Genomic DNA, 56,100 nt, shown 5'->3' on the forward strand with positions numbered 1-56,100 from the left:
CGAGGACTGCGCCGCCAAGTACCACTTCACGCGCGAACAGCAGGATGCGTTCGCGATGGAGTCGGTGCGCCGCGCCCAGCGTGCCACCGAGCAGGGCGACTTCCGCTGGGAGATCGTGCCGGTGACGGTGTCGGGCAAGGGTGGCGATACCGTCATCGACACCGATGAGGGGCCGCGCCGCATCAAGGTCGACAAGATCCCGTCGCTGAAGCCGGCGTTTGCCAAGGACGGCACGATTACCGCTGCGTCGTCGTCGTCGATCAATGACGGCGCCTCGGCGCTGGTGATGATGCGCGAATCCACCGCGAAATCGCTCGGGTTGCAGCCAATCGCCAGAATGCTCGGCCATACCTCCCACGCACAGGCGCCGGGCTGGTTCACCACCGCGCCGGTGGAGGCCATCGCCAAGCTGTATCGCAAGCTCGACTGGAACACTGGCAGCGTCGATCTGTTCGAAATCAACGAGGCCTTTGCCGTGGTGCCGATGGCCGCGATGCACGATCTCGACATTCCGCGCGACAAGGTCAACATCCATGGCGGCGCATGCGCGCTGGGCCATCCGATCGGCGCGTCCGGCGCACGTATCATGACCACGCTGATCGGCGCATTGCGCAAGACCGGCGGCAAGCGCGGCGTGGCCAGCCTCTGCATCGGCGGCGGCGAAGCCACTGCGGTCGGCATCGAACTCTACTGAAGTTACGGACGTTACTGACGCGCTCGCAATCATCCACAGGAGGCTGAACATGCCCACCGCTCTCGTCCTCGGCGCCTCGCGCGGCCTGGGTCTCGAATTTGTCCGGCAGTACCGCGCCGATGGCTGGCGCGTCATCGCCGCCGCGCGTAGCGACGAGGGCGTTGCCGCGCTCACGGCGCTCGGCGCGGAAGCGCACAAGCTCGACCTCACCGACGCGGCCGCCGTGGCGGGGCTCGCCTGGAAGCTCGATGGCGAGACGCTGGACGTGGCGATCTACAACGCCGGCGTGATCGGCCCGCGTTCGGAAACGGCGGAACCGGTGACCCGCGAGGAATTCGACGCGGTGATGCACACCAACGTGCTCGGTCCGATGATGGCGCTGCCGGTGCTGCTGCCGTTCGTCGAATCCGGCAATCATGGCCGCGGTGGCGTGCTGGCGGTGCTGTCGTCGCGCATGGGCAGCATCGGCGCGATGGACAGCAACCGTAGCTGGCTCTATCGCGTGAGCAAGGCATCGGTGAACGCCGCGCTGAAGTCCGTTTCGCTCGATGCGCGCCATGCGATCTGCGTGGCACTGCATCCGGGCTGGGTGCAGACCGACATGGGTGGCCCGAAAGCCGACCTCACGCCGCAGCAGAGCGTGGCGGGTATGCGCCGCGTGCTGGCCGGCGTAGCGCGTCACGATAACGGCAGCTTCCACAACTACGACGGTACGTCGATTCCCTGGTAAGAGACCCGGTACAACATGCTGCTGACCCCTGAACAGGAAATGATCCGTGACGCCGTGCGGCAGTTCGCGCAGGACGTCATCGCGCCGCAGGCCGCCCGATGGGATCGCGACAAGACGTTCCCGAAGGACGTGCACAAGGAACTGGCGCGTCTGGGTGCCTACGGCGTGGCCGTGCCCGAAGCCCTTGGCGGCGCCGGGCTCGACTATCTGTCGCTCGCGCTGATCCTGGAAGAGATCGCGGCCGGAGACGGCGGCACCTCCACTGTCATCAGCGTCAACAACTGCCCGGTGTGCAGCATGCTGATGGCCTTCGCCAGCGACGCGCAGAAGCAGCAGTGGCTGGTGCCGCTGGCGCAAGGTGACATGCTCGGCGCATTCTGCCTGACCGAGCCGCACGTCGGCTCCGACGCATCGGCGTTGCGCACCACGGCCACGCGCGATGGCGACCACTACGTGCTCAACGGCGTGAAGCAGTTCATCACCAGTGGCAAACATGCCGACGTGGCGATCGTGATGGCCGTGACCGACAAGGCCGCGGGCAAACGCGGCATCAGCGCATTCCTGGTGCCGACGTCAACGCCCGGCTATATCGTCGCGCGTCTGGAGGAAAAGCTGGGCCAGCACTCTTCCGACACCGCGCAGATCGTGTTCGAGAACTGCCGGATTCCGGCCGCGAACATGCTTGGCGAGGAGGGCGCCGGCTACAAGATGGCGCTCTCCGGTCTCGAAGGTGGCCGCATCGGTATCGCTTCCCAAAGCATCGGCATGGCGCGCGCGGCATTCGAGGCGGCGCTGGCCTACGCCAAGGAGCGCGAGAGCTTCGGGCAGCCGCTGTTCCAGCACCAGGCCGTGCAGTTCCGGCTTGCCGATATGGCGACGCAGATCGACGTGGCGCGCCAGATGGTGTGGCATGCCGCATCGCTCAAGGATGCCGGCCGGCCCTGCCTGAAGGAAGCGGCCATGGCCAAGCTTTTCGCCAGCGAGATGGCCGAGCGGGTATGCTCGGATGCCATCCAGGTGTTCGGTGGCTACGGCTACGTGACCGATTTCCCCGTCGAGCGCATCTATCGCGATGTGCGCGTGTGCCAGATCTATGAAGGGACCAGCGATATCCAGAAGATCCTGATCGCCCGCGCGCTTGGCTGACAGGCATCTCGAATACGAAGACGAACACAAGTACGAACACGAGTATCCGCACTTTCCTCAACTGTTGTCCGTGAACCGGAGCCTTTGCGATGACCGCCCCCATCGACTTCTACTTCGATTTCTCCTCGCCCTATGGCTACTTCGCCAGCACGCGCATCGACGATATTGCCCAGAAGTACGGCCGCTATGTGATCTGGCATCCGATCCTGCTCGGCGTGGTGTTCAAGACAACCGGCTCGTCGCCGCTTCCCAGCATTCCGCTCAAGGGCGATTACTGCTGGCGTGATTTCGAGCGGACCTCGGAATTCAACCATATCGACTACAAGCGGCCCACGCATTTCCCACTGCCGACGCAACATGCAGCGCGCGCGATGCTATGGCTGCAGAACAACCACGGTGCGGATGTGGCCACGGCGTTTGCCAAGGCCGTGTATCGCGCGCTGTTTGTCGACGACATCAACATTGCCGAACCCGCCGAACTGGCGAAGCTGGCCGAGCCGCTCGGCGTCGACCCGATCGCCATGAACGAAGGTGCCAACAACTACCAGATCAAGGACCAGCTCAAGGCCGAGATCGACGTGGCGATGGCCAAGGGTGTGTTCGGCTCGCCGTTCGTGATCGTCGACGGCGAACCGTTCTGGGGCTTCGACCGCTTCGACCAGGTCGAAGCCTATCTGAAGAGCCGGCGGCAGACCGAACTGCGCGCCGTCGGCGGTAACGAACTCAACAAGGAAAAGAAACCCGCATGACCGCAGCAAACCAGGCCGCACGCTTCGATTGCGTGATTTTCGATTGTGACGGCGTGCTCGTCGATAGCGAACCGATCGTGCATCGCGTGCTGAATCGCGTGCTGAACGAGATTGGTATCGAGATCACGCTCGAGGAATCCATGAAGTGGTTCCTCGGACGCGCGGTGCGTGACGAGCTTGGCAATATCGAGGCGCGCCTGGGCAAGCCATTGCCCAGGAATTTCCTGTCCGAGTGGTTCGTGCGTCGCGACGCGGCACTCATCGAGGAACTGGAAGCCGTGCCGCACGTCCGTCAGGCGATCGAAGCCATCAAGGCACGTGGCCTGCCGGTGTGCGTGGCGTCCGGCGCCGACCGCATCAAGGTCAAGCTGCAGTTGAACCACACGCAGCTGGTGGAACTGTTCACCGACGATGCCGCGCGCGAGCACATCTTCTCGGCTACCGAAGTGGAGCACAGCAAGCCCGCGCCCGACGTGTACCTGCTGGCTGCGCGCACGATGGGCGTCGATCCGTCGCGCTGCGCGGTGATCGAGGACAGTCCCACCGGCGCCACGGCGGGCGTGGCTGCCGGCATGACGGTGTTTGGCTACGCCGCGAGCACCAACGCCGACGCCTTGCGCGCGGTTGGCGTGACGACGATCTTCACTGACATGCGCGAGTTGCCGGGGCTGATCGGATGACGAACAAGGGTCGGGCCGGCACCGGCCCGGCACCGTGCCCCTGCGGCAACGGCGCCTACGACACGTGCTGCGGCCGCTTCCATCGTGGCGAGGCATCGCCACCCACGGCGGAGGCGCTGATGCGGTCGCGTTACAGCGCCTATGTGCTGGGTGACGTGAGCTGGCTGCGGCAGACCTGGCACGCGTCGACCTGCCCGCCGGACCTCTCGGCCGATCCCGGCACGAACTGGCTCGGGCTGACCGTGAAGTCCCACGCGCAGCAGGACGCCACGCACGCCACAGTCGAGTTCGTCGCGCGTTACAAGGTGGGGGGCCGCGCGCACCGGCTGCATGAGCTGAGCCGTTTTGTATTCGAGTCGCGTGAGCCGGGCGAAGCGTCGCGCTGGCTCTACGTGGATGGTGACCTGCGCGAACCGGCCTGACCGGCGCTGCAATACATCCTGGCGAATTGCGCCAGTAACGTTTTCTGAAGAAGGTTGGTTGTGAAGTCTCGCGTCGTCTCCTCCATCTGCGGCATCGCGGCCGCGCTCGCTGGCCTGGTCTGGTGCGCGACGGCCATCGCGCAGGTGGCTCTGCCCGCGCATACGATCGAGCAGGTCGTGATGGTGCCGAAGGTCGGCGCGGAGGACACGGTGGACCTGGAAACGACGATCTTCCGGCCACCCGGCGAAGGACGCCGGCCGCTCGTGGTGATCAACCACGGCAAGACGCCGGGCAAACCGGCGTTTCAGCGACGTGCGCGCTTTGCCGCGCAGACCGCCGAATTCGTGCGGCGCGGTTTTGTGGTGGCACTGCCAATGCGGCAAGGCTTTTCCAAGTCTGGCGGCAAGTATGTCGGCGGAAGCTGCGATGTCGGCGCGAACGGCATGGCGCAGGCGGAGGATGTGATCGCCGCGCTTGATTACCTAGTGCAGCAGCCCTACGTGGACCCGACACGCATCGTCGTGATCGGCCAGTCGTTTGGCGGCCTGTCGACCATGGCGCTGTCCACGATCGGCTATCCGGGCGTGGTCGGCGTGATCAACTTCGCTGGCGGGCTGCGCAATGAAAGCTGCAGCGGCTGGGAAAACAACCTGGTTGATGTGTTCGGCGACTACGGCCGCGGCGCGCGCTATCCGTCGCTCTGGATCTATGGCGACAACGATCGCTTCTGGCCGTGGCCGTTGCCGGAGCGGATGTTCAACAGCTACAAGGCCAACGTGAGCGGCGCGGCAAAGGACACCCACTTTGTCGACGTCGGCGAGTTCGATGGCGATTCACACCAGCTTTTCAGCGATAGCGCGGGCATCGCCGTATGGCTGCCAGAGGTGGAAACCTTCTTCCGCGACCACGGCCTGCCTTTCGACGTGGAGCCGCCGGAGGCAGAGCCCGTCACGCGCGGCGTGACCAGCAACCGGCGCCAGAAATCCTGAATTGGCCGCATTCGACGGAATTCGGCCCCGTCCATTACACATCCGTTTCTCGGAGGAGACATGCAATTCACCACGCTTACGGTTACCGCTGAACGCCACGTTGCGACGGTCACGCTCAATCGTCCCGACGTCCGCAACGCATTCAACGAGACGGTCATCGCGGAACTGACCGGTGCGTTCCGTGCGCTTGGCGATACGCCCGACGTGCGCGCGATCGTGCTGGCGGGCAACGGCCCGGCCTTCTGCGCCGGCGCGGATCTGAACTGGATGAAGAAGATGGCCGGTTACTCGAATGACGAGAACCGGGCCGACGCGCTGACGCTGGCGCAGATGCTGCACACGATCTGGTCCTGCCCGAAGCCCGTGATCGCGCGTGTGCACGGCGATACTTATGCCGGCGGCGTGGGGCTGGTGGCGGCATGCGATGTGGCGGTAGCGGCCGAGGGCGTGAACTTCTGCCTGTCCGAAGCGCGCCTGGGCCTGTTGCCGGCGACGATCAGCCCGTATGTGATTCGCGCGATGGGCGAGCAGGCCGCGCGCCGCTACTTCATCACCGCAGAGCGGTTCGATGCGGCGGAAGCGCTGCGCATCGGCTTCGTCCATGCCACGGTGCCGGCGGCGGGGCTCGACGCCAAGGTGGCCGAACTGGCCGCGACGCTGGTCGGCAACAGCCCGAATGCCGTGCGCGAAAGCAAGCGGCTGGTGCAGGACGTGGCCGGCCGCGCCATCGACAAGGACCTGCTGACCGATACCGCGGACCGGATCGCCGTCATCCGCGCGTCAGAGGAGGGCCGCGAAGGCGTGCGTTCGTTCCTGGAAAAGCGCGCGCCTGCCTGGAAGCCGCAGTAACGGCAATCGGGCGCCAGCCCTCTCGCGCCCGCGGGAGGGTGCGACCCCGCCACATCGAGAGATTTTTTTTGTAGTGCGTTAGCCGATGTTATCGGCGCGTAGCAGGTAGCAGGGCGAAGTGCACGGCACTGCGGGCGGCAAGATCGTCCAACGTCTGTGAAATTGCACTCAACTGGCTGAGTGCGGCCGGTTTGCCAATCCGGCGGGGACCTTTCTACCATGAGCTTCCCACATCCGGCCGCGCGCGATGCGCGGGCGGACACTCATAGGAGAGTCCCTTTGACACATCCTGTCCTCGATTCCGGAGGCGGTGACACGTCGCTCGCGGCACGCAGCCAGCGCGCCGTGTGGCATCCGTGCACGCGCCTGCGTCCCGACGCCAGCGCCAACGAGCCGCCGCTCGCCATTGTGCGTGGCGAAGGGCCCTGGTTGATCGACGCTGGCGACAAGCGCTACTTCGATGCCATCAGCTCCTGGTGGGTCAATCTGTTCGGCCATGCCAACCCGGCCATCAACGCCGCCATCGGCGAACAACTGCAGACACTGGAACACGTGATGCTGGCCGGCTGCACGCACGCACCGGCCGTGGAACTGGCCGAGCGGCTGACGGCGCTTACCGGTGGCGCGCTCGGCAACGCGTTCTATGCGTCCGATGGTGCCTCTGCCGTCGAGATCGCGCTCAAGATGAGCTTCCACTACTGGCGCAACACCGGCCTCACGGCCAAGCGCGAGTTCATCTGCCTGCGCCATGGCTATCACGGCGAAACCGTGGGTGCACTGGCCGTGACCGACGTGGAGATCTTCCGCGATGCCTACGATCCGCTGACGCGCCGCGCCCACGTGGTGATGTCTCCCGATGCACGCCAGGCCGCGCGTAGCGAATCCGCCGCCGATGTGGCCACCCGGGCGCTGGCTGAACTCGAAGCACTGCTGCGCGAGCGTGCCGGCCAGATCGCGGCGCTGATCGTCGAGCCGCTGGTGCAGGGCGCGGCCGGCATGGCGATGTACGACCCGTCGTATCTCGAAGGCGCGCGCGCGTTGTGCGATCGCTATCGCGTGCACCTGATCGCCGACGAGATCGCTGTGGGCTGTGGCCGCACCGGCACGTTCTTCGCCTGGGAGCAGGCACGCGGCGGCGACGCGGTGCCCGCACATGCCTGGCCGGACTTCCTGTGTCTGTCGAAGGGCATTACCGGCGGCTACCTGCCGCTGTCGCTGGTGCTGTCGCGTCCCGAGATCCAGCGTGCGTTCGTGGCCGACGATATCGCGCGCAGCTTCCTGCATTCGCATTCGTACACGGGCAATCCGCTGGCCTGCCGGGCCGCGCTGGCCACGCTGGACCTGTTCGAATCCGAAGATGTGCTCGCCCGCAACCGCGAGCGCGCGCAATGGCTTGGCACGGCGATGGCCGGTATTGCCGCCGACCCGCGCGTCAGCCACGTGCGCCAGCGCGGCATGATCTGGGCCGCCGACATCGACCCGCAGGCAGCGGGGGCGAACTTTGCCGGACGCTTCCATCTGGCCGCGCGCGAACGCGGCGTGCTGGCGCGCCCGATCGGGCACACGCTCTACGTGATGCCGCCGTATGTTTTCGATGCCGAGCTGGCCAACTGGCTCGGTGAACAATTGCTGGACACGCTGCAGGCAGTGCTCGATCCGGCGGAGGAGGCACGCCATGCTGCTTGATCACCTGAAACGCGCGGCCGCGGAACGCGATGCCCAGTCGCTGACGCGCCGTCGCCGCATTGCTCACACGGCCTGCGCGCCGCACCAGTCGGTGGGCGGGATCGACGCCACGCCCACGCCGCTGCTCACGTTCTGCAGCAACGACTACCTGGGCCTGGCCAATCACGGCTCGATCGCGCACGCGCTGGCCGAAGGCGCGCATCGCTACGGTGCGGGCAGCGGGGCATCGCACCTGGTCAGCGGACATTCGCTGGCGCATGCGCAGCTCGAGCGTGAACTGGCGCGCTGGCTGGCACCTTACATCCCACAGGCGCAGGCGCTGTATTTCTGCACTGGCTACATGGCAAACCTGGCGGTGCTGACGTCGCTCGGCGCGACTGGTGCGACGCTGTTCTGCGAATCGCTCAACCATGCCTCGCTGATCGACGGCGCGCGTCTGGCGCGTGCCGATGTCCAGCGCTACCCTCATGGTGATGCAGGGGCGCTTGACGCGCTGCTGGCGGCCAGCACGACCGCGCTGAAGCTGATCGTGACCGATAGCGTCTTCAGCATGGATGGCGATATCGCACCGCTGGCGGCGCTGCTGGAAGTCGCCGAACGCCACGATGCATGGATCATCGTCGACGACGCGCACGGCTTTGGCGTGCTCGGCGAGAACGGCCATGGTGTGCTCGAACACCTGGGCCTGCGTTCAGAGCGGCTGATCTACATCGGCACGCTCGGCAAGGCCGCTGGCGTGGCGGGCGCGTTCGTCGCGGCGCACGAGACGATCGTCGAACACCTGATCAACACGGCGCGCCCGTACATCTACACCACGGCAGCACCGCCGGCGGTTGCCCACGCGCTGCTGACGAGTCTGGAAATCATCGCTGGCGAGGAGGGGCGCTCCCGCCGGGCGCATCTGACCGGGCTGATCGCGCAACTGCGCGCGGGGCTCGCGGTGCTGGCTGCCCAGGCCGGGTGGTCGCTCGGTGAGAGCGAGACCGCCATCCAGCCGCTGATCGTTGGCGACAATGCCGCCGCGCTGGCGCTGTCGGCCGCCCTCGAAGCCGAAGGCATTCGCGTTGGGGCGATTCGCCCGCCGACGGTGCCTGCCGGTACCGCGCGGCTGCGCATCACGCTGTCGGCATCGCACTCTGCAGCCGACGTGGCGCGACTGCTGGAGACCATCGCGCGCGCCGCGCCCCAACTGCACAAGGAGGCTGCATGACCGGCATCGCCGACCGGCCAGAGCGCTTCGCCTGCTTCATCACCGGTACCGATACCGGCGTGGGCAAGACGCATGCGACCGCCACGCTGCTGCACGCGCTGCATGGCGCGGGTTACAGCACGGTGGGCATGAAGCCTATCGCCGCGGGCGGAGAATGGCTCGACGACCAGTGGCAGAACGACGACGTCGATCAGCTTCGCGCGGCCGGCTCCGTGATCGTGCCGCAGGAAAAGATGTGCCCGTTCTTCTTTCGCACGCCGGTATCGCCGCATCTGGCCGCCGCGCTCGAAGGCGCGCGCATTACGCCCGAGCCGATTCGCGATGCATTCGAATCGTTGCGTCAGCGCGCCGAGGCCGTGGTGGTCGAAGGTGTGGGTGGCTTCATCGTGCCGCTCGACATGGGCGCCGCGCGCTGGAACACGGCGGACCTGGCCGTAATGCTCGACCTGCCGGTGATCATGGTGGTCGGTATCCGCCTGGGTTGCCTCAGTCACGCCATGCTGACCGCCGAAGCGATTCGCGCACGCGGCCTCAGGCTGGCTGGCTGGATCGCCAACCGTATCGACCCCGACATGCTGCTGCCAAGCGAGAACATCGTCACGCTGCAGGATGCGCTGGGCGCGCTTGACGCACCGCTGCTGGGCGAACTGCCGTGGCAGGTCGCGCCCGCCGTGGCAGCCCAGTACCTCGACCTCGCGCCGCTGCTGTCGGCCGCGCCGTCCGTTGTCCCCCATCACAGTGCCGCGACGCATCGCGCGTGAAGTGGCCAAACCGAATCCACTACCGAACCCCATACCGATCATGACGCAACAAGCCAACCAGACCGTCGCCACCATTTCCGCCGAAGCCCTGCGCCAGTCGGCCCGCAATATCGCGGCCGCCGCGCCGAAGGAGGGCGATGCATGGCGTGTCGACGATGTCGCCGCACTGTTCGCACTGCCGTTCAACGACCTGCTGTTCCGCGCCCAGCAAGTGCATCGCGAGCACTTCGATGCCAACACCGTGCAGCTTTCCACGCTGCTGTCGATCAAGACTGGTGGTTGCGAGGAGGACTGCGGCTACTGCCCGCAGAGCGCCCACCACGATGCGGGCGTGAAGGCTGAAAAGCTGATGGACCTTGAGGCCGTGCTCGACGCCGCCAAGGCGGCCAAGGCCAACGGCGCCACGCGCTTCTGCATGGGCGCGGCATGGCGCGAGCCGAAGGAACGCCACCTCGAGCCCGTGATCGACATGGTGCGCGAGGTCAAGGCGATGGGCCTGGAAACCTGCGTGACGCTGGGGATGCTCAAGGCCGAACAGGCGCAGCGTCTGAAGGACGCGGGCCTCGACTACTACAACCACAACCTCGATACCTCGCCCGAGTTCTACGGCAAGATCATCACCACGCGCACGTACCAGGATCGGCTGGACACCATCGGCCATGTGCGCGAAGCCGGCATCAACGTCTGCTGTGGCGGCATCGTCGGCATGGGCGAAGCCCGAGAGGCGCGTGCCGGCCTGATCGCGCAACTGGCCAATATGGACCCGTACCCGGAGTCGGTGCCCATCAACAACCTGGTACAGGTGGAAGGCACGCCGCTGGCGGGCACCGAGGCGCTGGACCCGTTCGAGTTTGTCCGCACGATCGCGGTGGCGCGTATCACGATGCCGCGCGCGATGGTGCGTCTGTCCGCTGGCCGCGAAGCCATGGATGAGGCGCTGCAGGCACTGTGCTTCATGGCCGGCGCGAACTCGATCTTCTACGGCGAGAAGCTGCTGACCACCGGCAATCCCCAGGCTGACCGCGACCGCGCGCTGCTGGCGCGTCTGGATATCCGCGCCGAGGGCTACGCGGGGTAAGCTGCCCTGGCACCTGTTTTCCACAACGTGGGAAACAGGTGCCTCCCATCGATCCGCCATGCGGAACGCGCTTCCGCAATCCAACCGCTGGCCCGCGACCTCTGCCAAAATACTTCATCCCATCCCCCAAAAAGAAAACTGGAGTCGAGATGAAGTTGCAGCTGTACGTGCCGGATGGCCGCTATGCCCCGTGGATCGATGGTTTCGCCGAAGTACTGCCGGAAGCGCAGTGCGTGACCTGGGAAGACAGCCAGGGCCAGTCCGTGGACTACGCAGTGGTGTGGCGTCCGCCGGTGGAAATGCTGCGCGGCCGTACCGATCTCAAGGCCATCTTCAATCTCGGCGCTGGTGTCGACGGTATCCTGAAGCTGAATGCCCAGCATCCCGATGCCCTGCCGGCCGGCGTGCCGATCATCCGGCTCGATGACGCCGGCATGGCGGCCCAGATGGCCGAGTACGTCACGGCCGCCGTGCTGCGTTACTTCCGCCGGCTCGATGTGTACGACGCGCAGGAACGCGCCGGCACGTGGAAATTCCAGAAACCGCATCGTCGTGCCGATTTCACGATCGGCGTGATGGGTGTTGGCACGCTCGGCGCCCATATCGCCCGCACGCTGGCTGGCTTCGGCTTCCCGGTGCGCGGATGGAGCCGCTCGCCGAAGACGGTGGACGGCGTGCAATCGTTCCACGGTGAAGACGGGCAGGCCGCCTTCCTCGATGGCTTGCGCGTGCTGGTCAACGTGCTGCCGCTGACGCCCGAGACCCAGGACATCATCGACACGGGCCTGCTGCATCGCCTGGCGCACGGCGCCTACCTGATCAACGTGGCGCGCGGCCAGCACCTCGTGGAAGAGGATCTGCTCGCCGCCGTGCGTGAAGGACAGATCGCGGGTGCCACGCTTGACGTGTTCCGCACCGAGCCGCTGCCTGCCGATCATCCATACTGGCAGGAGCCGCGCATCACGATCACGCCGCACATCTCGGCGCTGACGCTGCGCGAGGACAGCATTGCGCAGATCGCCGGCAAGATCCGCCTGCTCGAGTCGGGCAAGCCGATCGCCGGCGTGGTGGACCTGCAGCGCGGCTACTAGACCGCGACGCGCCCAGACAAAGGAGACACGATCCATGAGCGAGAGCCCCACGCTTCCCGATGCCGCGCAACGCGTGGCCGATCTGTTGGTCGGCATCGGCCACGACCGCCCCGTGGTGATGCTGCCGGCCACCGGCAAGACCTCGGCGGAAGCGGCTGCCGGTCTGGGCTGCACCGTGGCCGAGATCGCGAAGTCCATCATCTTCCGCCGCGTGGAAGACGATGTGCCGGTGCTGGTGATCGCCAGCGGCAGCAATCGCGTCGACGAGGCCAAGGTGGCGGCGCGCGTGGGCGCGCTGGGCAAGGCCGATGCGAAGTTCGTGCGCGAGAAGACCGGCTACGCGATTGGCGGTGTCTGCCCGATCGGGCACGCCGTCGCACCCGTGATGTTGCTCGATCAGGACCTGTTCCAGTACGACAGCGTGTGGGCAGCAGCGGGACATCCGCATGCCGTCTTCAACCTGACGCCGCAACAGCTTCAGGCGATGACCGGAGCGGAAGTCGCGGACGTGGCCCAGGTGACTTCGGCATGACCGCCGCGCAACGCCGTCTGCTGGCCGATCTGGTACGTGGCGCTGCCGCGGCACAGATCGTCGCGCCGGTGCCGTCGCCCTGCCGCAACGTCTGCAAGATGGACGCGGCCAGCGGCTATTGCGAAGGTTGCCTCCGCACGATTCCGGAGATCGCGGGTTGGTCGAAGGCCGATGACGAGGAACGCCGCCGCATCTGGGCCCTGCTGCCCGCGCGCGTGCCGCGCCTGTGCGCCGCGGGGAGCGAAGCATGAGCACGCCTCCGCTGCTGCCATCGACGATGCGCGTGTTCGAACGCGGCTGGCTATCGGCAAACAACATCCTGTTCATTGACGATGCCACCGGGGAGTCGGCGCTCGTCGATACGGGCTACGTCACACACGCAGCGCAGACCGAGGCGCTCGTGGCGGCAGCGCTCGATGGCCGGCCGCTGACTCATATCATCAACACGCATCTGCACTCCGACCATTGCGGCGGCAACGCGGCATTGCAGGCACGCTGGCAGCCCCGCACGGCGATTCCGGCGGCGGAGGCAGCGGCGGTCGCTTCCTGGGACCATGTCGCGCTGTCGTTCGATGCCACGGGCCAGCAGTGCGCGCGCTTCGGCTTCGATGCCTTGCTGCACGATGGGGACCGCCTGCGGCTCGGTGGGATCGACTGGGACGTAGTGGCTGCTCCGGGCCATGATCCACACGCGGTGATGCTGTTCGCGCCGTCGCACGGCATCCTGATTTCTGGCGATGCGCTCTGGGAAAGCGGCTTCGGCGTGATCTTTCCGGAGCTCGATGGCGAGAGCGGCTTCGTCGAGCAGGCCGCGGTGCTCGAGCGCATCGCGGCGCTCGATGCGCGCATCGTGATCCCCGGACACGGGCGGCCGTTTGACGATGTGACGGGCGCCATCTCGCACGCCAGAAGCCGGCTCGACTACCTGCAAGGCGATGGCGTGCGCAATGCCACCCACGCCGTGCGCGTGCTCGTGAAATTCAAGCTGCTGGAACTGCAGGCGGTCTCGCGCGAGGCGCTGTTCGCGTGGATGCGCGACACGCCGCTGATGCAGCGCATTCACGCACGCTTCATGGCGGGGCAATCCATCGAGGATGTGTTCGACCAGACGTTGCGCGCGCTGGCCAAGGCGGGTGCGCTGACGACCGAAGGCGATCAGGTCCGCAACCAGGACTGAGAATGCAGCCGCTGCGGGGCAAGGACTTCCTGTTGCGACCGTTCCGCGCCAGCGACGTGGACCCGTTCGTTGCCGCCGTGCGGGAGTCCATGGGCACCGTGGGCGCGTGGATGCCGTGGGCGCACCCGGACTACAACACGCTCGATGCGCAGGAGTGGTTCGCGCGCTGCGAGACGTGCATGGAAGAGGGCAGCGCGTATGACGTCGGCGTGTTCTCGGCCGACGGGCGCACGCTGTACGGTGGCGTGGCCATCAACCAGATCCGTCGCGAGGACAACCTTGGCAATCTCGGTTACTGGATTCGCCAGAGCCATCAGCGGCAGGGCCTGGCGTCGGGCGCGGCAACGATGATGGCTTGCCACGGATTCCACGCGCTGGGCCTCACGCGGATCGAGATCGTGGCAGCCGAGACCAACCTCGCAAGCCGCGGCGTCGCCGAGAAGATCGGTGCAGCGTTCGAATGCATCGCCCGTAACCGCCTGATCCTGGGCGGCCGGCCCGTGGCGGCCGCCGTGTATTCGCTCGTGCCCGAGTCATTTGATTTCAGCCGATAGCCGTCGTTATGCGCGCCCCTCCCCCGTGAGAGGGAGAGGGGCGTTTCCAGATCGTCAGAACATCGTCCGCATTCCGATCTTGACGCTGCGACCCGGCAGCGGCGCGATGTCGCGCAGGATCGACGTGGCGCTGCGGGCTTCCGTATTGGTCAGGTTGTCGCCGCGGAGGTAGAGCAGCGTCTGGGTACCCGACACCTTGAGCTTGTATGTCAGCGATACGCCCAGCATCGTGTATGCGTCGGTCGGCGTGTCGCCGGTCGGCACGCGGGTCTGGCGCGCGTTCCAGTCCACATTGATGCGCGCGCCCCACGGGCCGGCCGCATAGACCAGCGATCCACCCAGGCGCAGCGGTGCCAGTCGCGGCAGTGGCTCGCCGTTGTTGCGGTTTTCGCCATGCACGTAGTCGGCGCGGGCCTCGAAGTCGAGGGTGTCGCCGGTGGTCAGCATCTTCTGCAGCAGGCGCGTCTTGCCTTCCGCCTCGAAGCCATACAGCGTGGCTGGCACGCCCGCGTACTGCAGGACAGGTAGCGCGCCGTCGCTGCCGGCCGTCACGACATTGCCTTCGGCGTCGCGGAACGTGCCCGTGTTCAGCAGGGCAAGGTAGTTCTGGAAGCGGCTGTAGTAGCCCGACACGCTGCCGCTATGATCCCCTTGCTTGAAGCGCATGCCGAGGTCGATCGACGTGGCGCGTTCCTTGTTCGCATTCGGGTCGCCGATTTCGTAGGCGTTGGTGGCCAGGTGCGGACCGTTGGCGTACAGCTCGTAGAACGTTGGCGCGCGCTCGGTGTACGACAGGTTCGACGTGACCGTCCAGATCGGATTGAGCTTGTACAGCAGCCCGGCCGACGCGCTGCCCGCGTTGAAGCTGCGGTTGTCGTCGGTGAAGCGATCGTTGCCGTTGGCGCTGGCCTTGACGCTGCTGTGGTCGATGCGGCCGCCAAGGTTGAGCTTGAGATCGCCCGACGAAATCAGCGGCAGTTCCTCGAAGACGAAGAGCGCGGCGTTGTCGGTGGTGGTGCTCGGGACGAAGGCTTCCTCTCCCAGCGCCGAGAAATCGGAATGGCCGAACTGCGTGCCGATCACGCCGCTCATATTGCCGATCTTGCCGTGCGTGGCCTCGATGCGCGTATCCCAGCCACGGTTCTTGAACGTCGTGCCGGTCACGCCGTCTTCGATTTCGCGGTGTTCGTAGTCGGTGTAGTTGAAGCTGCCCTTCACCGATTCGATGATGCCGTTGGTATTGCCGGCCAGATTGCGCGCCTCGCCCGCCAGGCCGATGCGGTCCTGTCGCATCTTGATGCGGGCGTCGGCCTCGGCCGGGGTGCCGTAATCGTTGCGGTAGGTCGAGTAGTTGGCGCCGAGGAACCCGTCCGCCCAGGTGTAGGAGCCGCCCATCGAGCCGCCTTCCTGATGGGAGCTCGTGTTCGGCAGCGTGCCGTAGGCCTCGCTCTCTCCTGCGGGCAGCGGCTGCGTGGCACGCAGGTTGGCGCTGCGCGCGAATCCGGGGATGCGCAGGTCGCTGGTCTGGCGGACAAAGGCGTCGGCGTGCACGGCGAAAGTGCCATTGCCCGCTTCCAGCAGGCCGCTGGCGTTGCGCCCCTTGTCGCCACCGATCGTGCCACTGACATCGGCCGCGCCGGATACCCCGGTGACGGGGTCGCGCGGGATGCGATTGTCGATCACATTGACCACGCCGCCCAGTGCATTGCCGCCGTACATCAGCGCCGCGGGGCCGCGCACCACTTCCACTTTCTCGGCAACCAGCGGGTCGATCGGCACCGCGTGGTCATAGGACAGCGACGATGCGTCGAGCGTGGAGCCGCCGCTCTGCAGCAACTTGATGCGGTCGCCATCGAGGCCGCGGATGGAAGGACGGCTCGCGTTCGGACCGAAGTAGGTGGAGGTGACACCGGGCATGCCGTTCAGCGTCTCGCCAAGCGTGCTGGTCTGGCGCACGGTCAGCGCGTCGCCACCGAGCGTGGAGACGGGCGCGACCATCTCGTTCAGGTCGCTGCCGAGCGGATTGGCCGTGACCACCACTTCCTTCAGCGTTTGCGGTTGCGGTTGCGGTTGCGTTTGCGGCGCGGCCGGCGCTGCAGCAGCGTTGTCCTGGGCCATCGCGTGCGAGGCAACGCCGGAAGTGACGATCAGGGCGGCAAGCGCCGCCAGCGGGGTGCGACGCACCGCCGGAATACGGGTGTTGTTCGAGAACATGGCTCGCGATTTTCGTTTTCGTTCATGCGTGCGCGGTGCTGCGCGGGCGAGATGCCCGGCACCGCGCCGTGAGGCAGGCGCGAGCGCGCGGCAAGATACCGCGCCCCCGGCCAATCAGGCGAAAGCGAATGCGGCCGGTGGGGCGCGCGAGCGGAATGGTTGCGCGGACGGCAGGTCCGGCCAGCGCCAGGCCAGGTTGGCTGGCTTGACCGGCTTGCCGAAGGCGAGCAGCGGCAGTTGGAAGCTGCCGACGTGAATGTCGGCCACGGTTGCGCCGTCGAACAGCACGCAGGAGTGAAGGCCGAGCTTCAGGGAAAACGGTTCGGTGTGCGTTGCATCGTCGGACGCCACCGTCAGCGCCGGCTGCGAGGCGTTGGGCAGGCCACCATGCAACACGCGGTGGACCAGACCCGCGTGCTGGGCGAGCAGCAGGCACGCGACCAGCCACAGCACGGCCCAAAGGCTCGGGCCGCGCGCGCGCAAGCGAGAGAGGGTGCAGGACTCAGTGTGCATGTCCGCAATCGCACGGCCCGTCGCCATGATCGTGGTCGTGGCCGTGATCATGGTCGTGGTCGTCGTCGAACGCGTTGCCCCAGTCGGGGAACGGATCGGGGTAGGCCGCCCATGCCTCGGGGCCGGCGGCCATTTCGTCGTCGGTGAGCAGGCACGCATCGAGCTGCGCTTCCAGCGCGTGCGCGTCGAGATCCAGGCCGATCAGCACCAGTTCCTGGCGACGGTCGCCGTACTCTGCGGGCAGGCCGTCCTCGATCAGATCGGCCTCGATGGCGGCGCGTGCCGGACCTTCGGGCGGCCATTCTTCGGCGTCGATCGCTGCCCACCATGCACCGGCGGCGCCGGGACGGCACACGCCGCCTGCCTGGCTCCAGTCGCCGGCGATGTCCATGCGGCTGGCGAGCCAGAACAGACCTTTCGAACGCAGCACGTCGCCATGCTCGCGCATCCATTCGGTATGGATCAGGTCCGCGAAACGCTGCGGGTGGAACGGGCGGCGCCGGCGGTAGACCAGCGTCGACACGCCGGCGGCATCGGGCACCGTATCGCCCTGCAGCGCGGCTTGCCAGCCGGCGGCGTTGGGTGTGGCGTCGATATCGAAGCGTCCGGTATCCAGCACGCGTGCGGCGGGCACTTGGCCGTGGCTCGCGTCGACGATGTCGGCGCGCGGATTGAGCGCATGGAGCATCACGTGCAGGCGCCCGAGCTGGCCGGCATCGACGAGGTCGATCTTGTTGACGACGAGGACGTCGCATACCTCGACCTGGTCGATCAGCACATCGACGACCGTACGGTCGTCGTCATCGTGCGCGGCCAGTGCGCGGGCCGACAGAAAGTCGGCGTCGTGGTAGTCCTGCAAGAAGCGGCTGGCGTCGATCACCGTGACCAGCGTGTCGAGGTGCCCCACGCTGGTGGTCTCGCCGTGCTCGTCCTCGAAGGCGAAGCCCTCGGCCAGGCCCAGCGGTTCATCGGTGGCACCGGCTTCGATCACCACATGATCGTACTGGCCGGTCTGGGCCAGCCGTTCGACTTCGGCAAGCAGGTCGCCATGGCTGTCGACCACGGCCACGCGCGCGCCGGCCTGGGCTTCCAGGTGGCGCAGCACGGTGGTCTTGCCGGCGCCGGTAAATCCGGACAGCACGGTGACGGGCAGACGAACGGCCATGATGATCGATGTTGATGCAACAAAGTTGCGACTGTAGCAGAAAGCCTGCCCCGGGGACAGGCGGTCATTCTGAAATCATTCTGCAATGGTAGTGTCGCAATCGTTACACCATCAAGGCAAATACGACTCCGGAAAAGAAAAAGCGGCCCGGATCACCGGGCCGCCGAGTTTTCCGCCTCTCGAAGGATCGAATCAGTCCCCGAACAGCTTCTGGCGCAGTTCGCGGCGCTGTTGCGCTTCCAGCGACAGCGTGGCGGTCGGACGGGCCAGCAGGCGCGGCACGCCGATCGGCTCGCCCGTTTCCTCGCACCAGCCATAGTCGCCGGATTCGATGCGCTGCAGCGATTGCTCGACCTTCTTCAGCAGCTTGCGCTCGCGGTCGCGCGTGCGCAGTTCCAGGGCGTGTTCTTCCTCGATCGTGGCGCGGTCAGCCGGATCCGGCACGATGACCGTTTCGCGCAGGTGTTCCGTCGTCTGGTCCGCATTCTTGAGGATCTCGTCGCGAAGCTGCTCAAGGCGATTTTTGAAGAAGGCGAGTTGCGCCTCGTTCATGTAATCCTTGTCGCTCATCTTCAGGATTTCAGCTTCAGTCAGAAGTTTGTTGCTGCTCATGGTCCCTGCTGATTCTCTTGTTGATGCGACCGGCGGCGTCGTCGTCCGCTCGGGTGCAGTGGCCGTCCGCTTGCGCGGGGCGGCTGTTTCACTCTGGCTGGCTGCAGTCTTGCTGCTTCGCGTGCCTCCCTTGGCCTCGCCCGCATCGGCGTGCGCCGCCGTACTGCCGCGAGGAGCTGGCGTCGCCTTTGCAGGCGCTGCCTTGCGCGTCTCCACCGCAGCGCTACCAGTCTTGCTGCGGCTTTCCTTCGTCTTTGTTGCGGCTGTCATGGGGACACCTCTCTACGCGTCGAAGAGTGACGGCGCATTGTCGAGGCGACCCCAGGCGGAGGGCGGTCTCCGCACAAAGCCCACGACCGCGCCTGCTGGCGGCCCCGCCTCATGCTGACGACGACTGCCGCCCTGCGGATACGGTTGCGGCCAAAACGTGCGCCGTCCGTATCAAATCCGGCCTATTGTACTTGAACAACTTTCCGGTAGATATGGGAGAAAACCGGACAAAAGCCACGAGTTTTCCCTGTACCCCCTTTCGGGAGGGATTATCGGGCCGGATTTACGCAGGTGTCTGATGGCGCACTAAACGTAAAGTCAGGCGAGGCAGGCCGCAAGTCCCTTCAGAATTGCGTCGCGCGGCAGGTCCACGCCAATGAAGACCATCTTCGTGCCCGGTTGTTCATCTTCCCACTTGGCGCCGATATCGCTGCCCATAAGCTGGTGCACGCCCTGGAACACCACCTTGCGGTCCACGCCTTCCATATAGAGCACGCCTTTGTAGCGCAGCAGCTTCTCGCCGTACACGGACAGGATGCCCGACAGGAATTCCTCTAGCTTGCCGTAATGGAACGGCTTGTCGCTGCGGAAGACGAACGACGCGATCCGGTCGGTGTGATGATGATGGTGGTGGTGGTCATGCGCGTGGCCGTGCCCGTGATCGTGGCCATGCTCATGGCCGTGGTCGTGACCGCAATCGGTGCCGCAGTGTTCGCCGTGTTCGTGGTCATGTTCGTGGTCGTGCTCGTCGGCGCGCAGGAAATCTGGGTCGATCTCGAGCTTTTCGTTCAGGTTGAAACCGCGCAGGTCAAAGATCAGGTCGATCGGCGCTTCGCCGAAGTGCGCGGCGTTGATCGGCGCGCGCGGGTTCATGTGCAGCAGGCGATGACGCAGATCCGCCACCTCGGCTTCGCTCACCAGGTCGGCTTTGGTGATGAAGATGGCGTCGGCAAAGCCCACCTGGCGCTGTGCTTCTTCCTGCTTGTCGAGCTGCAGGTTGGCGTGCTTGGCATCGACCAGCGTGATCACGGCGTCCAGCAGGTAGCGCGAGGCGATTTCCTCGTCCATGAAGAACGTCTGCGCCACGGGGCCCGGATTGGCCACGCCCGTGGTTTCGATCACCACGCGATCGAACGCGATCTTGCCTTCATCGCGCTGGGTGACCAGATCGGACAGCGCCTGCACCAGATCGCCGCGGATCGTGCAGCAAATGCAGCCGTTGCTCATCTGCACGATCTGCTCGCGGCCGTCCTGCACCAGGATCTCGTTGTCGATGTTTTCTTCGCCGAACTCGTTTTCGATCACGGCGATCTTCATGCCGTGCTGCTCGTTGAGGATACGCTTGAGCAGCGTGGTCTTGCCGCTGCCGAGGAAGCCGGTAAGGATCGTGACCGGAATCAGTTTGGACATGTTGTGGTACTCCGAGAAAAGGGCTCGCCGTCTAAAGGTGTCTGGATGTGTCAGTGCGCGGATGCGTCGCCGTGCGATCGGCCGCATTCGGCGCAGATGCCGTTGACCGTCAGTTCCACGTGTTCGACCGCAAATCCGTTGGGTACCCGGGGGGCCACGGATTTCCCGGCCGACTCCAGGCAAAACGTACGATCGCAGCGTGTGCAGTGAAAGTGGCTGTGCTGTCGATGGACTTCGGCGCGCGCCGCTTCGTGCTCCACAAGCGAGAAGCGGAACACGCGGTCGTTGCCGGCGCGTTTCTGTGCCAGGCCCTGGTCCACCAGCCAGTCCAGCACCCGGTACACGGTCACGCGGTCCACGTCGCCTTCGGCCGGCAGGTGATCGATCACGGCCTGGTGGGTGAGTGGCTCGGGTGCTTCGATCAGGCAGGCCAGAATTGCCAGGCGCGGTTGCGTCACACGTGCGCCAAGCTGGCGCAGACGCAATTGCGCCGTGGCCAGCGGATCTCCGGGCATGACTGCGTCATCGGACGCAGCCGCATGTGGGGTGGTGCGTGTCATGCGAAGGATTTAACCATAGGCCCCTACCCGATGCAATTCAGTTGCACCAACAGGGTCTTCGAGACGGCGGTGCGCCGGGATTCAGCCTATGATCGGCACAAAGCGCCAGAAAAGAGGCCCGGAGACAAAGTCATGCAGAACGATGCCAGTGCGTTGCTGTTTCCCAATTTCGAGTGGTTCCGGCTGAAGGTGGACGAGGTGGAAATCGCTGGCGTGCGTGGCGGTTCCGGCCCGCCGCTGCTGTTGCTGCACGGGTTTCCGCAAAGCCACCTGATCTGGCACAAGGTGGCCCCGGCGCTGGCCGACCGCTTCACGGTGATTGCCACCGACCTGCGCGGATATGGCAGCAGCGGCGCGCCACCGGCCAGCCCTGGGCACGAGGCCTACAGCAAGCGCGAGATGGCGCGGGACCAGGTGGAGGTCATGCGCCAGCTTGGTTTTTCCCGTTTCGCGCTGTGTGCCCACGACCGTGGCGCGCGCGTGGCGCATCGGCTCTGCATCGACCACCCCGAGGCGGTCAGCCGCGCGATGCTGCTCGATATCGCGCCGACACTGGCGATGTACGAGGCCACCAGCATGGCCTTTGCCGCCGCCTACTGGCATTGGTTCTTCCTGATTCAGCCGGCGCCGTTCCCGGAGACCCTGATCAATGCCGAGCCCGCGTTCTTCATCGACAAGCTGCTGGGCTTGCGCCACGCGGGCCCGAGCCCATTCGCCCCCGATGCGATGGCTGCGTATGTCGCCGCGATGCAGGAGCCGGCGCGCGTCCATGCGATGTGCGAGGACTATCGCGCCGCCGCTACCATCGATCTGGACCACGACCGCGCCGACCGCGAGGCCGGGCGCAAGCTGGCCATGCCTGTGCGCGTGCTATGGGGCGAACACGGCGTGGTGGCGCGCTGCTTCGAGCCGCTGGCGCTCTGGCAGGCCCTGGGCGACGCGGTCAGCGGCGCGACGCTGCCGTGTGGCCACTATGTTCCGGAAGAGGTGCCCGAGCCGCTGCTTGAGGAAATGCTCGAATTCTTCCGTTAGATAACAGTGGGTCACATTCTCACGGGTTAGCCCCTATACCTCGCAATTGTCCGGGGTTGCTAACATCCACCTCCGGCTCCGCCTGTCGGCGGGGTTCGCTGCCGCATATCACCACTTACATAGATAGATGCCGATGGTCATCGTGGCGATTCCACCCGGATCGCCATGTTCGGGCGTGCCATGAAGACTGGCCTGCCCGGCGGCATACGCGGCGTTGGTACGGGGTAAAGAGGGAATCAGGAGAGACGTATATGAAACGAGTTGCATTGAAATTCGCGGCCGTGCTGGCTGTTGCTGGCGTGGGCGTTTTCTCGGGAGCACAGGCGCAGGAATATCCTGCCGGCAAGCCCGTGCAGGCGGTGGTGCCGTTTGCTGCTGGCGGCCCGACCGACAAGGTCGCGCGCGAACTGACGATGGTGATGTCCAAGCACCTGGGCACCACGATCGTGATCGAAAACCTGGGTGGCGCCGGCGGCACGATTGGCGCCAAGAAGGTGGCTCAGTCCAAGGGTGACGGCTACACGATCCTGATCCACCACATCGGCATGTCCACCGCCCCGGCGCTGTACCGCAACCTGGGCTTCGATCCGCTCAAGGACTTCGAGATGGTCGGCGAGATCGCCGACGTGCCGATGGTGCTGGTGGGTAACAAGCAACTTCCGCCGGCCAGCTTCAAGGAGCTGGTGCCGTACATCAAGGCCAATTCCAGCAAGCTGTCGCTGGCCAATGCCGGTATCGGCTCGGCCTCGCACCTGTGCGGCCTGCTGTTCCAGAGCGCAATCCAGACCGAACTGACCACCGTGCCGTACAAGGGTACTGCGCCGGCGCTGACCGACATCCTCGGCGGCCAGGTGAACCTGATGTGCGACCAGACCACCAACATCGCCGGCCAGCTCAAGGCGGGCGCGCTCAAGCCGTACGCGGCAATGCAGCCGCGCCGCGTGGAAGCATTCAAGGACATCCCGACCGCCGCCGAGCAGGGCCTGCCGGGTGTGGAAGTGAAGATCTGGCACGCGATGTACGCGCCGAAGGGCACGCCGAAGCCGGTGATCGACAAGCTGTCGGCCGCGCTGCAGAAATCGGTGGCCGACCCGAACTTCCGCGCCAAGATGGCTGAACTCGGTGCCGAGGCCGTGCCGGCCCAGCGCGCCACGCCGGATTCGCTGCGCGTGTTCCTGGCGTCGGAAATCAACAAGTGGACGCCGGTGATCAAGAAGGCGGGTGTCTACGCGGACTGATCGGCAATCGCTGCTCCGTGCCGCAAAGGCCACGCGTATCGCGTGGCCTTTTTTATTGTCCGTCCCGCCCGCAGATAGGGATGGCGGCGGGAGAACGGGCGATTTCCTATATTGGAGAACCGTATCGGCGCCGGGCTCTTGAAAGCTGCCGAGCCGGCGCCACCTACGCGGCTGACACCTATCACGGAAGGCACCATGGAACAGTATCACGGCACCACCATCGTCAGCGTCCGCCGCGGCAATCAGGTCGCACTGGGCGGTGACGGCCAGGTCACGCTGGGCAATATCGTGATGAAGGGCACCGCGCGCAAGGTACGCCGCATCTACAACGGCAAGGTGCTGGTTGGGTTTGCCGGCAGCACGGCCGATGCTTTCTCACTGCTCGACCGCTTCGAAGCCAAGCTCGAGAAGTACCAGGGCAACCTGACCCGCGCCGCGGTGGATCTCGCCAAGGACTGGCGCTCGGATCGCGCGCTGCGCCGCCTGGAAGCCATGCTGATCACGGCAGACAAGGACACCACGCTGGTCATCACTGGCAACGGTGATGTGCTCGACCCCGAAGGCGGCATCGCCGCGATCGGCTCGGGCGGCGCCTACGCGCAGTCCGCGGCCAAGGCACTCGTGGAGAACACGGAGCTGCCGCCGAAGGACGTGGTCGAAAAGGCCCTGACCATCGCGGGCGAGCTCTGCATCTACACGAACACCAATTTCGTTATCGAAACCCTCGACTGACGCGCTGAACGGATTCCCATGTCGCACACCATGACCCCGTCGGAAATCGTTTCCGAACTCGACAAGCACATCATCGGCCAGAACAAGGCCAAGAAGGCCGTGGCCGTGGCGCTGCGCAACCGCTGGCGCCGCCAGCAGGTGGCAGAGCCGCTGCGCCAGGAAATCACGCCGAAGAACATCCTGATGATCGGGCCGACTGGCGTCGGCAAGACCGAAATCGCGCGCCGTCTGGCCAAGCTGGCCGATGCGCCGTTCATCAAGATCGAGGCAACCAAGTTCACTGAAGTCGGCTACGTCGGCCGCGATGTGGACACGATCGTGCGTGACCTGGCCGAAATGGCCGTCAAGCAGACGCGCGAATCGGAAATGAAGAAGGTGCGCACCAAGGCCGAAGACGCCGCCGAGGACCGCCTGCTGGACGTGCTGCTGCCGCCGCCGCGCGACATCGGCTTTGCCCAGCACGAGGAGAAGGACTCGAACACGCGCCAGGTCTTCCGCAAGAAACTGCGCGAGGGCGAGCTCGACGAGAAGGACATCGAGCTCGAGGTCTCCGCTGGGATGCCGAACATGGACATCATGGGCCCCCCGGGCATGGAAGACATGACCGAGCAGATCCGTTCGATGTTCGCGGGTCTGGGCCAGGGCAAGAAGGCGCGCCGCAAGATGAAGGTCAAGGACGCGTTCAAGCTGCTGATCGATGAAGAGGCCGCCAAGCTCGTCAATGAAGAAGAGCTCAAGCACAAGGCCATCGCCAACGTCGAACAGAACGGCATCGTGTTCCTGGACGAGATCGACAAGATCGCCAGCCGCAGCGAAGTGGGCGGCGGCGAAGTGTCGCGCCAGGGCGTGCAGCGAGATCTGCTGCCGCTGGTGGAAGGCACCACGGTGAACACGAAGTACGGGATGATCAAGACCGACCACATCCTGTTCATCGCGTCCGGCGCGTTCCATCTGTCGAAGCCGAGTGACCTGATTCCGGAACTGCAGGGTCGCTTCCCGATCCGCGTGGAACTCGAATCGCTGTCGGTGCAGGACTTCGAGGCCATCCTCACGCAGACCGATGCCAGCCTGACCAAGCAGTACCAGGCGTTGCTGAAGACCGAGGAAGTGGAACTGCAGTTCTCGCCGGATGGCATTCGCCGCCTGGCCGAGATCGCGTTCTCGGTCAACGAGAAGGTCGAGAACATCGGCGCGCGCCGCCTGTACACGGTGATGGAGCGCCTGCTCGAGGACCTGTCGTTCCACGCAACGAAGTCGTCGGGGGAAACCGTGACAGTCGATGCGGCATACGTCGATGCGCGCCTGGGTGACCTGGCGGGCAACGAGGATCTGTCGCGCTACGTGCTGTAACGCAGGCCGAAGTCTGAAAGTAAAAGAGCCGGGTGACCGGCTCTTTTCGTTTGGGGTGGCGTCGGACGCCCGGTTACTCAGTGCGAGTGCACGTGGCCGCCGGCAGGTGGCAACACCTCAAGCTCCGCTGCCGGGGTCTTCAGGTCCCGGGTGGTCTGGCCATCGGCGGGAATCTGGGTCCACTCGGACTTGCCGCTCTCGCATTCCTGTAGCACCGGGAAGTAGAGCTTGCCGCCCTGTTCGGGCAGCTTCATCAGCATGCGGAATTCGTCGAAGTGTTCGTCGGCGAGCGTGTTGCCAAACCACCGGATCGTATGCACGTCCTCGTCGATAGTCTTGCCGTGCGAGGTATAGGGCTTGGCGAGCTTCGCCCGTTTGATCTCGAGTTGCCAGCCCGGCTTCGGTTGCGGATGCACGCCCTGTACGCCATCCGGGATTGTCACCGTTACCGCGCGCGTCGCGCTGCCGTTGCAGCCATGACCGACCAGCAACGTGCCCTTGTAGTAGCTGCCCGCGGGCGCCTGCTTCTGTTCGAAAACGATATGGGCCGAAGCCATGGGGGCGGCAACGATAAGCAACGATGCCAGCAGGGTGCGGATGTTCATGGGAAAAGGTCAGGATGGCGAGCCGTGATAGCGCGTCAGTCTAGCGCCAAAGCACCCTTGCGCCGTGCGACCTGGTGACGCAGCACATGGCGAGAGGCCGTTCACGTCCTCGGCTGGGCGTTGATGTCAGCGCGATGTATTGCCTCTGCTCACGCCGGTAAGGTTGGTAAGCATTGGTAAGCACACTGGCGCGGTTCTATCGGGAAATGAGACCCTTGCGCATCTTGATGGTCCTGGGAGTCTGCCCATGTCGCAGAACATTTCGCGAACCCCCTTTTTCCATCGCAACCAGGTGCGCAAGCGCCGAGTGGCGATGGCCACTGTTGGCGTTATGGCCGGCATTACCGCGGCAACGTTGTTCCTGTGTGTCCGTCCAACGATGGCGCAGCAGGGTGTCGCCGCATTGCCGGTGACAGATTCGGCCCATGCCGACCAGCCTGAACGTCGCGCCATGCACGAAGGTCAGGCCGCGGTGGCGGCCTTGGCGATGGCGTCCGGCGCGATGGTGACGCTGGCCGATCGCCATGCGACTGATGCCGTGCGCATTGCCGATGCGTCTGCGTCGGCGGATGCCGACGATCTTGGTTGGGATTACGTCCAGCTGCGCCTGTGAGCCAGTGCGATGGCCGCGCGGCTGGCGCGAGCCGGCCGGATTCAGCGTGAAACCGGCCGCTTGCCCAGCTTGCGCTGCAAGGTGCGCCGATGCATATTCAGCGCGCGCGCCGTGGCCGAGATATTGCCCCCATGCTCGGTGAGCACACGTTGAATATGCTCCCATTCGAGCCGTGCCACCGATAGCGGCACCGGTTCCTCCAGCGCGGCCTCGGCCGCATCCTCGGAAACACCCGCCATCAGCGCGGTCAGGATCGAGTCGACATTGGCCGGCTTGGCCAGATACTCATCAGCCCCTTGTTTGACCGCGGCCACGGCCGTGGCGATGCTTGCGTAGCCGGTCAGCACCAGGATGCGCGCATCGGGCAACGCCGCGCGCAGCGGCGCCACCAGATGCAATCCCGATTCCGAGGCTGACGTGCCGCCCGACTCCGGCGGCGGTCCCAGATGCAGATCCAGCGTGACGTAGGCGAATGGTGTCCTGCCGGCCAGGGCCAGCGCTTCGGCGCCGTTATGGGCGACCTGCACGGCATAGCCGCGGCGCGTGAGGGCGCGGGCCAGGGTGCCGGAAAAAACTTCGTCGTCATCGATGACGAGGAAGGGCATGGCGTCGTTGGAGGCGGTGACGTCGGTCATCACGGTTGGAAGTCGGGTTGTGCGGCGATGGCGCGTTCGGATGCGGCCGTGAGCGGAAGGCGAAGTTCGAGCACCGTGCCGCCCGCCGGATTGTCATGCCACGAGATCTGGCCGCCGAGCTGGCGCGCGGCGCTCTGCGCGAGGTACAGGCCGATGCCCTGGCCACCATGGGCGCTGGCCACCGGCGATTCGCCCAGCCTTGCGCGCAGCCCCGGCGGAAGGCCGTGGCCGTGATCAGTGACGCGGTACACCAGCGCATCGGCCTCGCGCGCGATGTCCAGCCGCAGCGGTGGCCCCTGGCGATGGTCATGCCCGGCGGCCTGCTGGCTGCGCGCGGCATTGTCGAGCGCGATCGTCAGGATCTGGCTGATGCGTGCCGTGTCCACGGCCTGCGCGGCCGCATCGGGCGCGGCACCGGCCTGCAGGCTTGCCTGTGGATGACGCAGTTGCCAGCGTTCGACGAACGGCGCCAGCCACGCATCGATTCGCTGCGGTGCCAGTGTTTCATGGTCGGCGCGCAGCCGGGCCAGGATCGAACGGCAGAGTTCAAGCTGCTGTTCCATCGTGCGGAGGTCGGCCTGGTAGTCGGCCACCGGTGTGTCGCTGCGATTCGTGTTCTCGGCGTCGGCACGCAGTTCCCCGGCGATCACGGCCAGCGTGGCCAGCGGGGTGCCGATCTCGTGCGCCACGGCGGCGGCCTGGTCATTGAGCGCCTCCACGCGCGCCTCGCGCAGCAGCAGCTCGCGCGCCTCGTTCAGTTGCGCGTCGCGCTGGCGCAGCGCGTTGGACAGCCGCGCCACGAAGAACGCGATCATCACCGCACTGGCCACAAAGTTGAGCCACATCCCGGCCAGGTGATAGTTCACCGCGTTGTCGGGGTTGTGCAGATCGAGCGGTATGTACTCGAGCAGCAGCATCGAATAGCAGGCCAGCGCGTACGCCGCGAGCGTCACCACCAGCCGCCACGGCAGGATGGCCGAGGCAATCGCCAGTCCGGGCAGGTAGAACGACACGAATGGATTGGTCGCGCCGCCCGTGTAGAACAAGATGGCCGACAGCGCGGTCAGGTCGACCATCATCTGCACCATCAGCTCGGCGTCGGACGGCGCCGTGCCGTGGCGCGTGTGCCAGTGCAGGCGCGCCACGGTGAACACGTTGAACACGGTCTGGACGGCGAACAGGAACAGCAGCGGCTTGTAGGGCAGGGCGATGCCGGCCAGCGACTCGCATGACACCAGCAGCAAGGCCTGGCCCGCCAGCAGCGCCCAGCGCAGCCAGCTAAGGCGGCGCAGGCTCACCAGGCTGTGACGCTGCGGCGCCGTGCCGATGGGCGGGGCGACGGAGGGCGGTAGGGTGGACATGACGATCGGGGGATGCATGGCGCGAGTGTAGCAATGCCGCGGATCGGCGCTTGCAACGTGCGACACAGTGCCGCATTCTGAACGGCGGGCGGCGCTGCCAGACTGCGAGGTTCAGATCGCGGCAAGACACGCGGGGTGCTGCGTGATCTAATGACCGCCCTCAACACCCAATTCGTGCTGAATCGTGGAGATGTTCCCTATGCAAGCCAAGTTCCGCGCGGCCCGCGCCGCATCGATCGCAACCCTCGCCCTGGCCGGTCTGCTGGCCAGCGCCCAGGCCATGGCGCAAGTCGACGTCAGCGACGCCTGGGTGCGCGGCACCGTGCCGGCGCAGACCGCGTCTGGCGCGTTCATGACGCTGCACGCGCATCAGGACGCCAAGCTGGTCGGCGTGTCGTCGCCGGTGGGCACCGCCGAACTGCATGAAATGAAGATGGAAAACAACGTCATGCGGATGCGCCAGATTCCCTCGCTGGATCTGCCGAAGATGCAGGACGTGCAACTGAAGCCGGGCGGCTATCACGTGATGCTGATGGGCCTGAAGCAGCAGCTCAAGGCGGGCGACACGGTGCCCATCACGCTGAAGTTCGAGCAGAACGGCAAGGTGGTCGAGCAGCAGGTGAGCGCGCAGGTTCGCGACATGACCGCTTCCGCGCAGGGTGGCGGCCACGGCGATCACAAGCACTGAAGCAGCGATGCGCTGATTTCCGGTGCTGATCCGGGTACGTTGAGCGTCGGCACCGGACCCCGTCAGGGGTCATCGGACGGGGTGGTCAGCCGCGCAGGCTGATCGCGTCGGAGCTTTCCGCTTCCGGCGCGACCGCTTGCAATACCCGTTCGCGTAGCCAGGTCAGTCCCGGGTCCGCGTCGGCCTTCGCCGGCCAGATCATGCAGAACGCGAAGCCGGGGATCGTGAACGGCGCCTCGAAGATCGCCAGACGGTCGTCTGCCAGCGCTTCCAGCGAGCGGCGCGCGGTGGTCAGGACCATGTTGGTGCCAAGGATCAGGCCGGGCGCCACGCTCCAGTGCGGCACGGTGCAGGCGATCTTGCGTCGCCCGCCCAGTCGGGTCACGGCCGCGTCGATGGCGTCCCCGCGCTCGGTGGCTGCGGTCACCAGCACGTGCGAGCGCGCCAGATAGGCCACGTGATCTAGCCGGCCCGTATCGCGAACCGTTGCGGCGTCCACGGCACATGCAAAATCGTCGTCGAACAGCACCGCGGTGCGCACGCCTTCCGGCTCGAATGCGAAGGCGCCGAATGCCAGGTCGATCTGGCCATCCGCTACCTGAGCGGTCATCGTTTCCAGACTGCCCTGCGTGACGGTGAGGTCAATATTGGGCGCGGCCTTGCGCACCGTGCGCAGCAGGCGCGGCAACACCACCAGCGAACCATAGTCGGACATCGCCAGCTTGAACGTCCGCCGGGCCGTGGCGGGCTGGAAGCCACCGGGCCCCAGCAGGATGCGGACCTGCGCGAGCGCCTCGGCCAGTGGCGCGGCCAGTTCGTGGGCGCGCGCGGTCAGCACCAGGCCGCCCTGGCCACGTACCAGCAGGGGATCGTCGAGCAACTGGCGCAGCCGCGCCAGCGAGTGGCTCACGGCGGGTTGACTGAGCTGCAGGCGCAGTGCGGCGCGCGAAATATGGCGTTCCGCAAGCAGCGCTTCCAGCACCACCAGAAGGTTGAGGTCGATTCCACGAAGGCTATTCATGCCGCGAATGTTAAACCGAACTTGGGGTGTTTGGGCATTCGCTGCTCTAAAAATTCAATCTGGAGCAACGGCGTCCTGGGGGACGTCGTCCTGCCGCTGCCGAAGGCAGGTTGGACACAGGCAATGTTGGCCCGCCACGATCTTGCGCGACGGCAGCAGCGGCAGGCTGGCGCACCAGCATTCGGGCAGCCCGGCCACGTAGCCACAGACGAACGCGGCGCCGCAACGGCTGCAATGTTCGACCGGGCGCAACTGGCCTGTCTGGATCGTCGACGGATCGGTCATCGTATGCCACTCATCCGGATTGCAATGTGGTCGCGGGTTTCTTGTAAAATCGGCGCCTGCCGTGGCCGGATGGCGCACCCGGGGGGATCCCCGTGACGCGCTGCTTCCCAGACGGCTATTGCCGCAACGCCGGCCTCGCGCGTCCTTTGCCTGTCCGGCGGACGATTAGTCATGATACCTGCTCCACATCACACGGAATGTCCAAAGCCATGAACGCTGACAATCCTGAGCCTGCTACCAAGTCGGTTGCGGCCATCGCTCCCTCCCTCAAGGCTGAAATCCTTGCCGAGGCGCTGCCTTATATCCGGAAGTTCCACGGCAAGACCATCGTGGTCAAGTACGGTGGCAACGCGATGACGGAAGAGAAACTCAAGCACGGTTTCGCGCGCGACGTGATCCTGCTGAAGCTCGTCGGCATGAACCCGGTGGTTGTGCACGGCGGTGGCCCGCAGATCGACGAGGCGCTCAAGAAGGTCGGCAAGGTCGGCACGTTCATCCAGGGGATGCGCGTGACCGACGAAGAGACGATGGAAGTGGTCGAATGGGTGCTCGGCGGCGAAGTCCAGCAGGACATCGTCATGCTGATCAACCAGTACGGCGGCCAGGCCGTGGGCCTGACCGGCAAGGACGGCGGGCTGATCCGCGCCAAGCGTCTGCAGATGCCGGACCGCGAGAACCCGGGCACCTTCATCGACATCGGCTACGTGGGTGATATCGAGGCGATCAACCCGGCCGTGGTGAAGGCGCTGCAGGACGATGCCTTCATCCCCGTGATCTCGCCGATCGGTTTCTCCGACGATGGCCAGGCCTACAACATCAACGCCGATGTGGTGGCTGGCAAGATGGCCGAGATCCTCAAGGCCGAGAAGCTCGTCATGATGACGAACATCCCGGGCGTGATGGACAAGAAGGGCAACCTGCTGACCGACCTGTCCGCGCGCGAGATTGAGGAACTGTTCGCCGACGGCACGATCTCGGGCGGCATGCTGCCGAAGATCTCGTCGGCGCTCGACGCGGCCAAGAGTGGTGTGCACTCGGTGCACATCATCGACGGCCGCATCGAACACTCGCTGCTGCTCGAAATCCTGACCGAACAGGCCTTCGGCACGATGATCCGCTCGCACTGAGCGCGTCATAGGGGAATCCGCCGCGTGCGGGTTCCCGCCTCTTCCTCCATTTCCAGATACCCGCGTGTTCATTCGTCAGCCCACCCAGCGTCGCGGCGTAGAACGCGCTCGCCTGCATTCCTCCCACCGGCCGCGGCGCCATCTGGTCCGCGGCGTGGCCGGCAACACGTCTGGCGACACCGTCTGGCTGTTCGATCTCGACAACACGCTGCACGATGCCTCGCACGCCATCTTTCCGGCGATCAACCGACTGATGACGGCCTACGTGGCGCGTGTGCTCGGCTGCGACGACGCTACGGCCAGCCGGGTGCGCGTCGACTACTGGCAGCGCTACGGCGCCACGCTGCTCGGCATGGTCCGCCACCATCAGGTCGATCCGGCGGACTTCCTGCGCGCCGCGCATGATTTCCCCGAGCTGGCGGACATGGTGCGCGTGCGACGAGGTCTGGTGGCCGCACTGCGCCAGTTGCCGGGGCGGAAGATCCTGGTCACGAACGCACCGCGCAACTACGCGCGCAGCGTGATGGCGATCGCTGGCATCGATCGATGTTTCGAGCGGGTCGTGGCCATCGAGGACATGTGGGTGCACGGACACCTGCGTCCGAAACCGGACCGCCGCATGATGCTGCGATTGCTGGCGCAGATCGGCGTGGCGCCGCACCGGGCGGTACTGGTGGAAGACACGCTGTCGCACCTCAAGCACTATGCGGGGTCGGGTATCCGCAGGGCCTGGGTGACCGGCTACCTGCGCACGATCGCGCCGTCACGGCCGCACGTGGTGGTGCCGGCTCAGGACGCCAGCGTGCCCGGCGCGGCGCGTGACGCGGTCACTCGCTCGACGCTGGCTGCCGAAGACCGCCAGCGCGTGGCGCATCTGGCGCAGGAACGGTCGGTGACGCTGGTGGCGGCCGAGAGCCAGGACCCCACCCGTGCGGCAACCACGCCACAGTCGCAGCCCGATCATTTGCCGCGTATGCGGGCACGCGTGACGAATCGGCCCGGCTATGTGGACATAAAAGTACAATCGATGCATCAACTCCTACGACGAATGTGGAGAACCGGGTCATGACTCAAACCATTTCAAGCCAGGCAGAGGCGGACACGCCCGCTGGCCACTCGCCGGAAGCGGCGCCCGCGCGCAAGCGTCCGCGCCCGGGTGAACGCCGTATCCAGATCCTCCAGACGCTGGCAGGGATGCTCGAACACCCGCGCGGGGAAAAGATCACCACCGCGGCGCTGGCTGCGAAGCTCTCGGTATCCGAGGCCGCGCTGTACCGGCACTTTGCCAGCAAGGCGCAGATGTTCGAAGGCCTGATCGGCTTCATCGAGCAGACCGTCTTCGGCCTGATCAACCAGATCACCACGCAGGAAGAGCATGGGCTGCGCCAGGCGCAGGCGATCGTGCGCATGCTGCTGTCGTTCGCCGAGAAGAACCCCGGCATGACGCGTGTGCTGACTGGCGAGGCGCTCGTCGGCGAACACGAGCGCTTGCAGGAGCGCATCAACCAGATGATCGACCGTATCGAGGCGTCGCTGCGTCAGTGTCTGAAGGTGGCCGTCAGTCAGGCGGCGTTTCCGCCCGATGCCGATATTCCGTTGCGCGTGGCGCTGATCACGGCGGCCGTGCAGGGGCACTGGCATCGCTTCGTGAAGAGCGGTTTCCGCAAGGCGCCGACCGAGAATATCGATGCGCAACTGCGCATCCTGCTGGGCTGATCCGAACAGGAGCAGGCACAAAAAACGGTTTGCACTATAATGTGCGGGTCGCGCCGATTTGATGACTGGCTTGCGGGCGCGCGGCGATGGGAAGGGAAGTCTTCCGGTTGCCAATATAAATGCGGCTAAAGAGGTTGGGTCGGTGCCTCGCGGAAGATTCATGCATGGCACCGGCACGCGGGACACCGCGAACGCCCGACTTGGCTGCGAAGCATCACACGCACTGCCAGTCGGGTTTTTTTATGCCTGCCTCACTCGCGGGCCCCGCTCATGACCGATGTCGCTCCTCCCGCTGGTGTGCTCGACGTGCCGACCGATTCCGTCGGTGTCGTTACGCCCCAGCGCATGCATTTTTCGGAGCCGCTGCAGCTCCGCAACGGCAGCCAGATCGCCGACTACGACCTGATGGTCGAAACCTACGGCACGCTGAACGCCGCGCGGACCAATGCCGTGCTGGTCTGTCACGCGCTCAACGCCTCGCACCACGTCGCCGGCATCGCCGCGGACAATCCGCGCGATATCGGCTGGTGGGACAACATGGTGGGCCCCGGCAAGCCGCTCGACACCAACCGCTTCTTCGTGATCGGCGTGAACAACCTCGGCTCGTGCTTCGGATCGACCGGGCCGATGAGCACCAATCCGTCGACCGGGGCGCCGTATGGCGCGTTGTTCCCGGTGGTGACGGTGGAAGACTGGGTCAACGCGCAGGCGCGCGTGGCCGACATATTCGGCATTCAACAGTTCGCCGCCGTGATGGGCGGCAGCCTGGGCGGCATGCAGGCGCTGGCCTGGAGCCTGATGTATCCGGAGCGGCTGCGCCACTGCATCGTGGTGGCTTCCACGCCGAAACTGTCCGCGCAGAACATCGCGTTCAACGAGGTCGCGCGCAGTTCCATCCTGTCGGACCCGGATTTCCACGGCGGCAACTACTACGCGCACAACGTCAAGCCGAAGCGCGGCCTGCGCGTGGCGCGGATGATCGGCCATATCACCTATCTGTCCGACGAGGACATGGCCGAGAAATTCGGCCGCTCGCTGAAGGCCGAGGACATCCGCTTCTCGTTTGACGTCGAGTTCCAGGTGGAAAGCTACCTGCGTTACCAGGGCGACAAATTCGCCGAGTACTTCGACGCGAATACCTACCTGCTGATCACGCGCGCGCTCGACTACTTCGATCCGGCGCTGGCGCACGGTGGCGACCTGACGCGCGCCATGGCGCAGACGCAGGCCGGCTTCCTGGTCGTCAGTTTCACCACGGACTGGCGCTTTGCGCCGAACCGCAGCCGCGAGATCGTCAAGGCGCTGCTCGACAACAAGCGACCGGTGTCGTACGCGGAGATCGACGCTCCGCACGGCCACGATGCCTTCCTGCTCGACGACGCCCGCTATCACAACCTGATGCGCGCCTACTACGACCGCATCGCAGAGGAGATCGGCGCATGAACGCGGCTTCCAATCCGAATATCCTCGCGCTGCGTCCGGACTTCCGCGCTATCGCGCGCTGGATCGAACCGAACTCCACCGTGCTCGACGCCGGCTGCGGCGACGGCAGCCTGCTGCGCGTGCTGCAGGACGAACTGGACGTTCAGGCCTACGGCATCGAGATCCGCGATGAAGAGGTACTGGCTTGCGCCCAGAAGGGGGTGCATGTCATCCAGCAGAACCTGGAAGGGGGGCTGGCGCTGTTCGAGGACCAGAGCTTTGACACGGTGATCCTGTCCCAGACGCTGCAGACCATCCACAACACGGCCCAGGTGCTGCGCGACACCCTGCGCGTGGGCCGCGAGTGCATCGTCTCGTTCCCGAACTTCGGCTACTGGCCGCACCGGCTGTCGGTGTTTCGTGGCCGGATGCCGGTGTCCGAGTCGCTGCCGTACCAGTGGTACAACACGCCGAACGTGCGTGTGCTGACGATCAGCGATTTCGAGGCGCTGGCGCCCAAGGTGGGCCTGCGCGTGCTCGACCGCGTGGTGATGCATGAGGGTGTGACGGTGAACTGGGGCGTCAACTGGCGCGGCAGCCTGGCGGTGTACCGAGTCTGCGCGGTCTGATGGGGTATCGGTCCGATGAGTCGATAGCTTGACGCAAGCCTCTGGCAGGCATACCGTACGTGAGTTACCGAACGATCGTACTATTTCCTGCCATGACGCAAGCGCCCCTGCATCCACTCGATCAAGCACTGAAGCTCGAACCCGCTGGCGAACATCGCTATGTGGGCCATACCAGCCAGGCTTACTGGAACATGATCGGCCCGTTCGGCGGAGCCACCGCGGCCGTGATGCTGCAGGCCGCCCTGGTGCACCCAGAGCGCCTGGGCGACCCGATTGCGCTCACCGTCAACTTTGCGGGGCCGATTGGGGAGGGTGACTTCGAGGTCGAGGCGCGGCCGTCGCGCACCAATCGCTCGACCCAGCACTGGCATCTGGAACTGCGTCAGAACGGCGAGGTGACGACCACCGGCAGCGCCGTGTTTGCCGTGCGTCGCCAAACCTGGAATTCGGGCGAGGCCGTGATGCCGCAGGTGCCCGCCGCCGAATCGCTGCCGGTCATGAGCGGTTTCGCGCCGGTGAAGTGGCTGGGCAGCTATGACATTCGGGCAGTCCGCGGCGCCAAGCCGACCACGGCCCCCGGGACCGAGAACCCCGACAGCCTGTCCCAGTTCTGGATTCGGGACGAACCGGCACGCACGCCCGACTATGCGTCGATGGCGGCATGGTGCGACGCGTTCTATCCGCGCATCTTCCTCAAGCGCGCGGGCTTCGTGCCGGCGGGCACGGTATCCCTGACCACATATTTCCATGCCGATGCCGCCACGCTGGCGGCAGTTGGCGACAGCCATGTGCTGGGCTGCGCGCAGGCGCGCGTGTTCCGCCAGGGCTTCTTCGACCAGAGCGCGGAGATCTGGAGCGCGAGCGGCGAGTTGCTCGCTACCTCGCACCAGATCGTCTACTACAAGGAATAAGTTACGCCGGGCGCGGCACCGCAGGTTCTGCCGGTTCCCGCGCCTGCGCTTCGTAGCGGTGGACGGTGTTGCGCATGGCCCAGAGCAGCGCAACGCCGGGCACGGCCGCGATGACGGTGCCAAGGTAGAACGGCGCCCATCCCCAGGCTTCGACCATGTAGCCGGAGGTCGGCCCCACGTAGACGCGTCCGATCGACGCCAGCGCAGATAGCAGCGCGTACTGGGTGGCCGAGAATGACCGGTTGCACAGCGTCATCAGCAGCGCCACGAAGGCCGCGGTGCCCATGCCGCCGCAGAGGTTTTCGACGGCGATCGTCGCACCCATCGTCCACAGGTGCGGCGGCGTGACGGACAGGATCCAGTAGCCCAGATTCGACACGCCCTGCAGGATGCCGAACAGCATCAGCGAACGGTACAGGCCCAGGCGCACCATCAGCGAACCGCCGAACAGCGCGCCGATGATCGTCGCGGCCAGCCCCAGCGTCTTGTTGACGATGCCGACCTCGCCCGGATCGAAGCCCAGGCCGCGAATCAGGAACGTGGTCGACAGGCTGCCCGCGAAGGCGTCGCCGAGCTTGTACAGCACGATCAGCAGCAGCAGCCACCACGCGCCCTGGCGGCCAAAGAAATCGCGCAGCGGACCGACTACCGCTTCTTCCAGCGAGCGCGGCGCGCGCGCCGGGACGTCCGGCTCCGGCGCCCAGATCAGCGTGACCAGCCCAACGCTCATCAGCGCCGCCATCAGCAGGTACATGTGTGGCCACCCCAGCACGCGATCGGCCAGATAGAGCGCCAGCCCACCCGACACCAGCATCGCCAGCCGGTAGCCGAGCACCTTGACCGCCGCGCCGGCGCCGCGCTCGGACGGGCGTAGCACGTCGGTGCTGTAGGCATCGAACACGATGTCCTGCGAAGCCGACAGGAAGGCGACCAGTGTGGCCAGCGCGGCCAGCGCCCACAGTGCCTCGTGGGGTGGGCAAAACGCCATCGCCGCGATGCTGCCCACCAGCCCGAGCTGCGTGACCAGCAGCCAACCGCGCCGACGGCCCAGTAGCGGCGGCGTGAAGCGGTCCATCAGCGGAGCCCAGAGGAACTTGAAGATATAGGCCTGGCCGACCAGCGAGAAAAAGCCGATCGTCTTGATGTCCAGCCCTTCGACCGTCATCCACGCCTGCAGCGTGCCCGAGGTCAGCGCCAGGGGGAGTCCGGAGGCAAAACCGAGCGTCAGCATGGCCCCGATGCGGCGATTGCGGAAGATGTCGAGATAGTCTTGAAAAGTCATGATGGCGAGGACGGCGCGCGGCTGGCTGTGTATTATTGCATCACCAATTCCGCGCCCCCGAACAAGTCGAAATTTTCTACCCAGCGAGCCCTGCCTTGAACCCGAACGTGTCCGACACATCGTGCCGGTTGCGCCAGCAGGCCGTGGCCGCAGCCTTCGTACTGGCTGCCGCGCTGGGCGCCGCGCATCCGCTTCCCGCGCGGGCGCAGGGAGTTGCCGTGGTTTCCGCGCCCGACGATGGCGTGCGGGTTGATCGCCGCTATTCGAAGGTGCGGGACATCGTGCCGATGGAGGTGATCGACCAGCAGGCGGCGCGCGAGTACGAACAGGTCAAGCAGGAAGCGATCGCCAAGCACACGCTGGTCGACGAAGACGATCCGCAGGTGAAGCGCCTGCGCGAGATCGGCATCCGGCTGCTGCCGCAGACCGTGCTCTGGAATCCGCGCGCCGGGCGCTGGGCCTGGGAAATCAACCTGATCCGGTCCAAGCAGGTCAACGCCTTCTGCATGCCGGGTGGCAAGATGGCCGTCTATTCCGGCCTGCTCGATGAGCTCAATCTGACCGACGACGAAGTGGCCATGGTCATGGGCCACGAGATCTCGCACGCATTGGAAGAACACGCCCGCCAGCGCGCGGCGCAGGCCGAGATCTCGAACCTGGGCGCAAACGTGGTGTCGCAACTGACCGGCTTCGGCAACCTTGGCAATATGGATATCGGCTCCAATGCCAAGATGCTGTCGCTGCGCTTTTCGCGTCAGGAAGAGACCGAAGCCGACCTGATCGGCATGGATATCGCCGCGCGCGCCGGGTATGACCCCCGCGCGGCCATCACGCTTTGGCAGAAGATGGGCGCAGTGCTCAAGGCCGGCGACGAGTTCACCTCGACCCATCCGTCCGGCCGCAGCCGGATCGCCGTGCTTCAGGCGCATATGAATGAAGTGCTGCCGCTCTATGCCAAGGCCATGAATATGCCGATGGAAAAGCTGCCGCCTTACAAGGCCAATATGGCTGACCTGCACGACGCGCCGGTCGACGCGGGTGACGAGGATCTCCAGCATCCGCTGAAAAAGTAGCGGCGGTGGCCCGGACGGGCGAAAAAAAACCGGCTCAGATCGAGCCGGTTTTTCTTTTGAAGCGGGCGAGACCTCAGGCAACGAGCCCCGTGGCTTCGTCGGCGCCGATATGGACGTTCATGCATTGCACGGCCGCACCGGCCGCACCCTTGCCGAGGTTGTCCAGGCGCGCCACCAGGTTCAGGCGTTCTTCGTTGCCGAAGACGAACAGGTCCACGCGGTTGGTGTCGTTGTTCGCCTGGACGTCGAAGAAGCCGTTGTCCAGATTGGCGTCGCTGTTGAACGGATGGACGCGCACGAACTGCTCGCCTTCATAGTGCTTGCGGTAGATGTCGAGGATGGCTTCCGCATCGGCCTTGCGCGACAGCAGCCCCGGATACACCGGCACCGTCACGGCCAGACCCTTCAGGAAGTTGCCGACGATCGGGTTGAAGATCGGCGCCTGCGACAGGCCGGTCTGCACACGCATTTCCGGCAGGTGCTTGTGCGCCAGACCCAGCGCGTACGGACGCGGGCTCATCAGCTTCGGATTTCCGCCGGCTTCGAACTCCGCGATCATCGACTTGCCGCCGCCGCTGTAACCGGTCAGCGAGAACGCCGAAGCCGGATAGTCGGCAGGCATCAGGCCGGCTTCCACCAGCGGACGCACGGCCAGCACGAACGCGCTGGCGTGGCAGCCCGGCACGGCGATGCGCTTGCTGCTGCGCACCTTCTCGCGCTGGCCACGGGTCAGTTCCGGCAGGCCGTAGGCCCAGTTGTCAGCCGTGCGGAACGCCGTGCTGGCGTCGATCACGCAGGTGTCGGGGTTGGTCACCAGCGACACGGCCTCGCGCGAGGCCACGTCCGGCAGGCACAGGAAAGAGACGTCCGAGGCGTTCAGGAATCGTGCTCGCTCCTGCGGGTCCTTGCGCTTGTCATCGGCAATGCGCAGCAGTTCCACATCGGTGCGACCCGAGAGATAGTCAAGCAGCCGGAGACCGGTGGTGCCTTCCTGACCATCGACGAACACTTTGAAAACCATGGCGGACTCACTCTGAAAAATGCGAAAAGTCTCGCGTCCTTGGGGGCGGAGAACCAGCATTGTAGCGAGGTTGGGTGTCTGGTGCAGGGTTTACGCGAGAGCGGCGGCCGCAGCCATCCGATCAGGCTGCTGAAGCTGCTGGACCGTCACCCGAACCTGTTCGATGAGACGCGCGCCATCTGAAGGCGGACGGCACCCCCGGCGTTGCGCCGGGGGATGCGCACATCACAACGGAAAATCGTAATCGATCGACAGCGGGGCGTGGTCGCTGAACTTCTCGTCCTTGTAGATCGACGTAGCCTTGGCGGTAGCCGCGATTTTCGCCGTGGTCAGGTGGTAATCGATGCGCCACCCCACGTTCTTCGCGTACGCCTGACCGCGGTTGCTCCACCATGTGTACTGTTCGGGGCGCGGGTCCAGCTGGCGGAATACGTCGACATAGCCGTGGTTGTCGAACAGTTCGCCGATCCAGGCGCGCTCTTCGGGCAGGAAACCGGAGTTTTTCAGGTTGCCCTTCCAGTTCTTGATGTCGATTTCCTTGTGGGCGATGTTCACGTCACCGCACAGCACGATCTCGCGGCCGCTGGCTTTCAGCTCCAGCAGGTGCGGCAGGAAGGCTTCCATAAAGCGGAACTTGGCCTGCTGGCGCTCCTCCGAGCTTGAGCCGGAAGGCACGTAGACCGAGATCACGGCGAGGTGCGGATACTGCACTTCGACGTAGCGACCCTCAGCATCGAACTCCGTATTGCCGAAGCCGATGATCACGCGCTCCGGCTTGTGGCGGGTATAGAGGCCCACGCCGCTGTAGCCTTTTTTCTCGGCATAGTGGAAGTAGCCGTGATAGCCGTGTGGCGCCAGGAACGCCTCGGTCATGTCGGCTTCCTGGGCCTTGAGTTCCTGAACGCAGACCATGTCCGCTTCCTGCTTGCCCATCCACTCGAAGAAGCCTTTCTTGGAGGCGGAGCGGATGCCGTTGAGGTTGGCGCTGATAATCCGTAACATCTCGGGAAATTTTGAATTCAGAGAGAAAAGATGACGCAGCAGACGACGCCGGACGACCTTAGCCAGTCCTTCATCCGCTTTGCACTGGACGCGGGCGTGCTGTCCTTCGGCGAGTTCGTGACCAAGGCTGGCCGCAAGTCGCCGTACTTCTTCAACGCCGGTTTGTTCAACCAGGGCGCGATGCTGGGCCAGGTGGCGCAATTCTACGCGAAGACCCTGCTGGAATCGGGCGTGCAGTTCGACGTGCTGTTCGGGCCGGCCTACAAGGGCATCACCCTGGCCTCCGCCACGGCGGTGGCGCTGGCCGGTATGGGGCGTGACGTCGGCTTCTCCTACAACCGCAAGGAAGCGAAGGACCATGGCGAAGGCGGCACACTGGTCGGCGCCAAGCTTCAGGGCAAGGTCGTGATCATTGACGACGTGATCTCCGCCGGTACCTCGGTGCGCGAGTCGATGCAACTGATTCGCGCCGCGGGCGCCGAGCCTGCCGCCGTGCTGATCGCGCTGGACCGCATGGAAAAGAGCGGCACGGCCGACAACATCGGCACGCATTCGGCGGTGCAGGATGTGCAGCGCGAGTACGGCATTCCGGTGATCGCGATCGCCACGCTCAAGGACCTGCTGGCGTATCTGGATGCGTCGAAAGACCCGTCGCTCGGGAACTCCCGGGAGGCTGTGGCAGCCTATCGTCAGAAGTACGGCGTCTGACAACGAACACGGCCCCGGATGGGGCCGTTTCTTTTTGGGAGCATGGCGTGGCGGTCAAGCGGCGAAACAAGGAAGCGATCCAAAGGGAAATCGGCGAACAGGGTGGTCCGCCGCAGGATTCATCGTCACCGGCCACACCGGAGCGGGCGAAACGCGGCGCCAGTGCGCGTGGCTCGGTGCTCAGCGAGCATTGCGGCCAGCCGGTCGAGCCCGGTGACGGGCCGCCGCACGAGGCCTACGCGATCCGCGCGCTGGTGCTGCAGGGCGGTGGCGCGCTTGGTTCCTATCAGGCCGGCGTCTACCAGGGGCTGGCCGAAGGGGGCATCCATCCCAACTGGATCGCGGGCATCTCGATCGGCGCGCTCAACGCGGCCGTTATCGCCGGCAATCCTCCCGAGACCCGCGTGGCGCAACTGCGCGCGTTCTGGGAATACATCTGTGCCCAGCCGTGGTTGCCCGGGCTGCCGCTGGAGATGCTTAGCGACTCCGCGCCGACATGGCCCGAGCCGATGCGAATCTGGTTCGACAGCTTCAACGCCGCGCGTGCGATCGTGGAGGGACAACGCGGCTTCTTCTCGCCGCGCGCGGTGACCGACCTCTGGGCGCATTTCGAAGATCCCACGCGGGTCAGCTACTACGACACCGCGCCCTTGAAATCCACGCTCGAGCGGTTCGCCGATTTCGACCGGATCAATCATCCGAAGGGGATGCGCGTGTCGGTGGGCGCCGTCAACGTCCACACGGGCAACTTCGCCTACTTCGACAACACGCGCACCACGCTGCGTCCCGAGCATTTCATGGCGTCGGGCGCGCTGCCGCCGGGATTCCCGGCGATCGAGATCGATGGCGAGTACTACTGGGACGGCGGGCTCGTATCGAACACGCCCTTGCAAGAGGTGCTGACCGCCCAGCCGCGACGCGATGCGCTGATTTTCCAGGTGGACCTGTGGAGCGCCCGTGGCGGGCTGCCGCACAATCTGCAGGACGTGGTCGAGCGCCAGAAAGATATCCAGTACTCCAGCCGCACGCGGGCCATCACCGACTACATGCGCGAGCAGCAGAACTATCGCCGGATGCTTGGCGAAGTGCTGGCGCTGGTGCCGCAGTCAAAGCGCAACGACCCGTGGTATCAGCGGGCAGCGGACCATGCCTGCGACGCACGGCGCAACGTGATTCAACTGATCTATCGTGACAAGTCGTTCGAGGGCAGCGCGAAGGATTACCAGTTCGGCGTGCTGACGATGCACGAGCATTGGGCCAGCGGCCTCGAGGACATTCGCGAAACGCTCAAGCACCCGAAGTGGCTGGCCATGCCGGGGCCGGACCACCCGTTCGTTACCCACGACGTGCATCGCGGCAACGGCGGCAACGACTGATCCGGGCGCCTATTCCACGGTCGCTTATTCCACGGCCACCTTTGCCAGCTCGGGTTTGGGCGGCGGATAGCTTGGCTTGAGTTTGTGGAACACGTCCGCAAGGATCTCCGCGACCATCAGGTTGCGGTGGCTTTTCGAGTCGGCGGGCACGATGTACCAGGGGCACGCCGGCGTGGCTGTGGCGGCAATTGCGGCCTCGTAGCTCTGCTGGTACTCCTTCCAGTACTTGCGCTCTGCCAGATCCTGCATGTCGAACTTCCAGTGCTTCTGCGGATCGGCGATGCGGTCTTCGAGTCGCCGCTTCTGCTCGGCTTTCGAAATGTGCAGGAAGCACTTGATGATCGTCGTCCCGGTCTCCGTCAACATCTCCTCGAACGCGCGGATCTGGCGGAAGCGGCGCTCGCATTCCTCGTCGTCGATCCAGCCATGCACGCGCGTGATCAGCACGTCTTCATAGTGGCTGCGGTTGAAGATGGCGATCTCGCCCTGGCGTGGTACCTGCAGGTGCACGCGCCACAGATAGTCGCGCGCCAGTTCCTCTGCCGTAGGGGCCTTGAAGCTGGCGACACGCACGCCTAGTGGGTCGAAATTCCGGAAGACCGAGCGCACGGTGCCGTCCTTGCCGCTGGTGTCCATGCCCTGCAGGATGAACAACAGCTTGCGGCGGTGCTCGGCGTAGAAAATGTCCTGCTCCGCATCGAGTCGTGCCGACAGGTCGGCAACATGCGCAACGTCAGCGTCCTTTTCCCCCAGGGAGAACGGCTTGCTCTCCGGGTCGAAGGCGGCAAGCTTGAACCCCTTGCCCGAGGTGATGCAGAAATCGTCCAGCTTCATTGGTGCTCCCGAAGACGGGGCCGGGCCGGCCCCGTGTGTCTGCGAGCCTCAATGGTCAGGCAGGCAGCGTGGAGAGGTCAATAGTGCCTTCGAACACGGTCGTCGCGGGGCCCGTCATCTGCACGGGCTGGCCAGCGCCTTGCCACGCGATGGTCAGGTCGCCGCCGTGGGTGTGCACCTTGACCGGAGAGTCCAGCAAGCCGCGGCGGATGCCAGCCACCACGGCCGCGCAGGCGCCCGTGCCGCACGCCAGCGTTTCGCCCGCGCCGCGTTCGAACACGCGCAGCCGCACCGTATTGCGGTCGACGATCTGCATGAATCCGGCATTGACCCGGTTCGGGAACGACTTGTGGTGCTCGATGACCGGGCCGTCCTGAAGCACCGGGAATTGCTCTACGTCGTCCACGATCTGCACCGCGTGCGGATTGCCCATCGACACGGGCGAGATCCACTCGGTGCGGCCGTTGACTTCGAGACCATAGAGCGTGTCCTGGGCTTCGGCGCGCGTCGGCAGGCCGTCGGCGATGAATGGCACGCGGGCGGGCGTGAGTTCGGGCTCACCCATGTCCACGGTCACCTGACCGTCGTCCTGCAGCTTCAGCGTGATGACGCCGTTCATGACTTCCACGCGGACCGACTGCTTGTCGGTCATGCCACGATCCGTGACGAAGCGGACGAAGCAACGGGCGCCGTTGCCGCAGTGTTCGACTTCGCCGCCGTCCGCGTTGACGATCCGGTAGCGGAAATCCACATCGTCGCGCGAGGATTTTTCAACGATCAGGATCTGGTCGGCGCCGATGCCGAAATGGCGATTCGCCAGCGCGCGCCATTGCGCGTCGGTCAGGTCGAGCTTCTGGTGAATGCCGTCCAGCACGATGAAATCGTTGCCGGCGCCGTGCATCTTGGTGAACTGGAGTTTCATGTCCGGAATTGTAATCAGTAGATGTCAGGTTCGCCGGGCGGGCGGTGCTTGAAGCGTTTGTGCACCCAGTAGTAGTCGGGCACGCGCGGACGGATGGCATCCTCGAAGAACGCGTTCATGCGCCGTGTGTCGTCGGTGACGCTTTCGCCGGGGTAGTCGTCCCAAGGCGGCAGGATGTGCAGTACATACCCCTTGTAGTCTGGCAACTGCTCGGTGTAGATGGGTACGACCTTGGCGCCCGCAAGCCGGGCCAGCCGGGAGACCGATGTCAGGGTCAGCGCCTCCACGCCGAAGAACGGCACGAACTCGGAGTCGCGCTCGCCGAAGTCCATGTCGGAGATCAGCTGCAGGGCCTCGCCTTTCTTCAGCACGCGGAGGATGTTGCGCACGCTGTCGTTGCGCGAAATCATGTTGGCGCCAAAGCGGCCGCGCGCGACCTTCAGGAAGTCATCGAACAGCGCGTTCTTCTGCACCGTGTAGAGCGAGGCGCCCGAACGGCCCACGGTGTCGCGCAGGTGCATCGTCAGGCGAATCGCACCAGCTTCCAGGCCGGACAGGTGCAGTGTCACCAGGATATGGGGCGAGCCGTCGAGCGAGGGCAGGTTGCCCTGGTCGTTGATCTGCACCAGCTGGCGCATCTTTTTCTCGTTGCATGTCCAGAAGATGCCGCCCTCGGCAAAGCTGCGGAAGACCTTGCGGTAGGTCTCGCGCGACATCGCCTCGATTTCCGCATCGGTCTTGTCCGGGAAGCACAGCCGAAGGTTGGCCCGCACCACTTCGCGGCGCGGATTTGGGATCATGAACAGAATGCTGCCCAGCGCCTCGCCGAAGCGGGCCACGAACGGGTAGGGGAGTTTGCCCAGCACCGTCAGCAGACCGATGCCGAGCCACGTGAAGATCCGGCTCATTGAATGTTGTTGTTGGTAGTGGCCTGTGTAGTGGCACGTGTAGTGGCCTGTGTGGTGGCGAACGTGTCCGGCGGCAATTCCGTGCCGGTCGGACACTTGTAGCGGTTATACCCCCACAGGTACTGGGTCGGGTCGATAGTGATCAAGTCTTCGATAGCTGCATTGATTACGGCCGACGCCGCAGCGGGATCTTCGGGCAGCATCCCGCCATCGTTCAGGATGCGCAGGTGGCCGCGATAGCCTGCGCCCTTCGGCAGGCGTTCGGCATAGACCATCACCACCGGGGCCTTCGTCAGTTGCTGCAACCGGTGCACCAGCGTCATCGAATAGGCTGGCTTGCCGAAGAAAGGCGCCCAGGTGCCCTCGCCGCCGCTTGGCACCTGATCAGGCAGGATGCCGACAGCTTCGCCGCGCTTCAGGGCCTTGACCAGCATCCGCACGCCGCGTGGATTGGCCGGGGCCATCGCCATGTTGGGCCGGCTGCGCATCCGTTCGACGAACTCGCGCAGCCAAGCCTGGTGCGGCGGCTTGAACATCGCGGTGACGCGGCGCAGGCGCGCGTACGACTGGGGCAGCACCTCGAAGCAGCCCAGATGCGGCGTCAGGACGATCACGCCATTGCCGGCCGCCTCCAGGCGCGCCAGTTCTGGCCAGAGATGATCGTCGAAGTTGTCCGTGCGGACCGTGATGGATTTGCGGCTCCAGAAGTACGGCATTTCCATGATCAGCCGGCCCGAATGGCGCGCGGCTTCCGCCAGCATGGCGTCGGATACATCCGGATAGGCGTGGCGGAAGTTCTCCTCCAGTCTGCGTCCATAGCGGCCTGGCAGCCGCGCCGCCAGCAGTCCCAGGGCGCCGCCGATCGCGTGGAGCGCGCGCAGTGGTAAGCGGGAAATCAGCCAGAAAATAAATGTCATGACGCCGTCAGGGCTAAATTCGGCAGCGCGCCGGCCGAGAATAACAATATCGGGTTCGCGTCGGCCGCCGCCTGTGGCATACCCAACATGGCACGCTGCAGCGAGGCCGGCAGGCGCGTATAATAGCCTGCATCGCCGAGTTAACTGACAACTTGCGGGGCGATGCCGCTCTACCCGAGGGGCTTGAAAATACCGCTAAAGCGTCGCCGCATCGTTTCCCGAGGCTGGCACGCAATAGCCAACTTGGAGAAACCAGATCGTGTCGAACGATTTCCTCTTTACTTCGGAATCTGTCTCCGAAGGCCATCCCGATAAAGTAGCCGACCAGATTTCGGATGCTGTCCTGGACGCGATCCTTGCCCAGGACAAGTACGCCCGCGTGGCGGCCGAGACGCTTTGCAATACGGGACTTGTCGTGCTGGCGGGTGAAATCACCACGACCGCCAACGTCGACTACATCCAGGTCGCGCGCGAAACCATCAAGCGCATCGGTTACGACAACACCGAGTACGGCATCGACTACAAGGGCTGCGCCGTGCTGGTGGCCTACGACAAGCAATCGCCCGACATCGCCCAGGGCGTCGACCGCGCGTCGGACGACTACCTGAACCAGGGCGCTGGCGACCAGGGCCTGATGTTCGGCTATGCCTGCGACGAAACGCCGGAACTGATGCCGTTCCCGATCTACTACTCGCACCGCCTGGTGGAGCGCCAGTCGCTGCTGCGCCGTGACGGCCGCCTGCCCTGGCTGCGTCCCGACGCCAAGTCGCAGGTGACCGTGCGCTACGTGGACGGCCGTCCGCACAGCGTGGATACCGTGGTCCTGTCGACCCAGCACGCGCCGGACATCTCGCAGGCCCAGATCCGTGAAGCCGTGATCGAAGAGATCATCAAGCCGGTGCTGCCGGCCGAGATGCTCAAGGAAACCAAGTACCTGGTGAACCCGACCGGCCGTTTCGTGATCGGTGGCCCGCAAGGCGATTGCGGCCTGACCGGCCGCAAGATCATCGTCGATACCTATGGTGGCGCTTCGCCGCACGGTGGCGGTGCGTTCTCGGGCAAGGATCCGTCGAAGGTGGACCGTTCGGCCGCCTACGCCGCCCGCTACGTGGCCAAGAACGTCGTGGCCGCCGGCCTGGCGCGCCAGTGCCAGGTGCAGGTCAGCTACGCGATCGGCGTGGCCCGCCCGATCAACGTGACCGTGTACACCGAAGGCACCGGCAAGATCTCCGACGAGAAGATCGCCGCGCTGGTTCAGGAGCATTTCGACCTGCGCCCGAAGGGCATCGTCCAGATGCTGGACCTGCTGCGTCCGATCTACGAGAAGACCGCCGCCTATGGCCACTTCGGCCGCGAGGAGCCGGAGTTCTCGTGGGAAGCCACTGACAAGGCCGCGATTCTGCGCGCTGCCGCCGGCCTGTAAGCGCCTGCTGCTGCGTCCGGGCGTTCTGCCGGATCAAGACCCCGCCGGTCCTTCGGGAGCGCGCGGGGTTTTTTGTTGATCTTGCTGCACAAGACCTCGGGCGCAGTAGGGGTAAAATCCGGTCCAATCCGAACTTAATGGAATGGCTATGTCTCTGGATCTGATCCGTACTCAGCCCTACACCGACTGGTCGCCCGAAGTCTCGCCGGAGACGCAGGCGACTCTGCGCCGTGAACTGGAACAAGGCGCCGTGCTGTATTTCCCGAACCTGCATTTCCGATTTGCGCCGGGAGAAGAGCGTTTTCTCGATAGCCGCTACTCGGACGGCAAGTCGAAGAACATCAACCTGCGTGCCAACGAAGGTGCCGTGCGCGGCGCGGCGGGTACCCAGCAGGACCTGACCGATCTCTACAACCTGATCCGCCGGTACGCCGAATCGACCGAGTCGCTGATTCACGCGCTGTTCCCCGAGTATGGGCCGCACATGACGCGCGCGGGTACCTCGCTGCGGCCGAGCGAGATCGCCGGACGCCCGGTGAGCTGGCGCAAGGACGACACGCGCCTGCACGTCGATGCGTTCCCTTCGAATCCGCTGCTTGGCAAGCGCCTGCTGCGTGTGTTTCACAACATCGATCCGGAGGCACCCCGCGTCTGGCGCGTGGGCGAGCCATTCGCCGATTTCGCGGGGCGCTTCGTGCCGAAGACCCACGGGATGTGGCCCGGTCAATCCTGGCTGATGAAGACGCTGCACATCACCAAGCGCGCACGCAGCGAGTACGACCATCGCATGCTGCAGTTGCATGATCTGGCCAAGGCCGATCTCGACTACCAGAAGTCGGTGCCGCAACAGGAATTCCAGTTCCCGCCAGGTTCGACCTGGATCGTGTTCAGCGACCAGCTTCTCCATGCGGCCATGCGCGGCAAGGCCATGATGGAACAGACCATCTACCTGGACCCCGCCGCCATTGGTGACCGCACGCACTCGCCCGAGGCTGTGTTGTCGAAGATGCTGGGCAAGCCGATGCTGGCGGCTTGAAGGCGGGAAATACGCCCGTTCCCGTAGCGCGGGAGCGGGGCGTTGTCAGCGCAGCAGCAGCTTCAACATCGACTCGAACCGCTTGCCATAGGGCGGCTTGAGCAGCCCGGCGCCATTAAGGCCGGCCTGATGGAAGATCGGCTTGAGCTTCGAGAACGTCTCGAAGCCGGCCTTGCCGTGATAGACGCCCATGCCGCTCGGGCCGACGCCGCCAAATGGCAGGTCGTCCTGGGCGATATGGAATAGCGTGTCGTTGACGGTCACGCCGCCGGCTACGGTCTGGCGCATCACACGGTCCACCACATCCCCCGATTTGTCGAACACATAAAGCGCCAGCGGGCGCGGGCGCGCGTTCACGAAGCCGATCGCGTCCTCGATGCTGCGATACGTCACCACGGGCAGTACCGGCCCGAAGATTTCCTCCTGCATCGCCATCACGTTGTCCGGCACATCCGTCAGCAGCACAGGTGGCAGCCGGCGCGCGGCGGCGTCCGGCGTGGCGTCGGTCAGTGGCACCGCGTGCGCCCCCGCCGCAGTGGCGGCGGCGATCATCGATACCAGCCGGTCGAAGTGACGCGGGCTGATGATGCTGGTGTAGTCGGGGTTGCGCGCGATATCGGGATAAAGCCGGCTGGCGCAGCGGCGAGCCGCCTCCGCGAAGCGGTCGCGTTGGTCGGCTTGCACCAGCACGTAGTCGGGCGCGATGCAGGTCTGGCCCGCGTTCAGCAGCTTGCCCACCAGAATCCGCTCCACGGCCCGCTCGAAATCCGCGTGCGGCCCGATGATCGCGGGTGACTTGCCGCCCAGTTCCAGCGTGACCGGTGTGAGGTTCGCCGCAGCGGCCCGCATCACATGGTGGCCGACATTGGTCGAGCCCGTGAACAGCAGGTGGTCGAACGGCAGGGTGCTGAAGGCGGCGGCCACTTCGGCGTCGCCGTTGATCACGGCCACCTCGTCGGGCGCGAAGGCCGCCTGCACCAGTTGCGCGAACAACGCGGAGAAGCGCGGCGTGTACTCCGACAGCTTGACCATTGCGCGATTGCCGGCCGCCAGCGCGCCGGTCAGCGGTCCGATGGTCAGGTACAGCGGGTAGTTCCACGGCACCACGATGCCGACCACGCCAAGCGGCTGCGGCATCAGGCGCGAGCGGCCAGGCTTGAACCAGAGGCCGGTGCTGGCGCGGCGCACGCGCATCCAGCGCTTGCCGTGCCGCAATGCGTCATCGATCCCGGCCACGCTCGGGAACACTTCCAGCAGCGCGGTCTCCTGATGTGGACGGTTGGTGAAGTCCGCGCTGATGGCTGCGGCGATGGCGTCATGATTGGCCTGCACGAGCCTGCGCAAGCGGCGCAGCCGGTCGGCCCGCACATCCCATGGTGGTGTCTGGTCGTGCCGCGAGGCTGCGCGCATTGCATCAAACAAGGACGACATGGCGGGCACTTCTCTCATTGGCGGTCTCCTTCTGGGACACGGTTTGGTTCCGGGGCGGGGCGGCAGCCCGCAGGCCATCGGCCACCATAAGCCAGCCGCGCGGTTATCGCAATGGAGGGCGACTACCAAACACCGCGCGGCGACCGGGTTGGGAGAAGTGGCATCGCCGCGCTTCACGACCCCCCGCGCCAGCGCCTACACTGGATTCTCGCGACACGCGTCCGCTGGGGACTGGCAGTACGGACACCGACACGCGAGGAGACAGATGGAAGCGACCTTTGACTATCTCGTCGTGGGCGCCGGCTCAGCCGGCTGCGCGCTGGCCGGGCGGCTGGCCGACAGTGGCAACGACAGTATCGCGCTGCTCGAGGCAGGCGGCCACGATCACCATGTGCTGGTACGCACACCCGCCGCGGGCGCTGCGTTCCTGCCACGGGCCGGCTCGCGCAACGTCGGATACCGGACCGTTCCGCAGGAAGGGCTGGACGGCAGGCGAGTCAGCCAGCCGGCTGGACGCGGCCTCGGCGGCTCGTCCTTGATCTCCGCCATGATCTACACGCGCGGCCGCCCGGCCGACTACGACGCCTGGGCCGATGCCGGCTGCGACGGCTGGTCGTGGGACGACGTGCTGCCGTATTTCCGCCGCGCCGAGTGCAACGAGCGTCTGGCCGGCGAGGACGACGATCCGCTTCACGGTGGCACTGGGCCGCTGCACGTCAGCGACCTGCGCTCGCCGAACCCGTTCGCGCACCATTTCATCGACGCAGCACAGCGCGCCGGCATCGTACGCAACGGCGACTTCAACGGCGACGAGCAGGAAGGCGTGGGCTGGTATCAGGTGACCCAGCACAATGGCGAGCGATGGAATGCCGCGCGCGCCTATCTGCACGGCGGCAACGCCCGCAACCGGACCAGCAACGGCGGACGCAGCCACCTGCACGTGCTGACAGGGGTGCAGGTGCTGCGCGTGCTGTTCGAGCGCAGGCGTGCGGTGGGCGTCGTGGCGTGGCGCGACGGCAAGGAACTGGAAATCCGCGCGCGGCGGGAGGTGATCCTTGCCGCAGGCGCGTTCGGGTCTCCGCAATTGCTGATGGCCTCCGGCGTGGGGCCGATGATGCATCTGCGCGAGTTTGGCGTTCCGGTGGTCCACGATCTGCCTGGCGTTGGCGCCAATCTGCAGGATCACGTGGATGTCGCGGTGCAAAGACGCGTGCGTGCGTCCGAGCTGTTCGGCATTTCGCTGGGTAGCGCCTTCCGGCTGATTGGCGAAAGCCTGCGCTATCGGCGCGGGCGATCGGGCATGCTGACATCGAACCTGGCCGAAGCAGGCGCCTTCGTGCGCAGCCGCCCCGGGCTGGCCGAGCCCGACCTGCAATTGAGTTTCGTGGTGGGGCTCGTCGACGATGAGACGCGCCGCCTGCGCCTGGGGCATGGCTACGCGTGCCATGCCAGTGTGCTGCGCCCGCGCAGCCGTGGCGTGGTGCGGCTGGCGTCGCCGGACTCGCGCAAGGCGCCGCTGATCGATCCGCATTATCTGTCGGACCCGCAGGACATGGACGGCCTGCTCGACGGGTTGCGTATCGCGCGACGTATCCTGGCGCAGGCGCCGCTTGCGGCATTCGGCGGGCAGGATCTGCGGCTGGGCCAACTGCGTGACGATGGCGGCAATGACGAAGCCGCGCGGGCCTGGATTCGCGCGCACGCGCAATCGGCCTGTCAGCCGGTGGGCACCTGCCGCATGGGCATGGACCCGCTGGCGGTGGTGGACCCTCAACTGCGCGTGCGCGGCATCGAGGGCCTGCGGGTGGTGGATGCATCGATCATGCCGACGCTGATAGGTGGTGACGCAAACGCGCCGGCGATCATGATCGGCGAGCGTGCCCACGACCTGATTCGCTACGCGCCGCATGTGACGTTGCGGATTCTCGAAACCGTGGCGGCCGATTGACGCAGGCCGCCGCGTTGGCGGCGTACCGGGTGACCTCCGTGGACGGCGTACTCAGACGCTCATCCTGAACTGGCCCACCATCTCGCGCAGCTTGCTGGCTTGTTCGTCAAGCGACTGCGCGGCGGCGGCGGCTTCTTCGACCAGTGCCGCGTTCTGCTGCGTGACCTGGTCCATCTGGCCCACTGCGTGTCCCACCTGCTCGATGCCGGTGCTCTGCTCCCGCGAGGCCGCAGAGATCTCCGTGATGATGTCCGACACACGCCTCACGGCTTGCTGGATCTCCGTCATCGTGCTTCCCACGCCATGCGCCTGCTCGGAGCCGGCACGCACGGTTTCCGCCGAGGCTTCGATCAGATCCTTGATTTCCTTGGCCGCGCTGGAAGAGCGTTGCGCGAGGCTGCGCACTTCGCCCGCCACCACGGCGAATCCGCGGCCCTGTTCCCCCGCGCGTGCGGCTTCCACGGCGGCATTGAGCGCGAGGATGTTGGTCTGGAACGCAATGCCCTCGATCATGTTCGTGATCTCGGCGATGCGCCCGGAACTGGTGCTGATCGCGCCCATCGTCTCCACCATCTGGTTGACCGCCTGGTTGCCTTGATCTGCCACCTGCGCGGCGTTGCTGGCCAGCGACGATGCCTGCTGGGCGTTGTCGGCGTTCTGGCGGACAGTCGTGCTCAATTGCTCCATGCTCGAGGCGGTCTCCTCGAGCGAGGCCGCCTGTTGTTCCGTGCGCGAGGACAGGTCGGTGTTCCCGGCGGCAATCTGCGCGGCCGCGACGCCGACAGAATCGGTCGATCGACGTACGTCGCGCAACGTACCCGCCACGCGCTCGAGCAGCGTGTTGAACGATTGCGCGGTAAGGCCGATTTCGTCGAGCCGGTCCACGGCGGCACGATGATCGAGGTCGAGCGTGCGGCTGACGTATTCGAGCGAGCCCTGGATCTGCGCCAGGCTGCCTCGGATCCGCCGGAACAGCATCAGCGCCATGATGGCCGTGAGGGCGACGGTAATGACGATCACGCTCAGGGAAATGCTGACAGACCGTGCATGTTGGGCCTTGTTGTTCTCCACGGCGATCCCGCCCTGCTTGGTGTTGTACTCGAGGTGCTCGGCCACCGTTTTACGCAGCGCCAGGGAGGCCTTGAACAGCTCGCCGGCCGTCAGCATCTGCTTCGCGCCGGCATAGTCGCCGGTACGGGAGCGCTCGAAGAAGGCCGGGATCTGGTCGCGATAGTGTTTGACCGCGGCGCGATCGGCCGCAAGCATTGCGCGGTCCGTTTCGTCCGAGATGTCATCGCGCTCGTACTTGTCGATCATCCTGTCAAAGCGCTTGCTGGCCTCGTCGAATTGTTGCTCGATCTCGGCCAGACCCTTGGCGTCCTCGCTGAGGCCGTGGCGATACAACTCGATACGCATTGCGGCGACCGATTCGGCGACGGTATTCAGGTCATGGACGCTGCCGAGCGTGTTGTCGTTGAAGTACTCGAGGCGTTTCTCCGATTCGCCCATCTGCCAGATGCCGCCGATGCCGACAAAGAGCAGCGCGAGCAGTGCAATGGAGAGCGTAAGTAACAGACGTTTGCTGATAGTCATGGGGCTATTCGACGCACGCCGCAAGGCAAGCGTCGTCCGTTGGGTGACTTGGATTTCGCAGCGGGCCGACTGCCCGTCACCTCAACGTTTACGGAGTGCACGCATCCCCATGAAGATGAGTGAATTGCGGCACATCAACTTTCGTGCGATCTCTCCACACGGTCTGTCGTTGCTTTTCGGTGGCCTCAGGCGGGCCAGGCGCGTGCCGCGATGCGCGCCAGCGTGCTGGCGTCGGCGTCGAGCGTGCCGAACACGCGGCCGTGTTGGCGGCCAAGCCGGCTTGCGACGAACAGCGCCGCCGATTCGGCATTGCCGTGCGCGATCATCAGCGCGGCCTGTGCCGTCAGCACCAGTCCTTGCGCAAAACGTCGCGCGCTGGTTTCGAGCTGTTCAGCGGGCCCTCGCAGCATTGCCTGCAGCGACGCCAGCTCCGCGCGCACGGCGGCGTCACCATTCGACAGCCGCGCCAGATCCTGCAGGATGCGCGCGCCATCGCCGGGGTCACGCTGGAGTGCGCGCAGGACATCCAGGCACATGATGTTGCCCGAGCCTTCCCAGATCGAGTTGACCGGCGCTTCGCGATACAGCCGCGCCATCGGGCCGTCCTCCACGTAGCCGTTGCCGCCCCAGACCTCCATCGTCTCGCCGGTGGCCTCCAGCGCGCGCTTGCAGATCCAGAATTTGGCCGCCGGGGTCATCACGCGTTTCCAGGCGGCGGCCAGCGGATCGTCGTCGGCATGTTCGAAGGCATGTGCCAGCGCCATCATCATCAGTGTGGCGGCCTCGGATTCGAGCGTCAGGTCGGCCAGCACGTTGCGCATCAGCGGCTGGTCCGCCAGCAGCCTGCCGAACGCCATGCGGTGCCGTGCATGGTGGAGCGCCTGCACCAGACCGGCTCGCAGCAGCGCCGCGCTGCCGATCACGCAGTCGAGTCGCGTGTTGGTGGCCATCTCGATGATTGTGGGGATGCCCCGGCCTTCCTCGCCAATCAGGATACCGGTGGTGCCGCGGAACTCGACTTCGCTGCTCGAGTTGGAGCGGTTGCCGAGCTTGTCCTTGAGCCGCTGGATCAGGATCGGATTCTTGCTGCCGTCGTCGCGGAAGCGCGGCACGAAGAAGCACGAGAGCGGCCCGTCGGCCGCGCCCATGCGGGCGACCACCAGATGCGCGTCGCACATCGGCGCCGAGAAAAACCACTTGTGGCCTGTCAGCGCATATTCCGCGCCCCGGCCGTCGCCGCGCACGGGCAGCGCCACCGTGGTGTTGGCGCGCACGTCTGAGCCGCCCTGTTTCTCGGTCATGCCCATGCCGATCATCACGGCGGTCTTGCCGCGCCACGGCAGGTCGCGCGCATCGTGTTCGGTGGCGTAGAGGCGCGGTTCGAGATCACAGAACAACGCGGGTTCCTTGCGCAGGACCGGAATACTTGCGAGCGTCATCGTGGTGGGACACAGCGAGCCAGATTCAACCTGGGCCTGCAGGAAGTAGCCCACCGTGCGCGCGGCCCAGACGCCGGGGCGTGGCTGGGCGAAGGGCATGGCCTGGAGTTGCTGGCTGCGCAGCAGCGCCAGCAGGTTGTGCCACGACGGGTGGAACTCCACCTGGTCGATCCGCTCGCCAGTGCGGCTGTGCGTATGCAGTTCGGGGGTAAATCGGTTGGCGTCCGCGGCCCATGCCTGCACCTCCGGATCGCCCAGCCGCGCGCCGAATGCGGCGAGCGTATCCGCGTGCCACGCGCCGCCCAGGCGATCCAGCGCGGCACGCAGGCCGGGGTCCGATTCGAACAGGTTGTAGTGCGCCAGATCGGGCACCTGGTTGAACACCGTATGGGTTTGCGCACTGCCGGCATCGGGAAAGGATGTGGCGTCCATGGCATCTCCTGCGTGCGGAATTCGATCGAGGGGGCAGCCTGATGCGGTTCATGGTACGGCAACAACGGCGCGCGCAACACTGCCGAATCCCGCCACAAGACCGGCCAGCCTGCTTGCATCCGCCGTTATCGTGCACCGCAACATATCGATTCCGATACTGTGATGCATGACAGATGCAACCGATCTTTGGCTGGCGTCAGGCAGGGGCTTGTGCTTAAATTCACCCCGTTGGATGAAACAGGGGTGCCGTTCGGATGGGCCGGGCGGCTGAGAGAGTCCCTTCGAACCCGATCCGGC

56 protein-coding genes and 1 riboswitch (2 of these 57 running past the window's edge) are annotated in these 56,100 nt (G+C 65.5%); of the genes, 35 read left to right on the top strand and 21 right to left on the bottom strand.

Going from position 1 to position 56,100, the window contains the following annotated elements; genetic code table 11:
- From WD006_RS25035 to WD006_RS25115, 17 genes are all read left to right on the top strand, one after another.
- Positions 1–694: the 3' portion of an acetyl-CoA C-acetyltransferase gene (locus WD006_RS25035; protein ID WP_011515026.1), read on the top strand. The gene continues 491 nt to the left of window position 1, outside the view; the window shows 694 of its 1,185 coding nt (coding positions 492–1,185); the start codon falls outside the window, past its left edge; it ends in the stop codon at positions 692–694.
- A gap of 49 nt (positions 695–743) precedes the next feature.
- Complete coding sequence (locus WD006_RS25040) at positions 744–1,424, top strand: SDR family oxidoreductase (RefSeq protein ID WP_011515027.1); 681 nt, start codon at positions 744–746, stop codon at positions 1,422–1,424.
- A gap of 15 nt (positions 1,425–1,439) precedes the next feature.
- Positions 1,440–2,570, top strand: coding sequence for an acyl-CoA dehydrogenase family protein (locus WD006_RS25045; RefSeq protein WP_011515028.1), 1,131 nt, complete (start codon positions 1,440–1,442; stop codon positions 2,568–2,570).
- Between the two features lie 89 nt (positions 2,571–2,659).
- A complete protein-coding gene (locus tag WD006_RS25050) occupies positions 2,660–3,319 on the top strand; it encodes a 2-hydroxychromene-2-carboxylate isomerase (RefSeq protein ID WP_008642872.1) in 660 nt (219 codons plus the stop codon).
- Positions 3,316–3,999, top strand: a complete 684-nt coding sequence (locus tag WD006_RS25055) for an HAD family hydrolase (RefSeq protein ID WP_017510804.1) — start codon at positions 3,316–3,318, stop codon at positions 3,997–3,999. Before WD006_RS25050 ends, WD006_RS25055 begins: the two co-directional genes overlap by 4 nt.
- Positions 3,996–4,421 (top strand): YchJ family protein, encoded by a 426-nt coding sequence (locus WD006_RS25060; protein ID WP_011515031.1) that lies wholly within the window; start codon positions 3,996–3,998, stop codon positions 4,419–4,421. The genes WD006_RS25055 and WD006_RS25060 overlap by 4 nt, the downstream gene beginning before the upstream one ends.
- A 60-nt stretch (positions 4,422–4,481) precedes the next feature.
- Positions 4,482–5,411 (top strand): dienelactone hydrolase family protein, encoded by a 930-nt coding sequence (locus tag WD006_RS25065; RefSeq protein WP_011515032.1) that lies wholly within the window; start codon positions 4,482–4,484, stop codon positions 5,409–5,411.
- Between the two features lie 60 nt (positions 5,412–5,471).
- Entirely contained in the window at positions 5,472–6,260 is a 789-nt protein-coding gene (locus WD006_RS25070) for an enoyl-CoA hydratase/isomerase family protein (RefSeq protein ID WP_011515033.1), read from the top strand.
- 279 nt (positions 6,261–6,539) lie between these two features.
- On the top strand, positions 6,540–7,946 hold the full coding sequence (gene bioA / locus WD006_RS25075; protein WP_049799647.1) for an adenosylmethionine--8-amino-7-oxononanoate transaminase: 1,407 nt from the start codon (positions 6,540–6,542) through the stop codon (positions 7,944–7,946).
- The gene (gene bioF, locus WD006_RS25080; protein WP_011515035.1) at positions 7,936–9,156 is read left to right on the top strand and encodes an 8-amino-7-oxononanoate synthase; all 1,221 of its coding nucleotides are present in this window, start codon (positions 7,936–7,938) and stop codon (positions 9,154–9,156) included. The genes bioA and bioF overlap by 11 nt, the downstream gene beginning before the upstream one ends.
- Positions 9,153–9,917, top strand: a complete 765-nt coding sequence (gene bioD, locus WD006_RS25085; RefSeq protein WP_011515036.1) for a dethiobiotin synthase — start codon at positions 9,153–9,155, stop codon at positions 9,915–9,917. Before bioF ends, bioD begins: the two co-directional genes overlap by 4 nt.
- 40 nt (positions 9,918–9,957) lie before the next feature.
- Positions 9,958–10,995 (top strand): biotin synthase BioB, encoded by a 1,038-nt coding sequence (bioB, locus tag WD006_RS25090; RefSeq protein WP_008642857.1) that lies wholly within the window; start codon positions 9,958–9,960, stop codon positions 10,993–10,995.
- A gap of 149 nt (positions 10,996–11,144) precedes the next feature.
- A complete protein-coding gene (locus WD006_RS25095) occupies positions 11,145–12,086 on the top strand; it encodes a 2-hydroxyacid dehydrogenase (protein ID WP_011515038.1) in 942 nt (313 codons plus the stop codon).
- A gap of 34 nt (positions 12,087–12,120) precedes the next feature.
- Positions 12,121–12,618, top strand: coding sequence for a YbaK/EbsC family protein (locus WD006_RS25100; RefSeq protein WP_008642855.1), 498 nt, complete (start codon positions 12,121–12,123; stop codon positions 12,616–12,618).
- Positions 12,615–12,869 carry a DUF1289 domain-containing protein gene (locus WD006_RS25105; protein ID WP_008642854.1) on the top strand — a complete coding sequence of 85 codons (255 nt, stop codon included), beginning with the start codon at positions 12,615–12,617 and terminating at the stop codon, positions 12,867–12,869. Before WD006_RS25100 ends, WD006_RS25105 begins: the two co-directional genes overlap by 4 nt.
- Positions 12,866–13,795: an MBL fold metallo-hydrolase gene (locus WD006_RS25110; protein ID WP_011515039.1), complete on the top strand. Its 930-nt coding sequence runs from the start codon at positions 12,866–12,868 to the stop codon at positions 13,793–13,795. Before WD006_RS25105 ends, WD006_RS25110 begins: the two co-directional genes overlap by 4 nt.
- A 2-nt stretch (positions 13,796–13,797) precedes the next feature.
- The gene (locus tag WD006_RS25115) at positions 13,798–14,349 is read left to right on the top strand and encodes a GNAT family N-acetyltransferase (RefSeq protein WP_011515040.1); all 552 of its coding nucleotides are present in this window, start codon (positions 13,798–13,800) and stop codon (positions 14,347–14,349) included.
- A 54-nt stretch (positions 14,350–14,403) separates the two neighbouring features.
- Here the strand turns inward: WD006_RS25115 and WD006_RS25120 are convergent, their stop codons facing one another.
- The 6 genes from WD006_RS25120 to WD006_RS25145 all read right to left on the bottom strand — a co-directional run bounded on the left by WD006_RS25120 (position 14,404) and on the right by WD006_RS25145 (position 21,093).
- Positions 14,404–16,563, bottom strand: a complete 2,160-nt coding sequence (locus WD006_RS25120) for a TonB-dependent receptor (protein ID WP_011515041.1) — start codon at positions 16,561–16,563, stop codon at positions 14,404–14,406.
- A 114-nt stretch (positions 16,564–16,677) separates the two neighbouring features.
- Positions 16,678–17,127, bottom strand: coding sequence for a hypothetical protein (locus WD006_RS25125; protein ID WP_063834243.1), 450 nt, complete (start codon positions 17,125–17,127; stop codon positions 16,678–16,680).
- Positions 17,066–18,241: a GTP-binding protein gene (locus WD006_RS25130; protein ID WP_011515043.1), complete on the bottom strand. Its 1,176-nt coding sequence runs from the start codon at positions 18,239–18,241 to the stop codon at positions 17,066–17,068. Before WD006_RS25130 ends, WD006_RS25125 begins: the two co-directional genes overlap by 62 nt.
- 192 nt (positions 18,242–18,433) lie before the next feature.
- Entirely contained in the window at positions 18,434–18,853 is a 420-nt protein-coding gene (dksA, locus tag WD006_RS25135) for an RNA polymerase-binding protein DksA (RefSeq protein ID WP_008642844.1), read from the bottom strand.
- A 588-nt stretch (positions 18,854–19,441) separates the two neighbouring features.
- Positions 19,442–20,533, bottom strand: coding sequence for a CobW family GTP-binding protein (locus WD006_RS25140; RefSeq protein WP_011515045.1), 1,092 nt, complete (start codon positions 20,531–20,533; stop codon positions 19,442–19,444).
- A gap of 50 nt (positions 20,534–20,583) precedes the next feature.
- Complete coding sequence (locus WD006_RS25145; RefSeq protein WP_011515046.1) at positions 20,584–21,093, bottom strand: Fur family transcriptional regulator; 510 nt, start codon at positions 21,091–21,093, stop codon at positions 20,584–20,586.
- A gap of 132 nt (positions 21,094–21,225) precedes the next feature.
- Here WD006_RS25145 and WD006_RS25150 point away from each other — a divergent pair, with 132 nt between their 5' ends.
- The 4 genes from WD006_RS25150 to hslU all read left to right on the top strand — a co-directional run bounded on the left by WD006_RS25150 (position 21,226) and on the right by hslU (position 25,445).
- Complete coding sequence (locus WD006_RS25150) at positions 21,226–22,125, top strand: alpha/beta fold hydrolase (RefSeq protein WP_011515047.1); 900 nt, start codon at positions 21,226–21,228, stop codon at positions 22,123–22,125.
- Between the two features lie 251 nt (positions 22,126–22,376).
- A complete protein-coding gene (locus tag WD006_RS25155; protein WP_011515048.1) occupies positions 22,377–23,363 on the top strand; it encodes a tripartite tricarboxylate transporter substrate-binding protein in 987 nt (328 codons plus the stop codon).
- A 195-nt stretch (positions 23,364–23,558) separates the two neighbouring features.
- Positions 23,559–24,095 carry an ATP-dependent protease subunit HslV gene (gene hslV / locus WD006_RS25160; RefSeq protein WP_008642837.1) on the top strand — a complete coding sequence of 179 codons (537 nt, stop codon included), beginning with the start codon at positions 23,559–23,561 and terminating at the stop codon, positions 24,093–24,095.
- A gap of 18 nt (positions 24,096–24,113) precedes the next feature.
- Positions 24,114–25,445 (top strand): ATP-dependent protease ATPase subunit HslU, encoded by a 1,332-nt coding sequence (gene hslU, locus WD006_RS25165; protein WP_029306786.1) that lies wholly within the window; start codon positions 24,114–24,116, stop codon positions 25,443–25,445.
- A 77-nt stretch (positions 25,446–25,522) separates the two neighbouring features.
- Here hslU and WD006_RS25170 read toward each other — a convergent pair whose 3' ends face one another.
- On the bottom strand, positions 25,523–26,050 hold the full coding sequence (locus WD006_RS25170; protein WP_011515050.1) for a YcnI family protein: 528 nt from the start codon (positions 26,048–26,050) through the stop codon (positions 25,523–25,525).
- Positions 26,051–26,297: 247 nt separating this feature from the next.
- On the opposite strand from WD006_RS25170, the gene WD006_RS25175 reads away from it, so the two are divergent.
- Positions 26,298–26,663 carry a hypothetical protein gene (locus WD006_RS25175; RefSeq protein ID WP_008642831.1) on the top strand — a complete coding sequence of 122 codons (366 nt, stop codon included), beginning with the start codon at positions 26,298–26,300 and terminating at the stop codon, positions 26,661–26,663.
- A gap of 41 nt (positions 26,664–26,704) precedes the next feature.
- Here the strand turns inward: WD006_RS25175 and WD006_RS25180 are convergent, their stop codons facing one another.
- Together WD006_RS25180 and WD006_RS25185 are read right to left on the bottom strand one after the other, a co-directional pair.
- Entirely contained in the window at positions 26,705–27,298 is a 594-nt protein-coding gene (locus WD006_RS25180; RefSeq protein WP_008642829.1) for a response regulator transcription factor, read from the bottom strand.
- The gene (locus WD006_RS25185) at positions 27,298–28,677 is read right to left on the bottom strand and encodes an ATP-binding protein (RefSeq protein WP_011515053.1); all 1,380 of its coding nucleotides are present in this window, start codon (positions 28,675–28,677) and stop codon (positions 27,298–27,300) included. The genes WD006_RS25180 and WD006_RS25185 overlap by 1 nt, the downstream gene beginning before the upstream one ends.
- A gap of 181 nt (positions 28,678–28,858) precedes the next feature.
- Between WD006_RS25185 and WD006_RS25190 the strand changes: the two genes are divergently transcribed.
- Entirely contained in the window at positions 28,859–29,347 is a 489-nt protein-coding gene (locus WD006_RS25190; RefSeq protein WP_011515054.1) for a copper chaperone PCu(A)C, read from the top strand.
- An 85-nt stretch (positions 29,348–29,432) separates the two neighbouring features.
- Here the strand turns inward: WD006_RS25190 and WD006_RS25195 are convergent, their stop codons facing one another.
- Both WD006_RS25195 and WD006_RS25200 read right to left on the bottom strand, forming a co-directional pair.
- Entirely contained in the window at positions 29,433–30,368 is a 936-nt protein-coding gene (locus tag WD006_RS25195; protein ID WP_008647224.1) for a LysR substrate-binding domain-containing protein, read from the bottom strand.
- 54 nt (positions 30,369–30,422) lie between these two features.
- Positions 30,423–30,653 carry a cysteine-rich CWC family protein gene (locus WD006_RS25200; protein WP_029306785.1) on the bottom strand — a complete coding sequence of 77 codons (231 nt, stop codon included), beginning with the start codon at positions 30,651–30,653 and terminating at the stop codon, positions 30,423–30,425.
- A 209-nt stretch (positions 30,654–30,862) separates the two neighbouring features.
- Here WD006_RS25200 and argB point away from each other — a divergent pair, with 209 nt between their 5' ends.
- From argB to WD006_RS25230, 6 genes are all read left to right on the top strand, one after another.
- Positions 30,863–31,780, top strand: a complete 918-nt coding sequence (gene argB / locus WD006_RS25205; RefSeq protein ID WP_008647220.1) for an acetylglutamate kinase — start codon at positions 30,863–30,865, stop codon at positions 31,778–31,780.
- A 64-nt stretch (positions 31,781–31,844) separates the two neighbouring features.
- Positions 31,845–32,849, top strand: coding sequence for a pyrimidine 5'-nucleotidase (locus tag WD006_RS25210; protein WP_011515057.1), 1,005 nt, complete (start codon positions 31,845–31,847; stop codon positions 32,847–32,849).
- A complete protein-coding gene (gene slmA, locus WD006_RS25215; RefSeq protein WP_011515058.1) occupies positions 32,846–33,496 on the top strand; it encodes a nucleoid occlusion factor SlmA in 651 nt (216 codons plus the stop codon). Before WD006_RS25210 ends, slmA begins: the two co-directional genes overlap by 4 nt.
- A 270-nt stretch (positions 33,497–33,766) precedes the next feature.
- Positions 33,767–34,939: a homoserine O-succinyltransferase MetX gene (gene metX / locus WD006_RS25220; RefSeq protein WP_008647216.1), complete on the top strand. Its 1,173-nt coding sequence runs from the start codon at positions 33,767–33,769 to the stop codon at positions 34,937–34,939.
- A complete protein-coding gene (gene metW / locus WD006_RS25225) occupies positions 34,936–35,547 on the top strand; it encodes a methionine biosynthesis protein MetW (RefSeq protein ID WP_008647215.1) in 612 nt (203 codons plus the stop codon). The genes metX and metW overlap by 4 nt, the downstream gene beginning before the upstream one ends.
- 92 nt (positions 35,548–35,639) lie before the next feature.
- On the top strand, positions 35,640–36,458 hold the full coding sequence (locus WD006_RS25230; protein ID WP_011515059.1) for an acyl-CoA thioesterase: 819 nt from the start codon (positions 35,640–35,642) through the stop codon (positions 36,456–36,458).
- Between the two features lies 1 nt (position 36,459).
- Here the strand turns inward: WD006_RS25230 and WD006_RS25235 are convergent, their stop codons facing one another.
- Positions 36,460–37,740: a muropeptide transporter gene (locus tag WD006_RS25235; protein WP_011515060.1), complete on the bottom strand. Its 1,281-nt coding sequence runs from the start codon at positions 37,738–37,740 to the stop codon at positions 36,460–36,462.
- Positions 37,741–37,847: 107 nt separating this feature from the next.
- Between WD006_RS25235 and WD006_RS25240 the strand changes: the two genes are divergently transcribed.
- Positions 37,848–38,813, top strand: coding sequence for a M48 family metallopeptidase (locus WD006_RS25240; RefSeq protein ID WP_035820371.1), 966 nt, complete (start codon positions 37,848–37,850; stop codon positions 38,811–38,813).
- A gap of 73 nt (positions 38,814–38,886) precedes the next feature.
- Here WD006_RS25240 and argC read toward each other — a convergent pair whose 3' ends face one another.
- Together argC and WD006_RS25250 are read right to left on the bottom strand one after the other, a co-directional pair.
- Positions 38,887–39,834, bottom strand: coding sequence for an N-acetyl-gamma-glutamyl-phosphate reductase (gene argC / locus WD006_RS25245; RefSeq protein WP_029306783.1), 948 nt, complete (start codon positions 39,832–39,834; stop codon positions 38,887–38,889).
- Between the two features lie 225 nt (positions 39,835–40,059).
- A complete protein-coding gene (locus WD006_RS25250; protein ID WP_011515063.1) occupies positions 40,060–40,836 on the bottom strand; it encodes an exodeoxyribonuclease III in 777 nt (258 codons plus the stop codon).
- A gap of 30 nt (positions 40,837–40,866) precedes the next feature.
- Here WD006_RS25250 and pyrE point away from each other — a divergent pair, with 30 nt between their 5' ends.
- Together pyrE and WD006_RS25260 are read left to right on the top strand one after the other, a co-directional pair.
- Positions 40,867–41,544, top strand: coding sequence for an orotate phosphoribosyltransferase (gene pyrE / locus WD006_RS25255; RefSeq protein WP_008647201.1), 678 nt, complete (start codon positions 40,867–40,869; stop codon positions 41,542–41,544).
- 47 nt (positions 41,545–41,591) lie between these two features.
- Positions 41,592–42,920 (top strand): DUF3734 domain-containing protein, encoded by a 1,329-nt coding sequence (locus WD006_RS25260; RefSeq protein WP_011515064.1) that lies wholly within the window; start codon positions 41,592–41,594, stop codon positions 42,918–42,920.
- Positions 42,921–42,944: 24 nt separating this feature from the next.
- Here WD006_RS25260 and WD006_RS25265 read toward each other — a convergent pair whose 3' ends face one another.
- Genes WD006_RS25265 through WD006_RS25280 form a run of 4 tightly spaced genes read right to left on the bottom strand, consistent with a single transcriptional unit; the run spans position 42,945 to position 46,501 of the window.
- Entirely contained in the window at positions 42,945–43,754 is an 810-nt protein-coding gene (locus WD006_RS25265) for a polyphosphate kinase 2 family protein (RefSeq protein WP_011515065.1), read from the bottom strand.
- A 55-nt stretch (positions 43,755–43,809) separates the two neighbouring features.
- Positions 43,810–44,676, bottom strand: coding sequence for a diaminopimelate epimerase (dapF, locus tag WD006_RS25270; RefSeq protein WP_011515066.1), 867 nt, complete (start codon positions 44,674–44,676; stop codon positions 43,810–43,812).
- A gap of 14 nt (positions 44,677–44,690) precedes the next feature.
- Positions 44,691–45,584, bottom strand: coding sequence for a lipid A biosynthesis lauroyl acyltransferase (locus WD006_RS25275; RefSeq protein ID WP_011515067.1), 894 nt, complete (start codon positions 45,582–45,584; stop codon positions 44,691–44,693).
- Complete coding sequence (locus WD006_RS25280) at positions 45,581–46,501, bottom strand: lysophospholipid acyltransferase family protein (protein WP_011515068.1); 921 nt, start codon at positions 46,499–46,501, stop codon at positions 45,581–45,583. The genes WD006_RS25275 and WD006_RS25280 overlap by 4 nt, the downstream gene beginning before the upstream one ends.
- A gap of 259 nt (positions 46,502–46,760) precedes the next feature.
- Between WD006_RS25280 and metK the strand changes: the two genes are divergently transcribed.
- Both metK and WD006_RS25290 read left to right on the top strand, forming a co-directional pair.
- Positions 46,761–47,924, top strand: coding sequence for a methionine adenosyltransferase (gene metK, locus WD006_RS25285; protein WP_008648556.1), 1,164 nt, complete (start codon positions 46,761–46,763; stop codon positions 47,922–47,924).
- Between the two features lie 142 nt (positions 47,925–48,066).
- Positions 48,067–48,960, top strand: coding sequence for a Kdo hydroxylase family protein (locus tag WD006_RS25290; protein ID WP_011515069.1), 894 nt, complete (start codon positions 48,067–48,069; stop codon positions 48,958–48,960).
- A 45-nt stretch (positions 48,961–49,005) separates the two neighbouring features.
- On the opposite strand, the gene WD006_RS25295 is transcribed toward WD006_RS25290, so the two are convergent.
- Entirely contained in the window at positions 49,006–50,409 is a 1,404-nt protein-coding gene (locus WD006_RS25295) for a coniferyl aldehyde dehydrogenase (RefSeq protein WP_011515070.1), read from the bottom strand.
- Between the two features lie 247 nt (positions 50,410–50,656).
- Here WD006_RS25295 and WD006_RS25300 point away from each other — a divergent pair, with 247 nt between their 5' ends.
- The gene (locus tag WD006_RS25300) at positions 50,657–52,339 is read left to right on the top strand and encodes a GMC family oxidoreductase (protein WP_011515071.1); all 1,683 of its coding nucleotides are present in this window, start codon (positions 50,657–50,659) and stop codon (positions 52,337–52,339) included.
- 51 nt (positions 52,340–52,390) lie between these two features.
- Here the strand turns inward: WD006_RS25300 and WD006_RS25305 are convergent, their stop codons facing one another.
- Both WD006_RS25305 and WD006_RS25310 read right to left on the bottom strand, forming a co-directional pair.
- The gene (locus WD006_RS25305) at positions 52,391–53,932 is read right to left on the bottom strand and encodes a methyl-accepting chemotaxis protein (protein WP_011515072.1); all 1,542 of its coding nucleotides are present in this window, start codon (positions 53,930–53,932) and stop codon (positions 52,391–52,393) included.
- 185 nt (positions 53,933–54,117) lie between these two features.
- Positions 54,118–55,803 (bottom strand): acyl-CoA dehydrogenase family protein, encoded by a 1,686-nt coding sequence (locus WD006_RS25310; protein ID WP_011515073.1) that lies wholly within the window; start codon positions 55,801–55,803, stop codon positions 54,118–54,120.
- A 229-nt stretch (positions 55,804–56,032) separates the two neighbouring features.
- Positions 56,033–56,100, top strand: a riboswitch (TPP riboswitch); it runs 34 nt beyond the window's last position.

Origin of the sequence: Cupriavidus sp. Met-2 (assembly GCF_049843575.1) — a bacterium.
GTDB classification, from domain to species: Bacteria; Pseudomonadota; Gammaproteobacteria; order Burkholderiales; family Burkholderiaceae; genus Cupriavidus; species Cupriavidus metallidurans.

Coding starts and splice junctions, on each gene's coding strand:
- WD006_RS25040 (WP_011515027.1), top strand. CDS start 744: ATGCCCACCGCTCTCGTCCTCGGCGCCTCGCGCGGCCTGGGTCTCGAA.
- WD006_RS25045 (WP_011515028.1), top strand. CDS start 1,440: ATGCTGCTGACCCCTGAACAGGAAATGATCCGTGACGCCGTGCGGCAG.
- WD006_RS25050 (WP_008642872.1), top strand. CDS start 2,660: ATGACCGCCCCCATCGACTTCTACTTCGATTTCTCCTCGCCCTATGGC.
- WD006_RS25055 (WP_017510804.1), top strand. CDS start 3,316: ATGACCGCAGCAAACCAGGCCGCACGCTTCGATTGCGTGATTTTCGAT.
- WD006_RS25060 (WP_011515031.1), top strand. CDS start 3,996: ATGACGAACAAGGGTCGGGCCGGCACCGGCCCGGCACCGTGCCCCTGC.
- WD006_RS25070 (WP_011515033.1), top strand. CDS start 5,472: ATGCAATTCACCACGCTTACGGTTACCGCTGAACGCCACGTTGCGACG.
- bioF (WP_011515035.1), top strand. CDS start 7,936: ATGCTGCTTGATCACCTGAAACGCGCGGCCGCGGAACGCGATGCCCAG.
- bioD (WP_011515036.1), top strand. CDS start 9,153: ATGACCGGCATCGCCGACCGGCCAGAGCGCTTCGCCTGCTTCATCACC.
- bioB (WP_008642857.1), top strand. CDS start 9,958: ATGACGCAACAAGCCAACCAGACCGTCGCCACCATTTCCGCCGAAGCC.
- WD006_RS25095 (WP_011515038.1), top strand. CDS start 11,145: ATGAAGTTGCAGCTGTACGTGCCGGATGGCCGCTATGCCCCGTGGATC.
- WD006_RS25100 (WP_008642855.1), top strand. CDS start 12,121: ATGAGCGAGAGCCCCACGCTTCCCGATGCCGCGCAACGCGTGGCCGAT.
- WD006_RS25105 (WP_008642854.1), top strand. CDS start 12,615: ATGACCGCCGCGCAACGCCGTCTGCTGGCCGATCTGGTACGTGGCGCT.
- WD006_RS25110 (WP_011515039.1), top strand. CDS start 12,866: ATGAGCACGCCTCCGCTGCTGCCATCGACGATGCGCGTGTTCGAACGC.
- WD006_RS25115 (WP_011515040.1), top strand. CDS start 13,798: ATGCAGCCGCTGCGGGGCAAGGACTTCCTGTTGCGACCGTTCCGCGCC.
- WD006_RS25120 (WP_011515041.1), bottom strand. CDS start 16,563: ATGTTCTCGAACAACACCCGTATTCCGGCGGTGCGTCGCACCCCGCTG.
- WD006_RS25125 (WP_063834243.1), bottom strand. CDS start 17,127: ATGATCACGGCCACGACCACGATCATGGCGACGGGCCGTGCGATTGCG.
- WD006_RS25130 (WP_011515043.1), bottom strand. CDS start 18,241: ATGGCCGTTCGTCTGCCCGTCACCGTGCTGTCCGGATTTACCGGCGCC.
- dksA (WP_008642844.1), bottom strand. CDS start 18,853: ATGAGCAGCAACAAACTTCTGACTGAAGCTGAAATCCTGAAGATGAGC.
- WD006_RS25140 (WP_011515045.1), bottom strand. CDS start 20,533: ATGTCCAAACTGATTCCGGTCACGATCCTTACCGGCTTCCTCGGCAGC.
- WD006_RS25145 (WP_011515046.1), bottom strand. CDS start 21,093: ATGACACGCACCACCCCACATGCGGCTGCGTCCGATGACGCAGTCATG.
- WD006_RS25150 (WP_011515047.1), top strand. CDS start 21,226: ATGCAGAACGATGCCAGTGCGTTGCTGTTTCCCAATTTCGAGTGGTTC.
- WD006_RS25155 (WP_011515048.1), top strand. CDS start 22,377: ATGAAACGAGTTGCATTGAAATTCGCGGCCGTGCTGGCTGTTGCTGGC.
- hslV (WP_008642837.1), top strand. CDS start 23,559: ATGGAACAGTATCACGGCACCACCATCGTCAGCGTCCGCCGCGGCAAT.
- hslU (WP_029306786.1), top strand. CDS start 24,114: ATGTCGCACACCATGACCCCGTCGGAAATCGTTTCCGAACTCGACAAG.
- WD006_RS25170 (WP_011515050.1), bottom strand. CDS start 26,050: ATGAACATCCGCACCCTGCTGGCATCGTTGCTTATCGTTGCCGCCCCC.
- WD006_RS25175 (WP_008642831.1), top strand. CDS start 26,298: ATGTCGCAGAACATTTCGCGAACCCCCTTTTTCCATCGCAACCAGGTG.
- WD006_RS25180 (WP_008642829.1), bottom strand. CDS start 27,298: ATGACCGACGTCACCGCCTCCAACGACGCCATGCCCTTCCTCGTCATC.
- WD006_RS25185 (WP_011515053.1), bottom strand. CDS start 28,677: ATGCATCCCCCGATCGTCATGTCCACCCTACCGCCCTCCGTCGCCCCG.
- WD006_RS25190 (WP_011515054.1), top strand. CDS start 28,859: ATGCAAGCCAAGTTCCGCGCGGCCCGCGCCGCATCGATCGCAACCCTC.
- WD006_RS25195 (WP_008647224.1), bottom strand. CDS start 30,368: ATGAATAGCCTTCGTGGAATCGACCTCAACCTTCTGGTGGTGCTGGAA.
- WD006_RS25200 (WP_029306785.1), bottom strand. CDS start 30,653: ATGACCGATCCGTCGACGATCCAGACAGGCCAGTTGCGCCCGGTCGAA.
- argB (WP_008647220.1), top strand. CDS start 30,863: ATGAACGCTGACAATCCTGAGCCTGCTACCAAGTCGGTTGCGGCCATC.
- slmA (WP_011515058.1), top strand. CDS start 32,846: ATGACTCAAACCATTTCAAGCCAGGCAGAGGCGGACACGCCCGCTGGC.
- metX (WP_008647216.1), top strand. CDS start 33,767: ATGACCGATGTCGCTCCTCCCGCTGGTGTGCTCGACGTGCCGACCGAT.
- metW (WP_008647215.1), top strand. CDS start 34,936: ATGAACGCGGCTTCCAATCCGAATATCCTCGCGCTGCGTCCGGACTTC.
- WD006_RS25230 (WP_011515059.1), top strand. CDS start 35,640: ATGACGCAAGCGCCCCTGCATCCACTCGATCAAGCACTGAAGCTCGAA.
- WD006_RS25235 (WP_011515060.1), bottom strand. CDS start 37,740: ATGACTTTTCAAGACTATCTCGACATCTTCCGCAATCGCCGCATCGGG.
- argC (WP_029306783.1), bottom strand. CDS start 39,834: ATGGTTTTCAAAGTGTTCGTCGATGGTCAGGAAGGCACCACCGGTCTC.
- WD006_RS25250 (WP_011515063.1), bottom strand. CDS start 40,836: ATGTTACGGATTATCAGCGCCAACCTCAACGGCATCCGCTCCGCCTCC.
- pyrE (WP_008647201.1), top strand. CDS start 40,867: ATGACGCAGCAGACGACGCCGGACGACCTTAGCCAGTCCTTCATCCGC.
- WD006_RS25265 (WP_011515065.1), bottom strand. CDS start 43,754: ATGAAGCTGGACGATTTCTGCATCACCTCGGGCAAGGGGTTCAAGCTT.
- dapF (WP_011515066.1), bottom strand. CDS start 44,676: ATGAAACTCCAGTTCACCAAGATGCACGGCGCCGGCAACGATTTCATC.
- WD006_RS25275 (WP_011515067.1), bottom strand. CDS start 45,584: ATGAGCCGGATCTTCACGTGGCTCGGCATCGGTCTGCTGACGGTGCTG.
- WD006_RS25280 (WP_011515068.1), bottom strand. CDS start 46,501: ATGACATTTATTTTCTGGCTGATTTCCCGCTTACCACTGCGCGCGCTC.
- WD006_RS25290 (WP_011515069.1), top strand. CDS start 48,067: ATGGCTATGTCTCTGGATCTGATCCGTACTCAGCCCTACACCGACTGG.
- WD006_RS25295 (WP_011515070.1), bottom strand. CDS start 50,409: ATGAGAGAAGTGCCCGCCATGTCGTCCTTGTTTGATGCAATGCGCGCA.
- WD006_RS25300 (WP_011515071.1), top strand. CDS start 50,657: ATGGAAGCGACCTTTGACTATCTCGTCGTGGGCGCCGGCTCAGCCGGC.
- WD006_RS25305 (WP_011515072.1), bottom strand. CDS start 53,932: ATGACTATCAGCAAACGTCTGTTACTTACGCTCTCCATTGCACTGCTC.
- WD006_RS25310 (WP_011515073.1), bottom strand. CDS start 55,803: ATGGACGCCACATCCTTTCCCGATGCCGGCAGTGCGCAAACCCATACG.